Genomic DNA, 57010 nt, shown 5'->3' with positions numbered 1-57010 from the left:
CGGCAAGGAACGCGAACCCACTGTTCTGCCTGCGAAATTCCCGAACATGCTGGTCAACGGCGCGGGCGGGATCGCGGTCGGTATGGCGACGAATATTCCGCCACACAACTTGGGCGAGGTCGTGGACGCGACGCTGGCGCTCATTGAGAACCCGGACGTGTCGACCGAGCGGTTGATGGAAATCATCCCGGGGCCGGACTTCCCGACCGGTGCGACCATTCTTGGACGCTCTGGCATTCGCAAAGCCTATCTGGAAAGCCGCGGCTCCGTGGTGATGCGCGCCAAGACCAAGATCGAGGAAATCCGCAAGGATCGCTACGCCATTATCGTCGAGGAAATTCCCTATCAGGTGAACAAATCCACGATGATCGAGAAGATCGCGGAGCTGGTGCGCGAGAAACGCGTCGAGGGTATCGCGCATATCCAAGACGAATCCGACCGCAACGGTGTGCGTGTCGTGGTCGAGCTGAAACGCGATGCGACCGCTGAGGTGGTGCTGAACCAACTCTTCCGATTCACGCCGCTTCAGACCTCTTTCGGCTGCAACATGCTGGCTTTGAACGGCGGTCGCCCGGAGCAGCTGACGCTGCGCGACTTCCTTGAGCATTTCATCACCTTCCGCGAGGAAGTGGTGGCGCGCCGCACGGCGTTTGAGCTGCGCAAAGCACGTGACCGGGCGCATATCCTCTGTGGTCTGGCCGTGGCTGTGTCGAACGTGGACGAAGTGGTCGCGACCATTCGCTCCTCTGCCGATGCCTCCGAGGCGCGGATCAAATTGATGGAGCGGCGCTGGCCGGCGCAGGAGATCCTGCCCTACATCCTGCTCATCGACGATCCGAACCACAAGGCCAACGAGGACGGCACTTATAACCTGTCCGAAGTTCAGGCCCGCGCGATCCTCGATCTGCGTCTGCAACGCCTCACACAAATCGGTGTCAAAGAAGTCACCGACGAGCTGCAAGAGTTGGCTGCCAAGATCAAGGAATTCCTCGAAATTCTCGCCTCCCGCGAGCGGATCATGGAGATCATCTCGAACGAGCTGATCGACGTGAAAGCGCAATTCGCCGTGCCGCGTCGCACCGAGATTGTCGACTGGTCCGGCGATATGGACGACGAGGATCTGATCGAGAAAGAGGACATGGTGGTGACCGTGACTCAATCCGGTTGGGCCAAACGTACGCCTCTGGCCGACTACCGCGCGCAAAAACGCGGCGGCAAAGGCCTGTCGGGCATGTCGACCAAGGATGAGGATGTGATCACGACCTTGTTTGTGGCGAACACCCACACCCAGCTTCTGGTCTTCACCGACGATGGCATGGCCTACAAGATGAAGACTTGGCGCCTGCCCCAAGGCGGCCGGACGGCGAAGGGCAAGCCGCTCTTGCAAATCCTGCCGATCCCGCAGGGCGTGTCCATCGCGGCGATCCTGCCCGTGGACCGTGACGAGAAGGATTGGGACGATCTCCAGATCGTTTTCGCCACTTCGAAAGGCTCCGTCCGCCGCAACCGCCTGTCGGATTTCACCAATGTGAAGTCGAACGGCAAGATCGCGATGAAATTCGAAGGCGAAGACGAAGGCACCCGCCTGATCAACGCTCGGATTTGCGATGAAAACGATGACGTGATGCTGGTGACGTCCAGCGGTCGCGCGATCCGTTTCCCCGTGCCGGATGTGCGGGTGTTCAACTCGCGCTCTTCCACCGGTGTGCGCGGCATCAAACTTGTGAATGAGGGCGACGAGGTCGTCTCTATGTCCGTGATCCGTCACTTCGACGCGGAAAGCTATGAGCGTCAGGCCTATCTCAAAATGCGTCGCCAACAGGTCGGCGCAGATGAGGCCGAGGTGTCGGATGAGGACGAAGAGGTCGCAGAAGGCTCGATCTCCATGGAGCGGTTCGAAGAGATGAAAGCCGCCGAGGAGCTTTTGGTGACCATCACCAAGGGCGGCATCGGCAAGCTGTCCTCCTCGCATGATTACCCGGTCCGTGGCCGTGGCGGTCAGGGCGTAACCGCGATGGAGAAAACCATGCGCGGCGGTCCGATCGTCGCCTGCTTCCCGGTCGGCATGGAGGATCAGATCATGCTCGCCACCTCGAAAGGCCAGTCGATCCGCTGCCCTGTCGATGGCATCTCTTTCCGCTCGCGTGGCGCGGGTGGTGTGAAGGTGTTCAACACTGGCAAGGGCGAGGAGGTCGTTTCCGTCGCTTGGATCGCGGAAAGTGAAGATGAGGATGAGGCAGAGAGCTGATCGCTCCTCATTTCGTGATCGCCTGAGGTTAAATTTAGGCTTAAAAATCAACCGGATGGCGAAATTTCGTCATCCGGTTTTTCTTTACCTCACAGAGCATCACAAAAAGTTTTGTGACAAAAAAGTAACGCGATAATTTTTCTCAAACCGCACAACTTTAACTCTTTCATGTGCGGATCTAGATCAGCGCTATAGCAACTTATTAAAGGCAACTCCCCATGCTGAAACATACTTCCGCAATCACGTTGGCTCTTTTGGCAGCCGCTGGTGCAGCCTCCGCAAACGGTCTGACCTACAGCACCGTTGAAGGCACCTACTACGACATCGACGGCAACGACGCGCAAGCTCTGACCGGCGCTTTCGACTATGTGACCGGCAACTTCTCCTTCACCGGCGCTGCTGGTTACGTGACCTCTGATTTCGACGATGCGAGCGCACTTGACCTGACCGTCGGCTACGCCATCATCCCCGGCCTGACCGTTTACGGTGCTGTCGACTATTACGACTCCGACAATAACGGTGACGATACCGCTCTGGGTCTCGGCCTCGAATACCAAGCCGCCAACTACGGTGTCGCCGTCGACTATCGTTCCTGGGACGACAGCGACGTAGATGTCGCAACCCTCGCCGGTTTCTACGGCTTCGGTGCCTCCACGGTCTACGCCCGCTATTCCAACATCGACGCCGCTGCCGGCGACGAAGATGAATACCTCCTGGGTTACACCTACGAGGCCTCCAACTGGGACGTCGATCTGGCCAGCGAATGGGGCGACGATTTCGATGATGGTCAAACCTACATCGCCTCCACCTATGACTTCAACGACACCTTCACCTTTGGCGTCTCTCTGATGACCGAGAACGAGGATTTCGGGGATTACGGCATCGCCACCATCGGCGGCACCTACAACTTCACCGACACCGTTTCTCTCGAAGCCAACTACGGTGAGTCCTTTGGCTATGACAACGATCAAGATGGTTTCACCGTCGCTCTGAAATGGGAAAACGGTTCCCGTCGTCTGCGCGTGATCGATCAGGTCGAAGACTATGTGAGCGACGTTTCCCCGCTCTACGGTCTGAATCTGGGCGGCTCGCTCTAATCCAACCTTCTCTCGTTAAATATCAGGCATAAAAAGAAAAGGCCCCGCAATCGCGGGGCCTTTTTTGTCGCTTCACTTAATCTGGCATCATGCATCTCGAGTTTGTACCAAGTTTTATCATGTTAAGCTGACTTTCACTTGTGATATCAGGGACTGCCATAGCCTGAGCAACATACAGAGGGTTTAACGCAGCATTTGATCAAAATTTGTATTTTCAAACGTTCGACAACATACTTGGATCACAGCTTTTGGTCGAACGAAGAGCAACACCTAAACATCGCACACGCCTTTCTTTGATATGATGTCTCAGGTCATAGGCAGAAAGCCTGCTTCAGAGCGCGGATATTGGACACTTGTGCGCTGATTAATACATCCAGGCACGTGGCGGAAATAAATAAGAACTCATCGTGACAAGATTCTCATTTTAGCCCCGAAACCTGTCGACCCTCATCTACCAAAGCAAGAATAAAGACAAAAAGTATACAACCTATAACAGAAATGGTTGCAGAGATGTGACAGTTCTGTCGATCGTAGATCAAAAAATACAATGCATAAGAAGCAGGTGCATCGCACACAAAGCATAACTTCGATATAGTTAATAAAGCGTTAATATGGAGCCCCAAAAATCTATTTGTATGCGCTCCGTAATACTAATAAGTAATCTAAATGTAATCGTTGCAATGGCGACAAAGGGGGAAATATGAAAAATCTCATGCTTACTACTGCACTGGTCTGCGGTGCAGCAACCGGCGTATCGGCTCAGGAAATTACCTACGGTGGTTTGATGGCAAGCTACGGTACTTTTTCGACGCCTGGCGCAGACTTCGACGCCTCCATTCTCGATGCAGAGCTCGGCGTGGCGATTGATGCGTTTGATTTCTGGGTATCCGGAACTCAGATCTCGGCAGATGTGGATGGCCTAGCTGCCAACTTGAATGCCGACTTGCTGACCATCGGCGCGGGCTATTCCTTCGGAAACGGCTTCCGTGTTGACGCTTCTTCGACGGATTTGAGCGCCGGCGCTATTTTTGGAATCAATATCGGCGTCGATGAGTTCGGGATCGCCTACGACAACGGCACATACTACGGACGCCTTGCCTATGCTGCTCTCAATCAGGACACAGGTGGTCAATTCGATGGCCTATATGGCTTGACCGCAGGCTATAACTTCTCTGATGCTGCGGAAATCTCTCTCTCCGTACATGGCGTCGATGGTGATGTCTCAGGCGTAAATCCGATCTTTATTCTGTCCGGCAGCTACGATGCGGGAAATTGGGATGCTGAACTGGAAGCCTTGTCCACTAAGATTTCTGGTACAGATCTGACCATTGCAACTCTTGGTGGTAGCTATGACTTCACAAATGAGTGGTCCGTCTACGGTGCTTACACCTTTGCCGATCTCGGAATTGATGCGAACCTGATGCGCATCGGCGCTTCTTACGCGATGAACGACACATATAAGCTGTTTGCCGATTACACTTATGCAGATGCAGATGGTGTATCGGGCAACATTGACGGGTTCTCCTTTGGTGTTTCAATGGATTTCGGCGACAAACCAGGCTCCTATGAAACTCAGATCGACCGCGTGACTAATGTGCTCAAAACGGCACTGACCTTCGACTACTAAGTCGATGCACTATTCTAGAAAAGAAATGGAAGGCCCGCAAATGCGGGCCTTTTATATTCTTTGAACTGAAAAACGGCATGGTTTCCTGCCAGTCAGATCAATCTTGACCAGCCCGCGCGCAAAAGCGAAAACTTCCCGCCGCCAAGGAAAATAAGTGGAATGGCGAAGAGAACGGCGATCATCACTTGCAGGGTTTCAGGTGTCAGCATCATCGGGTTGCGAGATACTGCGAAATGGAAGGTGACGAGAAGAGCCGCCGAGATCAGTGCCATGACGCGGGTGTGAATGCCAAACATGATCCATACCCCGATCAGCACGAACAACATTGCCACGACAAGATTTCGGATGTCGCTCAATTGCAGGAGGAAGACCGAAGGTCGTGGGGTGAAGGTGCTGGCATTGGCCCGCATCGGTTCATCCAGACGCAAGGCCAGCGTCACCGGATGAAGAAGAAGTGTGCCCGCAAGTGCCAGACGCAACCCTAGACAGCAAACGTCGGACAGGTACCGCGCCACTGAGGGGGATTTGATCATGATGTGCCTCAAGTTTTTCAAGTCTTTTGGCAACCATGACGAAGACTTTGCGTATTACCTATAGTTGTTTTCGACGTTGCGGATTTGCAAAAATATAAACTCGTGCCGAATGAACCATTTTATCGTGTCCAGACGGCGTCTCGCGGCTCGATTTGTGGCCACTGATCAGGCAAAGACGTCAAACCTTCGCACGTGCCTGAGCCCACGGGGATTGGGCGAAGCTCTCGACTATAAATGCCGTCACAGCCGTGAGCGCCGGATCGCTGCGACGACTTTCATGATAGCTCATGAAAATATCCGTGGTGCTATAGCTGTCCTCGACGGCATCAAATCCCTCAAGATTTTGCGCTGCCATCACCGGAATAAATCCCCCTATACGGGCGGAGGTCATCACGTCGTACAGCTGACTCAAGGTATCCACTTCGATCCTTGCAGGCCCTTTGAAGTGCTGCTCACATTTTCTCATAATGGGAAAATCTTTGAAATCGGCGGACAACCCCACCCATTCACGGCAGTCCTTATCATCACTCGGGACATAGGCCTCCAGGGCGAACACGCCAATTTTCCGCGACAGGATCCGCCCGCTTTCGGGTGGCGCCGCCGAGATGATGATATCGTGCCCAGACAATGTTGTGATCAGCGACCGGTTGGAAAAACTCAGACGGATATGTGCCAATTCTGTCGCATAATGTTTCATGTTTGGCGCAAGGATGCGGCGCAACATCATTGGCGAGCAGGCAACACGGATCTCGCTGCTTTTCATCCCCGCACGCATCCGCAACCGGTTCTGCTCCCCGCGAATAATCTCATCAAAGGTCTCAGAAGCCTTGATCAATTCGTGCATCTCTGGGTTGAGTCCCCACCCCATAGACGTCTTGATGACAGGGTTCATCCCGAGTTCATCCGCCATACGCTCCATACGGCGCGACACTGTTGCAGGATTCGTCCCAAGCATACGTGCCGCCGCCGCCATCGTCCCGTATTTGTCGATGGCCAGTAAGAATCTCAGATCATCCCAACGATCCATGTCTGCGCCTTCACCTCCCTAAGGACTCAATCTCCGGTTGAAACCTTAACCATGTATGACAAAACAGTAAGGCCACAACCTGCTACGCATGGGCCGTACTTGTACATTTTCACATAGGGTAAAATTGTTTATCAACGCGAGACTTAACAGTGTCAGGCGTCATGCCCGGCTTTGGTCATCTGCTCAAAATGCGATGAGCATTGAGGCAAAGCGAGCGCGAGTAATATTTCAGTCATAGAGGACTGTGTCCCACTGATGCAATACCACTTTGCAAAAAAGTGACCCTCTATGCAGCGGTGCTCCCACCGCGCTCAAACGGACTCGCATGAAGGTCAATGTTCAGCTTTTTCTCTTTCCTCCCTGCCCCACAAAAGCTACATCCCGGCACATGACACAGAACACACTTCACATCGTCGGCGGCGGCATGGCGGGCTCCGAAGCCGCCTGGCAGGCCGCAAATCTGGGCCTCAACGTCGTGCTGCATGAGATGCGGCCCGAGGTCGAAACATTCGCGCATCAAAGCGGTAAATTCGGCGAGATGGTGTGCTCCAACTCCTTCCGCTCGGACGATGACGAACAGAATGCCGTGGGCTTGCTGCATTGGGAAATGCGCGCCGCGAACGGATTGATCATGGCGACGGCGGACAAGCATAAACTGCCTGCGGGCGGTGCCTTGGCGGTGGATCGCGAGGCCTTCGCCGATCACGTCACCGCCACGCTTGAGGCGCATCCGAACATTTCCGTTGAGTACGGCGAAATCACCGAACTGCCCTCAGACGGCATGTGGATTTTCGCCACCGGCCCGCTGACCTCTCCGGCGCTCGGCGAGGCCATCGCGAAGGAAACTGGCGCTGACCGGCTGGCGTTCTTCGACGCCATCGCGCCGATTGTCTATGCCGAGAGCGTCAATATGGACGTGGCTTGGTTGCAGTCCCGCTACGACAAGGGCGAGACCGAGGAAGAGCAGAAAGCCTATCTCAACTGCCCGATGACGAAGGACCAATACGAAGCCTTCATCGACGCGCTTTTGGCCGCGGATAAGACCGAGTTCCACGAGGGCGAGACGGCGAAATATTTCGACGGTTGCCTGCCGATCGAGGTCATGGCCGAACGCGGCCGCGAAACTCTGCGCCACGGACCGATGAAACCCATCGGCCTGACCAATGCGCATAAGCCCGAGGATAAGGCTTATGCGGTGGTGCAATTGCGCCGCGATAATGCGTTAGGAACGCTTTATAACATCGTCGGATTTCAGACAAAAATGAAATACGGAGCGCAGACTGAGGTGTTCAAAATGATCCCCGGTCTTGAGAACGCCTCCTTTGCCCGTCTGGGCGGCATTCATCGCAACACTTTCCTGAATTCGCCCACACTTTTGGACGATCAGATGCGGTTGAAATCGCGGCCGAACATTCGCTTTGCCGGTCAGGTGACGGGCGTTGAGGGCTATGTCGAAAGCGCCGCCATGGGGTTGCTCGCGGGCCGGATGGCCGCTGCCGAACTGCTGGGCCGCGACCTGCCACCGCCGCCCTTCACCACCGCCATGGGCGCGCTGATCAACCACATCACCGGCGGCGCGGAGGCCAAGACGTTCCAGCCGATGAATGTGAACTTCGGTCTCTTCCCGCCGCTGGACGGTCTGCGCGGTGGTCGCAAGGGCCGAAAAGAGCGCTACAAAGGCTACACGGATCGCGCCAAAGAAGATTTTAATCAATGGCTTGAGGGGCAATCCTAATGCCCTACGTGACCCGGTTTGCGCCCAGCCCCACAGGGCCTCTGCATCTGGGTCACGCTTTTTCCGCGCTCACCGCCTATGCCCGCGCGCAGGCCCAAAACGGCACGTTCCTTCTCCGCATCGAAGACGGTGACATCAGCCGCTGTCGTCCCGAGTGGGAGGCGCTGATCTATGCCGATCTCAGGTGGCTCGGGATCACCTGGCCCGACCCGGTTTTGCACGTCACGGTACGTGAAGATATCTACGCAAGTGCTTTGGAATTACTGGGAGAACTGGGCCTCATGTATCCCTGTTCCTGCACCCGCCGCGACGTGATAAATGCGCTTTCCGCCCCGCAAGAAGGCGCCCCGATGGGCCCCGATGGCGTGATTTATCCCGGCACCTGTCGGCACCGTGAGATGAAGAGCTTTGGGCCCGGCGAGGCCATTCGCCTCAATATGCAAAAAGCCGTTGAGTTTCTGGGCGATGTCAGCCGTTTCTCATGGCAGGAAACCGGCCCCTATGAGACCGGAACGCATCGCCTCGACGCCGATCAACTGGTCCATGGCGTCGGTGACATCGTGATCGCACGCAAGGACATCGGCACCGCCGCCTATCACCTCTCCGTCGTGATTGATGACGCGGCCCAAGGCGTCACAGAGGCCGTGCGCGGCGCGGATCTCATGGAAGCCACACAAATCCACCGGCTGTTGCAGGCGCTTCTGGACCTGCCGGAGATCGCCTATCACCACCACCGCCTGATCCGCGACGACGACGGAAAACGTCTTGCCAAACGCGCGGACGCCAAGGCAATCTCGAAATTTCGCGAAGAAGGCCTGAGCCCTAAAGAGGTCAAAGCCCTCATTGGCTTATGAGTATTTGAGGCAGCAAAGGAAACGAAACGCGTCTCCTTTGCTGGAAAAATACTCAATCCTGTCAGCCCATTGGCGTCATAAGCTCCACCGACCCGCCATCTCGCACCGCACGGTAAAAGCACGACCGACGGTTGGTGTGACACGCGGGGCCGGTTTGATCGACCAGAACGAGAATGCAATCGCTGTCGCAATCATAGCGGAAATCGACCAGCTTTTGCAGATGGCCAGAGGTCTCGCCCTTGACCCAGAATGCCTGACGCGACCGCGACCAATAGGTCACCTTGCCGCTCTCCAGCGTCTTATTCACCGCCTCTTCGTTCATCCAGGCCATCATGAGCACCTCGTGGGTCGCATGGTCCTGCGCGATCACCGGGATCAGCCCCTTGTCATCGTATTTCAGCTGGGCGGCATCGAATGTGCCAAAACTCTCTTCGGAACACATGGTCCGTCCTTTCCAAGCGCGGGTGTTTGCCCTATCTATGAGCTCCGATCTCGAAAGGCAAACCATGTCCACGCAATCGCCGCCGCCCTCCACCACGGACCTCGCACAGCTCTACTCCGGCAAGCTTCTGGCGCTGGCCGCCGATATTCCGCTGACCGGACGGCTGGAGGACCCCATGGTGTCGATCAAGGAGCGCGCGCCGCTCTGTGGCTCCACCGTGACGGTCGAGATGGATGTCGAGGACGGGCGCATCACGCGGTTTGCGCAGGATGTGAAAGCCTGCGCTCTGGGTCAGGCTGCGGCCTCTGTGCTCGGGCGTCATGTCCTCGGTCGGACAGAGGCCGAAATGATCCGCGCGCGCGATGAAATGACCGCGTTTCTGAAAGACAGCGGCCCCGTGCCCTCTGCGCCCTTTGAGGGGTTCGAGGCCCTCCTGCCCGCCCGCGATTTCAAGAACCGGCACGATTCCATCCTCTTGGCGCTCCGGGCCACCTGTCGCGGCTTTGAAGAGCTCGCAAGCCAACGCGCATAGGCGATTTTCGAGGCTTTGCTTAACTCTCCCGTAAGACCCGCTGCGTAAAACTGGCGGCCATATCGGAGGAGCGCATGATTCCAAATCCTGAATTTACCGACGCGCAGTCTACATCTCAGTCCACCGACCCGCGTATGACGAAACTGGCCGAATATGCCGGCCGTCTTGGGTTTGAAGTGGTAGATATTGCGGGCTTTCTCGACAGTGTCGATCAACAGTCACAGCATCAGATTTCCGTCCTCGGGCGCGTCCAAACCTCTGCCTCCGAGGTGATGATCGCCAATGGCGCCGTGCGAGATGCGCTTGGCCGTGTGACGGACATCACGAACCGGACTTTGCAACGTGTCGAGGGATCGGTCGCTTTCGTGCGCGAAACCGGGCAAAAATCGCAAACCGTCGCCTCATGGGTCAAGGAGCTTGCGGCGCGGATGGAGCGTGTCGCGACCTCTCTCGAGGCGGTCGAGGCCAACAATGCCAATATCGCCGACATTGCCCGTCAGGTGAACATCCTCGCGATCAATGCCAAAATCGAGGCCGCGCGTGCGGGCGACAGTGGCCGCGGCTTTGGTGTCGTGGCCGAAGCGATCAATGAGCTGTCGCAAAAGACCGCCCGCGCCGCAGAGGGCATCGAGGAAAACATCGAAACCCTCTCGTCCTGGGTCGGGCGCCTGCGTGAAGAGGCCTCTGGCGTGTCCAATGACGCAAGCCATGTGATCGAATCCTCCGTTGAGGCCGACCGGGCGCTGACGGAAATCGCGCAGGGCGTTCAGGAATCCCATGGCGCAACCCGAGTGGTGGCGGCGGAGGCAGATAAGGTGCAACAGGCTGTCGAGGCCTTTCAACCGGCGTTTGACGAGATCGGAAAATCTGCGCGCGGCACGGCGGAAGGCATCCATGTCGCCAATACCCGTGTGGAGGACCTTATCGACACCTCTGAGACAATCTTTCAAACCACCGTGGCTTTGGGCGGGGCGAGCGAGGATCAGGGGTTCATTACCCGAGTGCAAGAGGCGGCATCGCAAATTTCTGAGCTGTTCAGTTCCGGGATTGCCAGTGGGCGGATCAGTCGTGGCGATCTCTTCGACCGGAGCTATACACCACTTGCGGGCACCGACCCGGCGCAGCATATGGCGCGGTTCACCAGTTTCACGGATGAGGTCTTGCCGGGCGTGCAAGAAGCCATGCTCACCTTCGATCCGAAAGTCGTGTTCTGTGTCGCGATTGACCCGAACGGCTATTTACCGACCCACAACAAGAAATTCTCGCAACCGCAGGGCAAGGATCCTGTCTGGAACGCCGCCAATTCCCGCAACCGTCGGATGTTCGATGATCGCGTGGGGCTAAAGGCCGGGCGCAACAAGGAGCCTTTTCTGTTGCAGGTCTATCGCCGGGACATGGGCGCCGGGACATTCGTGATGATGAAAGATCTCTCGGCGCCGATCTTCGTCGATGGTCAACATTGGGGCGGCTTGCGCCTCGGCTATACGTTTTAAAAAAAACCGCCGCACTTCAAAAGAAGGCGGCGGCAGGCATGATCTGATGTCACAGGGGATAGGCAAGAGGCAATGGCGGTTGAGGGCGCCACATCTGACAGGAACAGGTAAAGCGTCAGAACAAGCTCATAGAAAGCCAAGTGTGTCGGGGTCAGATCGGAGGCAGAAAGAAAAGTCAGAGACTGGGGGGGGCTCAAACCAGAGCGGGCAGTGTTAGCCCACCGACAAGGATCACCAAGAGAGCAAGGGCACCCAACATATCTTCGAACAGCGTCGCTTGGGAGCGGGCAACAATAGATTTCAGGTCTTTGATCATAGCATCCTCACCAGTATGGTTAATGACTTGTTGCTAATTTGTTCTCATATTGCACGCGACCTGTAAAGAACTTTTTAAGAACATTTGTGAACAAAAGTAGGAGCAGAATCTGAGCCTGATCTTAACCCACTGAAATCAAACGGATTGCTTCATCTTTGCCCATGAGCCAAAGAAGAACACGCACATGGTCTCCTCGTTCCGTTTCTAGTTTCGGATCGTCATGTAGCAGTTTTCGCGCATCCGATTGCGCCAGCGCCATGAGGGCCGATTGCCGTTCCAGGTCGGCAACACGGAACCGAGGCAGCCCCGATTGCGCCGTACCCAAGACATCGCCCGCGCCGCGCATCGCCAAATCTTCCTCGGCAATACGAAACCCGTCTTCGGTCTCGCGCAAAATCTCCAACCGCCGCCGACCGGTTTCTGTTAGAGGCGGTTTGTACAACAGCAAACAGGTCGAGGCGATATCGCCGCGCCCCACCCGGCCCCGCAACTGGTGCAGCTGCGCCAAACCAAAATGTTCCGCCCGTTCGATCACCATAATCGAGGCGTTGGGCACATTGACCCCCACCTCGATCACCGTCGTGGCGACCAGAACAGACAGCCGACCGGCGGCGAAATCCGCCATGGTGCGATCCTTGTCCTCGGCCGCCATCTGACCGTGCACCAAGCCGACATGACCCTCGCCAAAGGCTGCGCGCAGCGTTTTGAACCGCTCTTCGGCGGCCATCATATCGACGACTTCGCTCTCTTCGACCAGCGGACAGACCCAATAGGCCTGCCGCCCCTGCGCAATCGCACCTTTGAGATGCGCGACGACCTCATCGATCCGCTCAATAGAACTCAGCGCCGTCTTGACGGGTGTGCGCCCGGGCGGTTTTTCGTCCAACACGGAGACATCCATATCGCCGTAATGCGCCAGCGAAAGCGACCGGGGGATCGGCGTCGCGGTCATCACCAGAACATCCACCGCCTCGCCCTTTTGCGCCAGCGCCAGACGCTGCGTGACGCCGAAACGGTGCTGTTCGTCGATGATCGACAGGCGCAAATCATGGAATTCGACATCGTCCTGAAACACCGCATGGGTGCCGACAAGAATGTGAATGTCCCCGCGTTTCAAAGCCGCCAATTTCTCCGCCCGTGCGCGACCTTTATCGCGCCCGGTCAAGAGCTCCAACACCACACCGGCAGCCTCAGCCAGAGGTTTAAGTCCCTCAAGATGTTGACGCGCAAGGATTTCCGTCGGCGCCATCATAACACCCTGCCCGCCCGTTTCGACGGCCACCAGCAACGCAAAGAGCGCGACCAAGGTCTTTCCCGACCCCACATCGCCCATCAACAGCCGGTTCATCCGCTGCGGGGCGGCCATATCCGTGGCGATTTCATCCATCGCGCGGGCCTGCGCGCCGGTCGGGCGATAGGGCAGCTTTTTCAACACCTTACCGCGCAAATTCCCGTCGCCTTCGTTCACCCGTCCCTTGCCCCGCCGCACCCGCGCCCGCGCCAGAGCCAGCGTCACCTGATGTGCGAAGAGTTCGTCATAGGCCAACCTTTGCCGCGCGGCACTGGTGGGGGTGATTTCATTTTGCGACAGCGGGCGATGCGCCTGCGCCAAAGCTGCGTTGAAATCGGGCCAACCTTCGCGTGCCTTCAACGCCGGATCGATCCATTCCTCGAGATCAGGAACCAATTCCAACGCCGCCGCACTCGCCTTGGCCATGGTTTTCTGGGTCACCCCCGCTGTCAACGGATAGACCGGCTCATAGCCCGGCAAATCGTCAGACTCCTCAAGCGTCAGAACATAATCCGGGTGCGGCATCTGATATTGGCCGTCATATATTTCGACCTTGCCCGACAGCAAACGCCGCTCGCCCACGGGCAATTGCGCCTCGATCCATTTCGGGGACCCGCGAAAGAACACGACCTGAAAGGCGATCTCTCGATCCTCGACGATCACACGATACGGCAGCCCTTTGCGCGCGGGCGGTTGGTGACGCAGCACGGTGACTTCGACCGTGGCGATCATCCCGGGTGAGACCTCGCGCAGGCTGTCGCGTCGCCGCCGATCCACCACGGCATTGGGCAGGGTGAACAAAAGATCGCGCGGGCGTTCCACCGCGAGCGCAGGCATGAGCTTAGCGGTTTTCGGACCGATGCCAGCCAGAGTTTCAAGTCCGGCAAAGAGCGGAAAGAGGATATCCGGGCGGCCCGTGCTCATGCGCTCATGCGTCTCCGATCAGGGCGAGCCAGCCGTCTTCGTCCAAAAGCGCGATGCCCAACTCGCGGGCTTTCTTCTCTTTCGAGCCCGCGCCGGGCCCCGCCACGACGAGATCGGTTTTGGCAGAAACCGAACCCGAAACCTTGGCGCCAAGCGCCTCGGCGCGGGCTTTGGCCTCGGATCGGCTCATTTTTTCCAATGTGCCCGTAAACACCACAGTTTTGCCACTGACCGGACTGTCATTTTTGGGTTTTTCGGCTTCGATCGGGCGCAGTCTCTCGACGAGTTTCGCGATGCTTTCGCGTTCGGCCTCCTGATGAAAGGCAGTGACCAAGGAGGTCGCCATGACCTCGCCCACGCCATCGATAGACAAAAGATCGTCCCAGGCTTCGCCCGCGCCGATGGTCATTGAGGCCATGGCGGTCTCGAAAGCCTCCCACGTGCCGTAATGCGTCGCCAAAAGATTGGCGGAGCTGTCGCCGACGTGGCGGATGCCGAGGCCAAAGATGAGCTTGGCAAGCGGAATGTCGCGCCGAGCATCGATGGCATCGAAAAGATTGAGCGCGGATTTCTCGCCCCAACCTTCGCGGTTTTTGAGCTGTTGCAGTTTACCGGGGCCAAAGTTTTCTTTGAGATCAAAGATGTCAACGGGTTCTTTAATCCATCCATCTTTGTAAAATTGCTCAACCTGTTTCGCACCAAGGCCTTCGATGTCGAAGGCGCCGCGCGAGACGAGATGTTTGAGTTTTTCAACCGCCTGCGCCGGGCAAATCAATCCGCCGGAACAGCGGCGCACCGCATCGCCCTCTTCGCGGATCGCCTCGGAGCCGCATTCGGGACAGGTGGTCGGAAAAACATAGGGGGTGCTGTCAGCCGTGCGTTTGCTCAGATCGACATCGGCCACTTTCGGGATCACATCGCCCGCGCGGTAGACCTGCACCCAGTCGCCGACACGGATGTCTTTGCCGTCCCGGATGTCTTCGCCTTTGCTATCGAGGCCCTTAATGTAATCCTCATTGTGCAGCGTGGCGTTGGAGACGACGACGCCGCCGACGGTCACGGGCGTCAGCCGCGCGACCGGCGACAAGGCCCCGGTGCGGCCGACCTGAATGTCGATGGCTTCCAGGCGGGTCCAGGCCAATTCGGCGGGGAATTTATGGGCGATGGCCCAACGCGGCGTGGTCGAGCGAAAGCCCAGGCGGCGTTGCAATTCGAGATTGTCGACCTTGTAAACCACGCCGTCGATGTCATAGCCCAGTGTCGCACGCTGAGTTTCGATTTCACGATAATGCGCGATGAGAGCGTCGATCTCGGTGAAGCGCTCGGTCAGCGGGTTGGTTTGGAATCCCAGCGCCGCGAGACGTTGAATCGCACCCATTTGCGTGTCCGACAGTGGTTCGGAAATCTCGCCCCAGGCGTAGGCAAAGAATTTGAGCGGACGCGCGCGGGTGATCTCGGCATCGAGTTGGCGCAGGGACCCGGCGGCGGCGTTGCGCGGATTGGCAAAGGTCTTGCCGCCGCGCTCGGCATGGCGGGCATTCAAGGCTTCGAAATCGGCGTGGGACATATAGACCTCTCCGCGCACTTCCAGCACATCCGGCGCGCCAGTCAGTTCTTGCGGAATGTCGTCGATAGTCCGGGCATTGGCGGTGACGTTTTCGCCGATCTGGCCATCGCCGCGCGTGGCGGCAGACACCAGCTGGCCCTGTTCATAGCGCAAAGACAGGGAGAGACCGTCGATTTTCGGCTCGGCCGTATAGGCAATCTCCCCCGGAGCGCCGAGATATTTGCGCACGGATCGGTCGAATTCGCGGACGTCTTCGTCGTCAAAGGCATTCGCGAGTGACATCATCCGCACCGCATGGGTGATTTTTCCAAAGCCCTCGGCGGGTGTCGCGCCGACCTGATCCGTCGGGCTGTCGCTGCGTTTCAGTTCGGGAAACCGCGCCTCGATGGCCATGTTGCGGCGCTTGAGCGCGTCATAGTCGGCATCCGACATCACCGGGGCATCTTCGGTGTGATAGGCGGTGTTGGCCCCGTCCAAAAGCTCCGCCAGTCGGGCAAGCTCCGCACGCGCCTGCGCCTCTGTCAGCGCGTCGACGTCAAATGTGGCGTGGTTTGCGTTGTCCAGAGCGTCAGCCATAAAAATACCTCCCCGCAGTTGCTTCTCCTTGGTTTAGGAGAGGCGCACGGGGAGGTCCAGTCAGATATCCACGGGTCGGAAAAGTGAGAGGAAAAAACACCTCGACGGGGTACAGACCGGCGGCGCAGAGGTCGCCGGCTACAGAAATTTCAAGCCAGCGTCAGGCACCGATCGCAATCTGTTCGTCGCCATGACCGCTGCCCGGCTCCGGATCGCGCAGCACGTAGCCACGGCCCCAGACGGTTTCGATGTAGTTTTCACCGTCAGTCGCATTGGCGAGCTTCTTGCGAAGTTTACAGATAAACACGTCGATGATCTTGAGTTCCGGTTCGTCCATGCCGCCATAGAGGTGGTTGAGGAACATCTCCTTGGTGAGCGTCGTGCCCTTGCGCAGGGAGAGAAGCTCCAGCATCTGGTATTCCTTGCCGGTCAGATGCACAGGCTTGCCGCCGACGGAGACGGTTTTGGCATCGAGATTGACCTCGATCTTGCCGGTGCGGATGATGGATTGGGAATGCCCTTTGGAGCGGCGAATGATGGCGTGAATACGCGCCACAAGCTCTTCGCGGTGGAAGGGTTTCGTCAGATAGTCATCGGCACCAAAGCCGAATCCTTTGATCTTGTTCTCGGTGTCATCGGCGCCCGAGAGGATCAGGATCGGCGTGTCGACACGGGCCAGGCGCAATTGGCGCAGCACGTCGTGTCCGTTCATATCCGGCAGACCGAGGTCCAGAAGGATCAAATCGTAATCATAAAGTTTCGCGAGATCGATCCCCTCTTCGCCAAGATCCGTCGTATAGACGTTCAGGTTGGCGTGAGACAGCATCAACTCGATGCTTTTCGAGGTGGTGGGATCGTCTTCGACCAGCAAAATTCGCATAACCGTGGGTCTCCGTTGCTATCTTCCAAATGTGTTCTTGTTGCGTTCGCTCATTAGGAAGATGGTCAAAAATGGTTAACTACACGTTACCAGTTTTAACCTTTTCGCATTTTCAACTCAAGGTTGTCTATATTTTTGCACCGCAGTGGCCTTAAGAGCCGCTTCACCATGCTCGGAAATGGCATTTTTCCACGAATTGAACTCTTCTTCGGACAATCCGTACATTTTCAGAGCTTCCGTCAGGGGAATCAGTCCGAAGACCACACCCTTGACCACCAGAGCCTTGCGAGAGGCCACCCAGCGGCGGGTTTCCTTTGGCGGAAGGTCGGCACGGGTCATGATTGATCCGTCGGGAAGCGTAACGGCACGCGGGCCATCGACTTTTTTGAGATACATGGGCTCACCCTCGTCTTGAATTGCACAGCCTTTGTGACTCAATCCTCTTAATGGGGGGTGAAGCCGGGCCTTGAGAATAGGTCGAATTTTCTTATATAGCGGGTCTGTTCCCGAAAGGATTTGTTCATGTTTGACGACGGCGCACACCCGCTGAACTCCCTGGGCTTTGCGAAAGCCCCGAAAGACACCCGCGTGGTTGTGGCCATGTCGGGGGGCGTCGACTCGTCTGTCGTCGCGGCCATGCTGGCCGAAGAGGGCTATGACGTGGTCGGCGTGACGCTTCAGCTCTACGACCACGGCGCGGCTCTGGCCAAGAAAGGCGCCTGTTGTGCCGGGCGTGACATTCACGACGCACGCCGCGTGGCCGAGGAAATGGGCTTCCCGCATTATGTTCTGGATTACGAGAACATTTTCCAAGACGCAGTGATTGATGAATTTGCCGACAGCTATCTCGCGGGCGCGACGCCCGTTCCTTGCATCCGCTGCAACGAGCGGGTGAAATTCAAAGACCTGTTGAACACCGCCAAGGATCTCGACGCCGATTGCATGGCGACCGGGCATTATATTCAGCGCGTGATGGGCGACACCGGCCCTGAGCTGCATTCGGCGGCCGATGCAAACCGCGATCAGAGCTATTTCCTGTTCTCCACCACGCCCGAACAGCTGTCTTACCTGCGTTTCCCGCTCGGGCACCTGCCGTCGAAAGACGCCACCCGCGCGCTGGCCGCGAAATACGGTCTCTCGGTGGCGGATAAACCCGACAGCCAGGACATCTGTTTCGTGCCCAACGGCAATTATGCGCAAGTCATCGAGAAACTGCGCCCCGGCGCCGCCGAACCCGGCGAGATCGTCGATCACAATGGCAATGTGCTGGGCAAACACAAAGGCGTCATTCATTACACCATCGGCCAACGCCGCGGGCTTGGTATCGGTGGGCTTGCCGATCCGCTCTATGTGGTGAAACTCGATGTCGACAACCGCCAAGTGGTGGTCGGCCCGAAAGACATGCTTGCCACCCGCAAAATCCCGGTGCGTGAGATCAACTGGCTGGGGGATGAACCGTTCACCTCGCGCGACGAATGGGTGCTGGACGTCAAAGTCCGCTCCACCCGCCCGCCGCGCGAAGCCATCGTGCGCCCGATTTCGGAGACCGAAGCCGAGGTCGAACTCATCGTCGCCGAAGAAGGGGTCTCGCCAGGACAGGCCTGTGTGTTCTACGATCCGGAGAGCCCGCGCATCTATGGCGGCGGGTGGATTTGGAAAGGGAACTGAGATGAACCGCTTTGTCCTCGTCGCGCTTTTGACCCTGTCTCCGGTCTCGGCCGTCGCCGACGCCTCTTCGGAATGCGCACTGGATCTTGGCTCTCAGGTGGAGATCGCGGATTGCGTGGCGGCCACCGAGATCAAAGCCACCCGTGCGATGGAGATGATGCTCGAATTCGCCAAAAGCTCGGCGCAGGAGCTTGATGAGATGACCGGGCGCGTGGTTGCCCTGCCCGCCTTGGAGGCCTCGCAAACCGCTTGGGAGACCTACCGCGATGCGCAATGCGATTATGTCGGCGCAGGCTTTGGCGGCGGCTCCGGCACCGGAATCGCGATCCGCTCGTGCAAGGTCGAGCTGACCCGAGCGCGGACCAAAGAGATCGAATCTCAGTTGCGTTGAAGCGGTGAGAGGCTGACCAGATAGGCCGCAAGATCGGCGTTGTCCTGATCACTGCGGCTCGGGTCAAAACGGATTTTATGGCTGGCCAGAAACGAAGCCAAACGCGGCGCGTCCTCTGGCGACACCACCATATCGATCGACACCCCATGACAGCGCGCGCAGCTTTCCGCATAGAGCACAGCGCCGTTTTCGGCGTCCCCTGTTACATCCCCTGCAAAAAGAGGCGCGCCCATCACGACTAAGAGCGCCGCCGTCTTCATTGCAGTGAAAATACTCACTTGGCCAACCCATCCAACACAGCCCGCGCCGCCCGCAGACCCGGTGGTTCTTCGCCCCGGCCCAGACGCCCCATGGTCAAAGCGAGGGCGGCATGTTGATCCGCGCCCGCGTTCAACACATGCGACAGGCTTGCCGCGATCTTTTGTGGGATACAGTCGGCGCCCAGAAATTCCGGCACCACACGGGTTTCAGAGACCAGATTGACCAGTGTCACCGTGTCGATCAACAGCTTGCGTTTGACGATCTGCTCGGTGAGCCAGGCCATGCGATAGGCCACCACCATCGGTGTGTCGTTGGCCGCAAGCTCAAGAGACACCGTTCCCGAGGCCGCCAGCGCCACATCGGCGGCGCGGAAAGCGGCGGCTTTGCCCGCTTTGTCCGTCGCCTCGATCAGGATCGGCGCGACCTTCCACTCTCGCGTCACCTCACGCACCAGCGGCTCGACATTCTGCGCCATGGGCAGGACGTAACGCGCCTCCGGGTGATGTTTGGCAAAATGCCCAAGCGTCTCGCCAAAGATCGGCGCAAGGCGCGTGACCTCGCCTCGGCGTGACCCCGGAAGGACCAGCATCAAAGGCGCGTCGCCAATGTCATGCGCCGCGCGGAAGGCCGCGACCTCGGACTCTGTGGCGACATCTTCGGTCACCACCGGATGACCGACGAAATCACAGCGCAAGCCCTCTTTCTCGAAATACGGCGGCTCAAAAGGAAAAAGCGCCAGCACCTGATCCACGCGCTTTGCGAGCTTGGCCGCCCGTTCGGGCCGCCAAGCCCAAACCGTCGGCGCGACGTAGTGGCACATGCGGATGTCACTTCGCGCTTTGACAATATCCGCGACGCGCAGGCAAAAATCCGGGCTGTCGATGGTCAGAACCACGTCCGGCTTCCAGTCCAATATCGCCTCGGCCACCTCGCGAATGCGGCGTTTGAGGTGAAAATATTTCGGCAGGATTTCCGCAATCCCCATGAGCGACAGTTCGGACATCGGGAATTGCGAGGTGAGCCCCTGCTCCGCCATGGCCGCGCCACCGACGCCGCGAAATTCGACATCGGTGAGGGCTTTGAGACCCGCCATCGCCGCGCCACCCAACCGGTCGCCGGAGGGTTCACCCGCGATGACAAAGACCTTAAGTCTCGTGGAGAGGCTCATTGCGCTTTCAGGAAGAGACCTGCCTCCTTGATGCGCGCTTCCACGGCGTTACGGTCCAGCACGATCACCTCGCCCGCCGGGATCACTAGCCCGCCGAGACCTGCGGTGATCACCGCCTCGATGGTGGCCATACCAATGGTCGGCACGTCGATACGCATGTCTTGTCCGGGCTTGGGCGCTTTGACGAAAACGCCCTTGGCGCGGCGCAGGCGGTCCGGCGTGGCTTTGACAAAATTCAGCATCGCATCCGTGCCCTGAAGCGTCTCGATTCCCAGCACCTGCCCGCCCGCACAGACCGCGCCCTGGCCCACGTCGAGCGGCCCCAAGACGTCCAGCACGGCTTGCGCGCGGGCGGCATCGTCCAAATCTTCGCGCGTTGGTTTGCGGCCCCAAAGCGTTCCGGGCTCCAGCACCAGATCGGGACGAATTTCGGTCGCGCCGCGAATGAGAAAGCCCTGATCCTCGAAGAGCGCCAGCACCTCGCGCAGCAAGCCGTCATCACCTTTTTTCAACGCCATCGCGAGGCGCAGCGCATGGCGGTCCATCAGCACCGGGTTCACTTTCGGGCGGCTCATCGCGCCTGCAAAAGTGACCGCACCCACGTCATGGAATTTCAGCTCCTTGAACAACCGCCCGAGTTTCTCGATCCGCGCAGGAACATGCGTCAGACCGCCCGGCACCGGCGTGTCGTCAAAGGTGACATAGACGGGATCGTTAAGCGCCTCCGCCAAAAGCCGGGGCAGCGCGCCCGATCCGGCGATAATCGCGGTCCGGGTCATGGCGCTATTTCGGCGTCAGAAAGCCGCGGTCGCTGTCGCCCATGACGAAATCGACCATGCGGGCGACGTAATCGCTGTTAAAATCGTCCTTGAGGCGCTCGGCGCGATCTTTGAAAGCACCTTCGCCCTGTTTGAGCATCTGGAAGGCGGCGCGGAGCTGATTGATGTCGTCGCGGGCGACGCCTTTGCGTTTGAGGCCCACGAGGTTGAGACCATCGAGTTCCGCGCGCGGCCCTTGCACCAAAGCGTGGGGCAGGACATCGGCGGTGACCATGGACAGCGCCCCCACGATGGCGCCCTGCCCGATCCGCACCCATTGGTGAATGCCCGACAGCCCACCGATGATCACGTCGTCTTCGATGTGACAATGGCCGGCCACGGCCACAGAGTTCACCAAAATCACCCGGTCGCCGATCTGGGCGTCATGCGCCACGTGACAAGACGACATGAACAGCCCGTCATCGCCGACGCGCGTCACCCCGCCACCGCCCTCGGTGCCGGTGTTCATGGTGACATACTCACGGATGCGGTTGCGCTTGCCGATGATCAGTTTGGTCTCTTCGCCGCGGAATTTGAGATCCTGCGGGATCTCCCCGATGGAGGCGAATTGGAACACCATGGTGTCTTCGCCGATCTCGGTCACGCCGGTGACGACAACGTGTGATTTGAGCGTCACGCGATCCGCAAGCCGCACCTTCGGGCCGACAAGGCAGAACGGGCCAATCTCGCAGCCCGCACCGATGACGGCGCCCTCTTCGATCACCGAAGACGGGTGGATTTTGGCGCTCGGATCAATTGTGCTCATCGTGTCAATCCTCTCAGGATTTCGGCGTCAGATCCATCATCGCGGTGAATTCCGCCTGACAGGCCAATTCGCCATCGACCTCAGCGCGACCGTCGAATTTCCAGACCTTGCCGCCACCGCGTTTCACCGTGACATGCATCTTGAGCTGGTCGCCGGGGACCACCTTGCGGCGGAACTTCACGCCGTCGATGTTCATGAAATAGACGTTGAATTCCTTATCCGCCAAGTCCATGTGAACGCCGACCATGACCGCCGCTGTCTGGGCCATCGCTTCGACGATGGTCACGCCGGGCATCACAGGCTCGCCGGGGAAGTGCCCCTGAAAATGCGGCTCATTATAGGTCACATTCTTGATGCCGGTGCAGCTTTCGGGGCAGACGATATCCACCACGCGGTCCACCAAAAGGAATGGATAGCGATGCGGCAGGATGCGCTGGATCAGGTCGATGTCGGCGATGCTGGGTTTGGTGGTCTCGGTCATATCTTGTCCCTGGGCCTTTTGGTCTTCTTTATATTGTGGACCGATGGGCCCTTAAAGCCCATGCGATCCAATGCCCCACATGAGGCGCAAAATCTCTGGCCACCTTCCTATCAACCGTCGCCCGAGGTGACAAGGCAATGGCGCGCCAGCTCACTCCTGCGTGGGCGGTGTCTCCGGCGTGCCTTCGCCGTCCAACGGCTGCATCGTCTCGCCGCTCTGCACACCCTCTTGCGCATCGAGCTTCTCGATCGCGATGCGCGAAATGTCGATTGCGCCGTTCATCAGATAAACCTGGTTGCGTTCAAAGACCACGACGGCCCCGAGATCGCGGGCGATCTGGGCAAGGATCGTGTTCATCTGTTGTTCAATCTCGGCCAGACCGTCGTCATAAAGTGTCTGAATCTCGCCCGCCTTCTCGTCCTGACGTTGGCGAACCTGAGTCACTTTTTCGTCAAAGGCCTGCGCGCGGGCGCGAAAGTCCGCCTCGGTCATCGTGGGTTTGGCGTCGGAGATCTCTTGCTCCTCGGCCTCGAGATCGGCGTAGATCTGGTCGTTTTCCGTCAAAAGCGCTGCGCGGGCGTCGTCGATCTCCGCCTCAAGGGCGGCGCCCACCTGACTTTGGTTCAACACGCGGGCGCGGTCGAACACGAGAACCGGAAACACCAGTTTCGGCTCAGACGTCCGTTGGCCCGGTTGCGCAGCGGGCGCGGCCTCTTGCGAGGTCGGCTGGTCTTGTGTTGCATCTTGGGAGAACAGGCCTGTCGCACAAAGGCTGAACAGGCCTGCCATCCAAAGGGGGCGCAAAAGCGACATCTCAGAAGCTCGACGAGATGGTCAGGTCGAAACTCTGTTCCTTGTCGTAGTCTTCTTTGTCGAGCGCCTTGGTGAAGTTAAAGCGCAGCGGACCCAGAGGCGTGGTCCAGAAGACGGACGCCCCAATGACAGAGCGCCAGTTCGGATCGTCGGAGCCGGCGATGATATTCGTGGTGTCGTCGAGCCCCCAGACCGAGCCGTAGTCAAAGAACAGGCCCCCGGAGAGACCGTATTCTTCGGGCAGACCCAGCGGGAAATTCGCCTCAAGACGGGCCACGGCATACATGTTGCCGCCAAGCGCCAGATCGTTGTTGTTCGAACGCGGACCGATACCGCCCGGCTCAAAGCCGCGCATGATCGAGGTGCTGTTGAAATACCGCTCGGAGACGCGGCTGTCGCCATCGGCGTCGATCACGCCGCCTTCGACGGTGGCGCGCAGGGTCACCTCTTCGTTCCAGACCTTCATCTCGCCGGTCACCTCGGCGGAGGTTTTGATATACTCTGAATCGCCGCCAATGAGACCCGCGAAATCCTGACCGAACTTGAACAACATGCCCGCGTTCGGGTTCAACCCGTTGCGACGCGTGTCGTAGCTATAGGAATAGCCCAGAGAATGGGTCGAATAGCGGCCTTCGTCGATGTCGTTCTGAATTTGCACAGGGTAACTGTAGCCAGCATCGGTATAATCGCCATCTTCGACAATCTCGGCGATCTCACCGCGATAATTGATCGTCAAGGCGCCGTTTTCAGAGACCGGGAAAGTCAGGCGCGGCGAAATATAGGCGCGACGCAGCTCATGCTCGGCATAAGACGGTTGCGACGTCCCGAGACCCGCGCTCAGACCAAAGGCGACATCGCGCCCCAGGAAAGCTGGTTCGACGAAATTGAACGACAGGCTGCCGTCTTCGACGTCCGTGGTCAGGCTGAAGGACAGGCGCTGGCCCCGGCCCAGGAAGTTGGCTTCGCTGAAGGAGGCAATCAGGTTGACCCCTTCGGACACGGAGTAGTTGCCGCCGAAGGTGAACGACCCGGTCGGTTTTTCGGTGACGTTCACATCGACGATCATTTGATCGGCTGCGGAGCCCTGACGCGTGCTCACATCGGCGTTCGAGAAGAACCCGAGCGCCCGGATGCGGTCCGCGGCAGCGCGAATCTCGCGCGGGTTGAACGGGTCGCCTTCGACGGTTTTGAATTTCTGACGCACCACACGGTCGAGCGTCGTGGCATTGCCCTCAATGTCGATGCGTTCGACAAAGATGCGCGGCCCGCGCACCAGCACGAAATCAACATCAAGCGTCTGCGTGCGGGGATTGCGCGTCACACGCGGCTCGGCGCGCAGGAAATCGATGCCTTTTTTGGTCGCCAGCGTTTCGATGCGGTCGATCATATTGTCCACCGCCAGCGGCGAATAGGTCTGGCCGGCGCGGATATTGGTCACCTTGGCAAAGTCGGCGGCGTCGACACCTGCCATCTCGGAAGAGATGGAGATTTTGCCAAAGTCGTATTTCTGGCCCTCACGCACGTTGAAGGTCAGGAAATAGGCGTTGCGCTCACGCGAAAACTCGGCGGCGACGTTGAGCACCTGAAAATCGATATAGCCGCGCGAGGTGTAGAAATCCGTCAGCACGCGTTTGTCGAACTGGAGACGATCCTCGGTGTAGGTGTCACGCCCGATGATAAAGCGCAGCGCGCCTGCCTGTTTGGTTTCAAGCACGCGACGCAGACGCGAATCCGAATATTCACGGTTGCCAACAAAGCTGAGACGCTCGATTTCGACGCCTTTGCCCTCGGTCACCTCAAACACCACATCGACGCGGTTGTCGGACCGGCGAATGATCTTCGGCGTCACGGTGGCGACCAACTGGCCTCTGGTCTCGTAAATCTGCGTCAGCGTGGCGGCGTCGGCTTCGGCGACAGAGGGCGAATAGACCTGACGGACCTTGGTGGTGAGCGCGGGCATCAGCGCGTCATCGCTGACCTTGCGGTTGCCTTCGATGGCGATGCGCGACACGACCGGGAATTCAGCGACCTTGATCACAAGCGTGTTGCCACGCGGGGTGAATTCCACCGTCTCGAACAATCCGGTGCCCAAGACGTTCTGATAGGCGTCGTTCAGCTCGCCGCCGGACACCGTCTGACCGCGTGTGATTCCCGCGTAGGACAGGATTGTGCCTGCCGACACCCGCTGCGCGCCTTCGACCACCACATTGGTGAAATTGAAGGATTGCGCCTCGGCTGGCGCCGGAAATGCGGTGTAAGAGACGGTTGTGACTGCGAAAGCCGCAAAAGACAGCGCAAAGGCACGTGCTACAAAACGTGGTTTCACGCGGATCGAACGGTGATTCAATGGCAACATGGCAGCTTTCTCGATATTCCCCACTTGTTCCTAGCTGAGTAACGGCAATACCGCCCCTTGTCAAAAGCGATCGACCATAAAAACGGCTTTGAGACACAGCATAAGGGCCTTCGCCGAAAGCGAAAGCCCTACTTGTAGCGTTTGTCAGGTGTTTAGCGGATTTCCGCCCTCGCCTTTTTTCGGTGTTGAACCGACCGTTTGAAAGGCAGGTCGAAAGACTCGTGGCTCAGACCTCTACGGGTCCAAACACGACGTCGCGTCCCTTAGAGGAAAAGCTGTCCGAAAAAGGACCCGGCCACCAGTGCGACGACGATGGTTGCGGCATAGAGCAGACGATCCCAGTTGAGATCGGCCAGTTGCGACAGGCTTTGGTAGCCAGCACGGATTGCGGTCATCGAGGCCCTCCTCAGTCATCGACAGGCTTACCCTGCCACACATACCCTCTGCGGTCCGCAAAAGCCGACCGCTCTGAGTTCAGGAGATACGCCGTGATTGTGGCGAGATTTGGACTAAGACTGCGTAATTCCGCAAAATACGCGGGGATTTTGCCGGGGTTTTGGCAACAGTCTCCGAGAAAACGGCGGATTATTTACAGAACAAATCCGATCCCAGTCCCAGCACCATAAAGCCCAGGATCACAGCCAAACCGATGGTCATCATGACATTCACCGCCCGATCCGGCAGGGGTTTGCCGCGCACCGCCTCATAGGCGTAGAACACCAGATGCCCGCCATCCAGAACCGGGATCGGGAAGAGGTTCATCAGGCCAATCGCGGTCGACAGAAGCGCCACGGTGGACAGGAAACTCGCCACACCATCGGAGGCAGAGGTCGACACCACCTCGGCGATGCCCACGGGACCCGAGAGGTTGCAGGCAGAGATCGCGCCGGTGATCATATGCGCCATGCCCGAGAGCGACATGGTGATGATTTGCCACACGCCTTGGATACCGGCCAACAGCGCTGCGCCGAGGCCAACCGGTTCGGTGCCGACCGAGAACAGCAGACCGCCAGTGATGCCGATCAACCAACGGGTCTCGAACCCGCCATCATCGGTCGGAAGATCGCGGCGACGCGGCTCAAGCGTGGTCTCAAAGGTCTCGCCGCCCTCCGCAGATGTCTCGCCATTGGGCCGCCAAACGGTCAGCGTCATCGGCGCGCCATCATGGCTGGTGACATAGTCCTGAAGGTCCCAAAACGTGGTGATCGGCGCGCCATCGATCTGGGTGATCACGTCGCCGGTCTTGATCCCCGCATCGCGTGCGGCGGATTTCGGCGACACGCCTGCGACGATCACCGGATAGGGATAGGGCCCCGTGACGGTCAGTTCCTGCCCCTCGCGCGCGACAGTGTAGGACACGGCGCCTTCGCGCGGCAGTTCTTGCAAAAAGCCCAAAAGCGCGCCCGGTTCCGGCACCTCCTGCCCTGCGATGGCTGTGATTTCATCGCCGGGCATCAGGCCAATCTCATAGGGCACAGGCGCGACCTCATCGACCACCAAGGTGTCCGCGGCCTTGCCTGCGATCAACACAAAGATGGTGAAGACGATGAAAGAAAACACGAAATTGAAGATCGGACCGGCGGCCACCGTCGCGGTCCGGGCCCACAAAGGCGCGCCCGGCATGGTGTGGCGGGCCTCTTCCGCGCTCATGCCTTCGACAGCATGGGCATCGGGCGCCGACGCCGCGTTGGCGTCGCCTGCGAATTTCACATAGCCGCCAAAGGGAAGCGCCGCAATCTGCCAGACCGTGCCGCGTTTGTCGGTGCGCTGCCACAGCGGTTTGCCGAAGCCCAAAGAGAAGACATCCGCCCGGATCCCCGACCAGCGCCCGACGATGTAATGGCCATATTCATGCACCGTGACGATGATCGACAGGGCGACAATGAAAAACACCAGCGTAAAGGCCGTACCGCCGAGGCTGCTGAGAAGGCTGGTTACATCCATTCGAGATCGTCCTTATTGCTTCGTTTGCAGCGCCATCACACGCGCCCGCGCTTCTTTATCGGCTGCGAGCACCGTGTCCAAGCTCATGTTGGTCTGGGGCTGGCTCACATCCGTTGACATCTGATTGAGCACCTCTTCGGTGAGGCGCGCCATGTCGAGAAACCCGATCTTTTGGGCGATGAAAAGGTCCAAAGCGGCCTCTTTCGCGGCATTGAAAACAGCTCCGGCCAAACCGCCCATCTCCATCACCTGACGCGCAAGGCGCAGCGGCGGGAAACGGGTCTCATCGGGCGCTTCAAAGCGCAACTGACCTACTTTGGCGAGGTCCAAACGTTCGACCGGCAAATCGCGCCGCTCCGGCCAGTGCAGCGCATAGCCGATGGCATGGCGCATATCCGGCGCGCCGAGATGGGCCATCAAGGCCCCGTCGCGAAAGCCCACAAGGGCGTGGACGTAGGACCCGGGATGCACGAGCACTTCGATCTGATCGGGAGAAAACCCGAAATATTCTTTGGTCTCAATGATTTCCAGCGCCTTATTGAACATTGAGGCGGAATCAATCGTGATCCGTTGGCCCATATCCCAAGATGGGTGTTTGCAGGCCTGCGCCAGTGTCGCGCCTTTCAACTGGTCCAGCGACCAGTCGCGGAACGGCCCGCCGGAAGCGGTGATGATGACGCGCTCGACCTCCGATTGATCCTCGCCCACGAGGCCTTGGAAAACGGCGGAATGTTCGCTGTCGACGGGCAGAACCCGCGCGCCATGGCTTTGTGCCGATTGCATCAAAAGCGGCCCGGCGGTGACAAGGCTTTCTTTATTGGCCAGCGCCAGCGTGGTGCCGTGGCGCAACGCGTGAAGACCCGGCGCGAGGCCTGCGGAGCCGACGATGGCCGACATGATCCAATCCGCCTCGCGATCCGCCGCTTCGATCAGCGCGTGTTCGCCCGCGGCGGCCTGAATGCCAGAACCTGCGAGGGCGGATTTGAGCTCCGCGAGGCGATCCTCATAGGCAGTGACGGCGACTTTCGCACCGAGATCAATCGCGTCTTTCGCCAGCAAATCGATATTGCCGCCCCCGGTGAGCGCCACCACATCGTAAGCCTCGCGATCCCGGCGGATCAGGTCGATGGTCGATTGCCCGATGGAGCCCGTCGCGCCGAAAATGGAAATGCGTCGCATGTCTGCCTCAGCCGAAAATCAGATTGAGCACATAGGCCAGCGCGCCCAAGGCCAAGAGCGCGTCAAACCGGTCGAGCACGCCGCCGTGGCCGGGGATGATGTTGGAGCTGTCCTTGACCCCCATCCGGCGCTTGAGGCCGCTTTCCGCCATATCGCCCAGTTGCGAGGCGAAAGACAGCACCATCGAGGAGGACACAAAGAACCACAGACGCACGAAGCCGTCGGGCATGAAGGGGTGACAGAAATAGGCCAGAACCCCTGCCCCGACCCAGCCGCCAAGGACGCCGGACCATGTCTTGTTCGGGCTGATCCGCGCCCAAAATTTCGGGCCGCCAAGGGTTTTGCCAACCAGATAGCCCATACTGTCCGTCACCACCACGAGGCCGATGACATAGAGCAAAAGCGCGCGGCCGCCCTCGGCAGAAAGTGTGATGAGGCCAAGACAGCCCAGAACCAGAACGGCGAGATAGGCGGCGAGGTTGAGGCTGTCTGCGGTGTTCAGGCCCGATGCGGCCAGTTTCACCTGACGCATGCGCCACAGTTCCCAAAGCCCGACACAGCCGACCACGACGACCAGCGTTGTGAAGGCCAGATGCGAGGACAGCACGGCGCCAAGCCCCACCGCCACCATCACAACAGCCGAGAGCAGACGCGGCATCAGATCGCGCCACTTGCCGTTTTTAGATGTCTTGGAGGTCACTTTTTCACCCCGCCAAACCGACGGTCGCGCCCGGCGTAGCGGGATACGCATTGGGCAAAGACCTCTGCGGTGAAATCCGGCCAGAGCGTGTCGATGAATTCATATTCGGCATAGGCGGATTGCCACAGAAGAAAGTTCGAAATCCGCGCCTCGCCCGAGGTGCGGATCACCAGATCGGGGTCGGGCAAAACTTTGGTGTCGAGATAGCGCGTGAGCGTGGTCTCATCGACCGTCTCCGGGTCCAACTCGCCGCGCGCCACGTCACAGGCCAGATCTTTCACAGCCCGCGACACCTCATCGCGCCCACCGTAGTTGATCGCGATGGTGAGATGCACCTTGGTGTTCTCTTGCGTGACCTCTTCGAGATCGTCCATCAACGCGATCAGTTTTTTGTCGAGCCGCACCCGGTCGCCGATAAAGCGCACCCGCACGCCCTCCGCCACAAGGCCGCGCATCTCGTTCTGGATATAGCGACGAAACAGGCTCATGAGGCCCGACACTTCGGTCTGGGTGCGTTTCCAGTTCTCGGTCGAAAAGGCAAAGATCGTCAGATATTTGACGCCCAGATCGGGACAGGCCCGGACGATTTCCTTGACCCTTTTGGCGCCCGCGTGATGGCCGAACAGCCGCGGTTTGCCCCGCGACTGCGCCCAACGACCGTTGCCATCCATGATCATCGCGACATGGGTCGGTCCGCCGGAATTGACCTCATCGGGTGTGGCTGGACTCATGTCGCTCATAGGGCCTCTCGTAACAGGTTGCTTCATGAAACACGCTCTTGTTTCCGTCTGCAACCCTTTCAAATCACTCGCACAGGGTTGGTAAAGGGCCGTAAAAGGCCCAAGCCCCGCTCAGACCTGCATGATCTCTTCTTGCTTATGCGCCAGAAGGTCGTCGATCAGCTTGATGTGCTTGTCGGTCAGCTCCTGCACCTCGGATTCCCAGAATTTCTGGTCGTCGTCGGACATGCCGTCCTTGTTCTTCTTGATCTGCTGCATGCCGTCCTGACGCACGTTGCGCACGGCGACGCGGGCGTGTTCGGCATATTGGCCGGCCACTTTCGTCAACTCGCGACGACGCTCTTCGTTCAGCTCCGGGATCGGCAGCATAATAATCGTGCCGTTCAGCTGCGGGTTGATGCCGAGGCCGGATTCGCGGATCGCTTTTTCGACCTTATTCACCAGACCTTTGTCCCAGACGTTGATCGTCACCATGCGCGGCTCCGGCACGTTGACGGTGCCAACCTGGTTGATCGGCGTCATCGAGCCGTAGGCGTCCACCATGATCGGCTCCAGCATCGAGCCCGAGGCCCGGCCCGTGCGCAGCGAGGCAAATTCCGTGCGCAGGTTGCTCAGCGAGCCGTCCATGCGTTTGGACAGATCGGCGGTGTCGAGTTCGAAATCTTCGGACATGGGTCTTCCCCTTTGTATCGTCTTTGCCCCGCTATAGCGGGTTTGGTTTCGGGCTGCCAGTGTTTAGGCGCGGCTCCGCTTATGGCGTGATGTGACACAGAGGCGGGCGTGGCAGGCCCTTGTTCTGCGCCGTCATCCCCTCGTGCCATCCGGCAGCCATGGTGAGCATCATCGCGTCCATTAACATCCAGGCATTGTCGGTGCTGTCCTGCACAGCTTCAGAAAAAGCCATATCGCCACTTTGCCCATCACCACAGGTGTTTGCCGCATAGGACATGCGGACATAGGTGTCGAACAGTTGGGCCAGATCGCCGGAAGACGCCTTGATGGCCTCGGCCCGCGCGCCCTGGTCGCATCCTTCCAGCACTATGGTCTGGAAACCGAAGGGCGTTCTGAGCGGGCTATCGCTATAGAACGACATCCGGCCAGCGGTGATTTCGGCGGCGAGAAACTCCACCCCGTCGGCAAAGGCCGCATCGGCGTCGAGTCCGATCGCCTCAAATGCCTTCTGCCAATCCCTCAGATAACACCCCGCCTCATAGGCAGGATCGCTCACCCTATTGATGTAGGGCGCGAGGACATCGTCGGCGATCTCATAGGGGCTGGTGATCTCCGGCAGTTTGATCGTGCAAACAGAGGCGTCAAACACCACCCAATCGCCATTCTGCTCCGCCGCGCCGGACTGCACCGCCGTTCGGGCATGGCTGGCCAAGCCTTCGGGCGTCAACCCGGCGGCACGAACCTCCGCATCGAGCATTGGCCCATAGGTGCAGCCATGGGTCTCCAGAAATCCGGTATAGACAGAGGTGTCAGAGAGCGCGGGTGACGCGGCCCCAATCAGGACCGCACAGGCTCCCAACGACGACACCCTGATCGCCCCTCTCGGCGCAAAGCGCATCATTTCACCAATGTATAGGTGCCTTCACCCGCGAGGATCGACTGGAACCCACCCGCTGCATCGAGCGGGAAAACGATCAGCGGCAAGGAGTTGTCGCGCGCCAGAGCGATGGCGGAGGCGTCCATGACTTTGAGGTTCTTGCGCAGCACCTCGTCATAGCTGACCTCGTCGTAGCGTTTCGCATCCGGATTGGTTTTCGGGTCTTTGTCATAGACCCCGTCCACCCCGTTCTTGCCCATGAAAATCGCTTCGCAATTCATCTCGTTGGCGCGCAGCGTGGCCGCCGTGTCGGTGGTGAAATAGGGGTTGCCCGTGCCCGCCGCAAAGATGCAGATCCGGCCTTTTTCAAGGTGACGCACGGCGCGGCGGCGGATGTAGGGCTCTGCCACTTCGTTCATCGTGATCGCGGAGATCACCCGCGTGTGGATGCCGAGCGCCTCCAAAGCGGCCTGCATACCGAGCGCGTTCATCACGGTGGCGAGCATGCCCATATAGTCGGCGGTGGTGCGTTCCATCCCCTGCGCCGAGCCCTGAAGCCCGCGAAAGATGTTGCCGCCCCCGATCACCATACAAATCTCGACACCGAGGTCATGCACGGATTTCACCTCGCGGGCGATCCGCTCCACCGTCGGCGGGTGCAGGCCAAAGCCCTGGTCGCCCATCAGCGCCTCGCCCGAGATTTTCAACAGCACACGTTTATATTTCGTGGCCGGATGTCCCGTGCCCGTGTCAAGCTCTGCGTCGCTCATCAGATGTCCCCGAACTGAAATGTGATTGTCGGCAAAATGGGCCAAAACCGGGCTGGGATCAATGGACGCAGCAAGATATTTTTCCCCTTTGCCCTCTGGACAAATGCCGCAGTCTTTGCCACCGCAGTTTCATGGTCGTGCCCTTTGATATTGCCCCTCATCAGCCCGTGTTGATCGCGGGCCCCACCGCCTCCGGTAAATCCGCTCTCGCGCTCGAGATTGCGGAGCGTCAGGGCGGTGTGATCATCAATGCGGATGCGCTTCAAGTCTTTGACAATTGGCGGGTTTTGACCGCGCGCCCCTCCTGTGTCGACGAATCCCGTGCGCCGCATGTGCTTTACGGCCATGTGCCCGGAACCGAGGCCTATTCCGTCGGCCATTGGCTGCGCGATGTCGCACCTCATCTCACCGGCCCGGATCGGCCGATCATCGTCGGCGGCACGGGGCTATATTTTGCGGCACTGACCGAAGGGTTGGTCGAAATTCCCGAGACACCGGCGGAGCTTCGCGCAGAGGCCGACCAGAGGCGTTCCGATGAGGGCGGGCACGCCGGTCTGTTGGCCGATCTCGATGCCGAAGACCCCGAGACCGCGCAAAAGATCGACCGGCTGAACCCGATGCGGGTGCAACGCGCCTGGGAGGTGCTGCGGGCCACGGGGCGGGGTCTGGCCGCCTGGCAGGCCGACACGCCGCCGCCGCTTTTGCCGCTCGCGAAGACATTCCCCGTGGTGCTCGATGCCCACAAGGAATGGCTCAACGACCGGATCGCACGGCGATTCGAGATCATGATCAAAAAGGGCGCTTTGGAGGAGGCGGAGGCCAATCTGGCCACTTGGGACCCCGCCGCGCCCGCCTCAAAAGCCATCGGCGCGCCGGAATTGATTGCCTATCTGCAAGGCAAACTGACGCTTGAAGAGGCAAAAGAGGCCGCTACCATCGCCACACGGCAATATGCCAAGCGGCAACGCACTTGGTTTAGAGCGCGCATGAAAGCCTACCACAAGATATCGCTGCCCTGAGCAGCCTTTGCGGAATCGCCAAGGGAAGGGCATATCTCATTGAAAACACAATGTTTTCTTTGACTCACTCCAAACCATGGCTAGTCTCGGTCAGAATTGTACAAACCGAACAGAATGTGCCGCCATGCCCGAGTCCAAACCCCTTAGAATTTTTCAAACCTTACCGCTGGGGGAAATGGGTCAGCCCGCGCAAGGTCTCTCAAAGCCTGCCAATGCCGCTGGCGACACCACGAAAGACAAAACCGCGAAACCCGCCAAGCCGCGCAAACGTCGCGAGGCGAGCATTCCAGATATTCCTCTACAAAACGCCTATCGCGTCACCACTCTGGGCCGCGGTTCCGGCACGCTGTCGACGGAAAACAAATGGCGCACCGAAGCAATGCGCAGCCACCGCACACCGACGCTGTTGTGGTTCACCCGAGGGCAAGGCCGGATCACAGTCGCGGGCGTGACGCGCGGCTTTGGACCGCACAATCTGGTCTACCTGCCGACCCGCACCATGTACGCTTTTGAACCCGTCGGTCAGGTCATGGGCTTTGCCGTTCACCTGCCCGACGATCCGACGCTCGCCCTGCCCGAGGAGCCGCTGCACATGCGGTTTCGCGAGGTGATCCAGCAAAATGAAATCACCGGCCTGATCGAAGGATTGCAACGCGAGATCGAGGGCGATCGCCCGGGGCGTGACCGCGCCATGGCGTTTCAGGCCGGGATGATTGCGGTCTGGTTGGAGCGGCAAATGTCGATCATGCCCGAGTATGACCTGACGCCAGATGCCTCGCGCCGACTAGCCGCCGCCTACACGGCGCTGGTGGAAAATGAGTTGCGCGACGGGCGCACGGTGGCGCATTTCGCCGCCGAGCTGGGCGTCAGCCCGACCCATCTGACGCGGGCCTGCAATGTGGCCTGTGGGCGGTCGGCCTCGGCCATTTTGAGCGACCGGGTGCATTATGAAGCCCGACGGATGCTGCGGGAGACCGATCTGCCGATCAACCAGATCGCCGAGAAACTGGGCTTTCATTCGGCGGCCTATTTCAGCCGGGCCTTTCACAAACACACCGGCATTTCGCCACGCGATTTCCGGCGCGCAACGTAAAGCATCGCTAAAACCAAAAAGAAAAAGGCGGGGAATGTCCCCGCCTTCTTTGTCTTACGAATTGTCTTCGGCCTGATCCGGTTCAAGCCATTGGGTCTGAAGCTCCGTGACCTCGCCCACGACCTGTGTCGCAAAACCCATCACCAGAGCATCATAGAACGCGGCGCGGTCCGGCGGCACCATGGTGGCGTTGATCGCGGTCACACCGTCCAGCTCTTCGGCCTTGAGCATGACATGCATTTTCTTCAGCGCCTCATCAGAGTCCGGCCCGTCGATATAGACCCAACCTTCGAGCGTGTTGAACTCGCCTTCATCGCTGAGATAGGTGGTGCCGAGGTTGGAAATCTCGGTCACATCGACGCGGACGTCATAGGGGCCATCCTCGGACATCTGCTCGTCGAGACCGGCGGAAATCATCAACGTCAGGTCTTCGGCGATGTCGGGCCAGCGGTCGAGCGCGTTGGAATCGACGGCTTCGAGATTGGCGGTCACCTCAACCGAGGAAATGTCGAGCGGTTCGGCCATCAGAGGCGTCGCAGCCAAAGACGCAGAAGCCAGCAGGGACAACAGAGCGGTACGTTTCGCAGTCAGTTTCGCAGAGTTCATCATGGTCTTATCCTTTCCAATCAGCGACGCGGGGCGTCGCGATGCATTGAAAGGACAACCCGGCACCGAGCGAAAAGTTCCGAATAAGACCTATTGGGCCTACGACCCGTAGATGATCCGCACGTAATTCATCGTTTCTTTGTAGGGCGGAATGCCGTCGTATTTCTCGACCGCCAGAGGCCCGGCGTTATAGGCCGCAAGCGCCAGGCGCCAGTTGCCGAACCGGTTGTACATCATCCGCAAATAGCGCGCGCCGCCTTCGAGGTTCTGATGCGGATCGTTGATGTTCACGCCCAGTTGCCGCGCGGTGTCAGGCATGAGCTGGGCGAGACCTGTGGCGCCTTTCGGGCTGCGCGCCGTCGGGTTCCAGCCGCTCTCCTGCTGCACAAGGCGCAGGAAAAGATCGGACGGAATGCCGTGTTTGTTGGCCATTTTCTCGGCGACGGGCAGCCATTGACCTTTGTAAGCGCCAGAGTAGCGGGCGGTGCCGGTGTCGCCACCAAAACGTTCGGGCTGATAGGTCACGGAGTTGGAATATTGATCGGCGGCACGGCCATCGAGGACGGAAAGCTGTGAGTCAAAGATCGCCATACGGTTGCGGGTGGAGAAAATATCCTCGGCCCCGACTTCTGTGGGCGTCAAAACCGCAGATCCCAAAAGCCCCGCGATTACCCCAAATGTCATAAAGCCCAGACGAACACCGCTCTCCCGGCGTTTGACCGCCGAAACCCCAAGCCCTGCACGCATATGAAAATCCAATCACCGCTATTCTTCGCGCGCAATATAGGGGCAAAAGCCAAAGTTTCAAAGCCCATGCGTGTCACAGGCGGTTTTTGGCCTTTCCTCTCGCACGATGGTTTGGTGTAAGGTGCGCTCAAGTTTTAGAATCTCAGGGAGTAAATCGCATGGCCGGGTCCGTGAACAAAGTCATCCTCGTGGGCAATCTGGGCGCCGACCCGGAAGTGCGCACGTTCCAGAACGGCGGCAAGGTCTGCAACCTGCGGATTGCCACCTCCGAGAGCTGGAAAGACCGCAACACCGGCGAACGCCGCGACCGCACGCAGTGGCACACGGTGGCGATTTTCTCCGAACCTCTGGCGCGCACCGCAGAGCAATATCTGCGCAAAGGCTCCAAGGTCTATCTCGAAGGCCAGCTCGAGACCCGCAAATGGCAGGATCAAAACGGTCAGGACCGCTATTCGACCGAAGTCGTTCTGCGCCCCTACACCTCGACCATGGTGATGCTCGACGGCCGCTCGGGCGGCGGTGACGGCGGCGGCTATGGCGGCGGCCAAGGCGGCGGTGGCGGCTACGGCGGTGGCTATGACCAAGGCCCGTCGGGGGGCTACGATGACGGCGGTTACGGCGGCGGCTCGCAGGGCGGTGGCTCTGGCGGCGGCTCGCGTCCGTCCCTGGATGACGACGAAATCCCGTTCTAATCCAAACGATTACAGACCAGACTTGATAAAATGCCCTGCCCTGTGCGGGGCATTTTTGGTTCTGGCGGCACACTCTGAGCTGCAAACGATATTTCACCTGCGACCACTCGTCTCACCACTCTCGAAAATGTGTTTAGAATTCCTACATATACGATGAGGCCCGCAGAGGAGCGGCCTCACGTGACAACGAAAGAGGAGACCATCATGATCAAACGTATTCTCGTGGCCAGCGACCTGTCATCGCGGTCTGACCGTGCCGTGGAGCGCGCGGTGCAATTGGCAGGCCAACATGGGGCGAAAATCGTGGTCATGACTGTGATCGACGACGATTTGCCCTCGACGGTCGTGGCGCAAATGCGCCAGACGGCAGAAGAAACGATGCGCGCCGTGCTCACCTCGGCCCATGCGCCCGAGGATGCGGAGATCACGGTGGAGACTGGCGAGCCGGTGCGCACCATCGCCGAGATGACTGACACGATCGGTGCCGATCTGGTGGTCTTGGGTGTCCACCGTCCGCGGCCGTTTTGGGACATGTTTGCAGGCACCACGATGGAACGTCTGGTGCGCGCCTTGAATTGCCCCGTGCTTTTGGTGCGTGACCCGGTGACGGCCCCCTATGGCTCGGTCCTCTGTGGTATCGATTTGTCTCCGTCCTGTCTTGAGGCGGGGCGGACGGCCATGGCGCTTGCGCCGGAGGCCAAGATCACCACGTTTCACGCGGTCCACGTGCCCTATCGCGGCCTGATTGCGCGCGATGAGAGCGCAAAACACCTCGCGCCTTTTGTCAAAGAGGCTCAGGCCCATCTCGACGGTTGGTGGGAGGTGGCCGAGCTTCCAGAAGGTCTGCCGAAACCCGAGATCAGCGCCGCAAGTGTGAACGATGTGTTCACCACCGCTCTGGCAGACAGCGGAGCCGATCTTTTCGCGCTTGGCGCCCATGGCCGCATGCCTTTGTCGCCCAGCCTGCTTGGTGGATTTACCGAAGCACAGATTCGCGATCCGCGCTGTGATCTTCTGGTCGTTCGCGGCTAAAGCGCGACGGCTCTCCGCGCGCGGGACCGTCATCACTGGCGGACATGGACGACATCACGCGGTCCCGCCCGGCGTGTTTGGCCCGGTAGAGATGATTGTCCGCCCGTGACAGGGCGGCTTCAATCTCTTCGCCGGAACTGAATTTTTCGACCCCGATTGAGACAGTGACCCGGGTCTTCACCGTGCCTTGCGCCTCCCGGTCTGCCTCACCCGCCTCGCCCGGCATGGCCTGTTGGCTGATATGACGCCGCATGCGTTCCGCGATCATCGCGGCCAGTTCGATGGGCGTGTTGGGCATCAAAAGGGCGAATTCCTCGCCGCCGATGCGGTAGATATGGCCCTGCCCCTTCAACACCTCGCGCATCGCCTCGACCACGACGACCAACACCTTGTCCCCGACGATATGGCCATGGCGGTCGTTGATCTTTTTGAAATGATCGATGTCGACGAACAATAAGGCGCCGCTGCTCACCGGCACATCGCCCCGGATCAGCCGCATGAAGGCCCGGCGATTGTAGCAACCGGTCAAGGCGTCACGCTCCAGCGCATGTTCGAGATTGGCCTGCATGGCCCACATCGTGGTCAACATGAACCGCACAAAGAGGATCACTGTGCCAAGTGCCACCCCCAAACGAAAGGCGAACCAAGGGTCTTGCGACGCCAGATAGCTCAGGACGGGGCCAAGCACCATGGCGACCACCCCGATGCTGGTTGCCACCCAGAGCGCGCAGTAAAAGAACCCGGCCACGGTGATCGGAAACAGCCAAAAGGCCGCAGAGGTGCCATGATGTCGGATCAGAATCAGGTCACCGATCTGGACGGCGATCAAGAGAATGGCGGCATTGATCGGCAAGCGCTTGCCACTCAAATACGCGCGCAAATCAAACAGGATGAGCCCACAGAGAAAGAGGTAATAGCCTGCAAGCCAAGAATTCCCGCTCATCGCATATTTCACGATGGCAATCGGCAGGATCAGCAGGCTGACCGTCGCCATGAACTTGGCGATCCTCGGCGCACCCAAATCTGTCGGGACGGAAAAGCCCGTTTTGATACGACGTTGCCCGCGCATAGAATCGCCCAAATCTTTAACCACAAGATCACTATGGTCCAAGGTGCGACGCGGCCAAAGCCTATAGCGCTAACCGTTGGCCGTTTCCCGACCATACCGGCGACAAGGCGCAATAAAATGTCTTTTCCGAATATTAAAGCGCATCTTTCAGCAGCTTGAGAACCGCCTCACGCGGAACATCTGCGGTCACAAAAGCCGACCCGATGCCGCGGGCCAGGATGAAACGCAGCTGGCCATCAACGACTTTCTTGTCCTGCGCCATGAGATCGACAAGCTCTTCGGCGGAGGGCAAATCGCCCTCAATGTCAGAGAGATCGCATTTCATCCCCATGGCTTTGAGGTGTGCGCGCACCCGCGAAGGCGCCTCTTGCGAACAAAGCCCCAAACGCGCCGACAGTTCAAACGCCAGAGCACAGCCGATGGCCACGCCTTCGCCATGCAATAGCCGGTCGGAATAGCCGGTCGCGGATTCCAGCACGTGACAGAACGTGTGCCCGAGGTTCAAAAGCGCGCGGTCGCCCTGTTCGGTCTCGTCACGTTCGACAATGTCGGCCTTCATCTGCACCGACCGACGCACGGCCTCGGCCCGCAGCGCCAGATCACCGGCGGCCAGCGCGGGGCCGTTCTCTTCGAGCCATTCAAAGAACGCCTCGTCGCCCAAAAGCCCGTATTTCTGCACCTCGCCATAGCCCGCAAGGAAATCGCGCGCGGTCAGCGTGCCGAGGATCGAAATATCGGCGAGCACCAGAGAAGGCTGGTGAAAGGCGCCAATCAGGTTCTTGCCCTGCGGCGCGTTGATGCCGGTTTTGCCGCCGACCGAACTGTCGACCTGCGCCAAGAGCGTCGTCGGGACCTGCACAAACCGCACGCCCCGGCGCAGCACGGAGGCCGCAAACCCCGCCAGATCGCCGATCACACCGCCACCAAAGGCCACAACGATGTCGCGACGCTCGCATTTCTCTTCCAAAAGCCATTCGACCGCGCGGGTGAATTGCGGCCAGGCCTTGGAGCTTTCGCCCGCCGGAAGCGCCAGCGCGACCATGTCGATGCCCGCGTTTGCAAGCCCCGCGCGCAGAGCCTCGAGATGCAACCCCGCGACGGTTTCATCGGTCAGCACAAAGACCTTTTTCTTCTTGCCCAAAAGCGGTGCGATATGGGCGCCCGCCTCGGCCACAAGCCCCTCACCGATCCGCACATCGTAGGCGCGATCTCCCAAAGGCACGTGGACGGCCTCGAATTGAGCCTGATAGGTCATTGATCTTCCTCCAGAATACCGCCGCGCGCCCTAAGCGCCTCGACGACCTTATCGGCCATGCCCTCGATCGAAAGCTTCGGCTCTGCCTCCACCACGATCCCGGCCTGCGCGTAAAGCGGCTCGCGCGCCGCGACCAGCTCTTTCAAGGTCTCGTAAGGGTTTTCAGTGCGCAAAAGCGGCCGGGTGCTTTTGTGTTTCACGCGGTTCCACAGCAAATCGAGATCGGCCTTCAGCCAAACCGCCACGCCTTTTTCGGCGATCATCTCGCGGTTGGTCTGAGACAGAAACGCGCCGCCGCCGGTCGAGAGGATCGCGCGGTGGTTTTCCAGCAAACGCCCGATCACCTCGGTCTCGCGGCTGCGGAAAAACGCCTCGCCATGCTCAGTGAAAATCTCCGCGATGGTGCGGTCGGCGGCTTTTTCGATCTCGGCATCCGAATCCAGAAACGGCACGCCAAGACGCGCGGCCAAGGCCTTGCCCACAGCGGTTTTTCCGGCGCCCATCATGCCGACCAGTGCAACGGTTTTCTTCAATGCCCCGGCCCCTCCAGCCACCTGTGCCATCCCTCTTGTCTCACCGCCTTCGCCTACCCTGCCACGGCCCTGCGCGCAACTGCCTTTGCCGTGGGACATGCCCTGCCCCAAGCTATGGCCAAAGGACTGGCCCAAACACGCCGGCACGGCAAAATCCCGCTTATCAAATTTTCGTTCTCTCAATGGCGTGATCTCACGAAAAATGCCATATATAAAGCCAAAGAAACCCGGTTCGGAGGCAAACTCCGGCAAAGATCGGGAATAAAACCGCCCACAATGGGCGCGATTGGAGGCAGTCGACCTTGCGTAAATTTCTCTTTCGCCTTTTGGCCATCCTTATTTTGTTGGGCTTCATCGGCTTTATCGGCTTTGCCTATGTCGGCGATTTGTCGCCCGAACGGTCCGAGCAGGTGGTGCCCACGGAGATCGAACTGAAGTGAGCAAACGCCCAGGTTCTTCCCGGTTTTTCATCAGTTGCGCGCCGTTGTGTTTGGCTTTCGTGCTCACAGCAGAGCCGAGTGTCGCACAAACAAACGGTGACGACCGGCCGCTTTCCGCCATCGATTGGCTGTCCGACACGTTGGACGCTCCCCGCCCTGTGGCCCCGCCGACGGCCGGTGATATCGCGTTGAGCGCCCTGCCCGAAGACGTCAGCGTCCTGCCCCTGGACGCGCCCGACCCCGATCAGGCCGGGCTGTTGCCCAGTTCGGTCACAGGCCTCCCTCGCGGGCTTTGGGGCGCCTCGACCGCCAGCGACATCGCGCGGCGGATCAGGACGATTTCCACACGGCCGGACCTTTTGCCCGCCTCGCGGCGTCTGCTCAATACGCTGGTCCTGGCGGAGCTCGACCCGCCGGTTCTGTCGGATCGAGACGGGCGGCTGTTCCTCGCCCGGATCGATGCGCTCTTGTCGCAGGGCCTGTTGGACGAGGCGGATTCGCTGATGTCGCTGGCCGGGCTCAGCACGCCTGAGATTTTCCGCCGGTCTTTCGACACCAAACTCCTGCTCGGCACTGAGGACGAAGCCTGCGGACGGTTGACCCACACGCCGGGGTTATCGCCCACGTTGCAGGCGCGGATTTTCTGTCTGGCGCGCAGTGGCGATTGGGACGCGGCGGCGCTCACCTTGGAAACCGGCGAGGCGCTTGGGCTCATTCGCGACAATCAGGGCGAGCTTTTGGCACGTTTTTTGGATCCCGAGCTGTTCGAGGGCGAGCCGCATCTGCCGACGCCTGAGCATCCGACACCACTGACATTTCGCCTGATGGAGGCCATCGGTGAGCCGCTGCCGACGACCGCGCTGCCGCTGGCCTTTGCGCAAAGCGATCTGCGCGCCAGCTCCGGCTGGAAGGCCCGCGCCACCGCCGCCGAACGGCTGGCCCGCGTGGGGGCGCTCTCGCCGAACCGCTGGCTTGGCATCTGGTCGGAACACCTTCCGGCGGCCTCTGGCGGCATCTGGGACCGGATCGACGTGTTGCAGGACTTCGAGAAAACCCTTTTGGCCAAGGATGTTGGCGGTCTCAACCGCACGCTACCGCCGGTTTGGGATGCGATGCGCGCCTCCGGTCTGCAAAGCGTCTTCGCCGAACTTTTCGCCACGCCACTTTCGACCCTGCCCCTGACGGGCAAGGCCTCCGAGATCGCTTTTGAAGTCGCGCTTTTGTCGCCGGATTATGAGCGGATCGCGTTGAAATGGAGCCCGGCGCTGACAAAAGATCAATTGCTGCTGCATGGGATTGCCGTGGGCGATCTGCCGACGCAGCGGCAAAACGAGGCGCAGGCCCGCGCGATTGCACAGGGGTTCCGGGGCACCGGCATTCCCGTGCGTCTGTCGTCTCTGGTGAGTGAAAAACGACTGGGCGAAGCCATCCTGCGGGCGATTGAGTTGCTCGAAGGCGGCGCGGCGGGCGATCTCGACGAGCTGTCGGATGCGATCCAATTCTTCCGCGCCATCGGGCTTGAGGCCACGGCGCGCCGCGCGGCGCTGGAGTTGTTGCTTTTGGAGCGGCGCGGATGAGCGATCACGGCTGGATTTCGCGCTTTGCCGAGGCGCAGCTGGCCGAATTGGGCGCCGCCGAGAACACGCGCTTGTCCTACGGGCGCGATTTATTAGGGTTTTCCGAATGGCTTGCGCGGCGCGGCAAGGATTTCGCAGCGGCCGAGCGCGCCGAGATCGAGGCCTATCTCGTGGCCTGCGAGGCCGAAGGGCTGGCGCAATCGACCCGCGCGCGGCGGCTGTCGTCGATCAAACAGCTCTACCGTTTTGCCTTTGAAGAGGGCTGGCGCGAGGACAATCCGGCGATCCAGATCAAAGGACCGGGACGCGCGAAACGCCTGCCGAAAACCCTCTCCGAGGAGGAGGTCTCGCGGCTTTTGGAGGCCGTGCAAGAGGTGGGCCGCACCGAGGCCGACCGGCAGCGCAACATTTGCCTGATGGAGCTTTTGTACGCCACCGGCATGCGGGTCTCGGAGCTTGTGTCCCTGCCCGTCTCGGCCACACGGGGCGACCCGAGGATGCTGTTGATCCTTGGCAAAGGCGGCAAGGAGCGCATGGTGCCGCTCTCCGATCCTGCGCGCGCCGCGCTCAAACGCTGGCTGGAAACCCGTGACGCCGCAGAGGATTTGGCCAAGCGCGAGAAAGGCGAAAAACCTTCGGCGTATCTCTTTCCCTCACGCGGCAAGACCGGGCATTTCACCCGCATTCGATTCTACCAACTCATCAAAGACATCGCGGTGCGCGCCGGTGTCAGCCCGTCTAAAGTGACGCCCCACACGTTGCGCCACGCTTTTGCGACGCATCTTTTGGCGCACGGTGCGGATTTGCGGGCGATCCAAACGCTTTTGGGCCATGCCGACCTGTCGACGACCGAGATTTACACCCATGTTCTGGACGAGCGGCTGAGGGAACTGGTGCTCACGCATCACCCTCTGGCAGAGAATTAGAACTCCTACCTCTTAGATTTACGGCACTTGGGCGGCTGTGCCTCTTGCGCAGCCCCCTGAGCGTGCCCATAACCACGGGTATGACAGAGACCATGACCGATCCCACCCTTCTTGATGCCGCCTTTTGGATCACCGCCGTCGCGATTGTGGCGCTCTTGGTGATGTCCGGCTTTTTCTCGGGCTCCGAGACCGCTTTGACCGCCGCCTCGCGCGGCAAGCTGCGCTCTCAGGCCGATAAGGGCGACAAAGGCGCCGAACGCGCGTTGAGCGTGACCGATGACAGCGAGCGGCTGATCGGCTCGGTGCTTTTGGGCAACAACCTTGTGAACATTCTGGCGACCTCTTTGGCGACTGCGATGTTCACCAAATTGTTCGGCCAGAATGGCGTGGCTTTGGCGACGTTGATCATGACCGTGCTGGTGCTGATTTTTGCCGAGGTGCTGCCGAAGACCTACGCGATCACCAACCCGGAATCCGCCGCCTCTCGTGTCGCCGGACCGATTTCCATTGTCGTGACGGTCTTTGCCCCGGTCGTGGGATTTGTGCGTCTTTTGGTGCGCGGGATTTTGCGGCTGTTTGGTGTTCAGACCGACCCCGAGGCCGATGTTTTGGCGGTGCGCGACGAGATCGCAGGCGCGATTGCTCTGGGCCATGTCGAGGGTGTGGTGGAGAAAGAGGACCGCGACCGGTTGCTGGGCGCGCTCGATCTGGGCGACCGCACGGTCGAGGAGATCATGCTGCACCGCTCGCAGATCGAGATGCTCGATGCCGACCTTCCGGCCTCTGAGATCCTTGAGCTGTCTTTGAAAAGTCCGCACACGCGCCTGCCGATGTTTCGCGATGATCCTGAAAACATCGTCGGCGTCTTGCACTCCAAAGATTTGCTGCGTGGCATGCATGCCAAACGCGTCGAACACGAGAGCGAAGACCCGCATATGATGGTGGATTTCCACGATTTCGACGTGATGACCGTGGCGATGAAACCCTATTTCGTGCCGGAAACCACCACGCTCGACGACCAGATGCGGCAGTTTTTGAAACGCCACACGCATTTCGCGCTGGTGGTCGATGAATATGGCTCACTTCAGGGTCTGATCACGCTCGAAGATATTCTCGAAGAGATCGTGGGCGAGATCACCGACGAATTCGACCGCTCCGAAGATGCACCGAAACAATCTGGCGAGACCGGTGAATGGGAGGTCGACGGCGGCATGACGATCCGCGACTTCAACCGCTGGACCGAGTGCAACCTGTCCGATGAAGAGGCCAACACCATGGCCGGTCTGGTGATCCACGAAGCGCAAACCATCCCCAATCCGGGCCAGGTGTTTTCCTTCCACGGCTATCGGTTCGAAGTCGTTGAGCGCAAAGACAACCGGATCACGAAACTCAAAATCCGCCCGCTGGGAGATCTCTGATGCTGTCCTACCAACACGGTTTCCACGCCGGAAACCTCGCCGATGTGCAAAAACACGCGCTTTTGTCGGTGATGCTCGATTACATGACCCGCAAGGACAAGCCGATCTCTTATATCGAGACCCACGCGGGGCGCGCGCTTTACGATCTGGAAGGCTCCCAGGCGCAAAAGACCGGCGAGGCCACGAAGGGGATCAAGGCGGTCGATGACTGGTTCAAGCCCTCGCACCCCTATGCCCGCGCGCGCAAGGCGATTGCCGAGGCGCATGGCAAAAACATCTACCCCGGCTCTCCGGCGATTGCGCAGGCGCTCTTGCGCGACACCGATCAGCTGCATCTGGCCGAATTGCACCCGACCGAGTTTGAGGAGCTGACCGCGAACACCAAGGCCTCGTCCAGCTTTGCCGGACTGCATCTCAAGCAACAGGATGGCATCCAATTCGCCCAGTCGATCTGTCCGCCGGAGCCGAAACGCGGCCTGATGCTGATCGATCCCTCCTATGAGATCAAATCGGATTTCGAAACGCTGCCGAGCCAGATTTACAAGCTGCACCGCAAATGGAACGTGGGCATCATTGCGCTCTGGTATCCGATCCTGAAAAACGGCACGCATCTGCCGCTGGTCGAGGGCATGCTCTATGCCAATTTCCCCGGGTGTTTGCACCACGAAGTGCGGTTCAAACCGGCGCAGAAAGGCCATGGCATGTTCGGCTCGGGCATGTTCGTGATCAACGCGCCTTTTGGGTTGTCGGATGAGGCGAACCGGCTGAGCGGGTTGTTCAAACGGCTCTGAGTTTCAACCCCTGCGCAACAAAAGCAGATGTTGCGCAACCTATTGATGTATAAGAACATGTATCCGCACAGCCGCGTTGTCACAGACGGGGCTCTCTCAGGTTGACGCTGTTCCACACACAAATATGTTAACGAAAAGTTAACCGCTATTTCGCGGACCATGTGTGGGGTTTTATTATGCTGTCTCTTTTCTCTGTCCTGGCCGGATCGGCCATGGTGTACGCCTTTACCGAGATTTTTGACTCGGACGACGATCACTCTCAATCGCAACCCGATGCACCCGAGCCCGAAGCGCCCGACACGGCCACCGTTTTCGTTGGCGAAGAAGGCGACGACAACACTCATGGCGGCGCTTTGGCGGATCGTCTCTGGGGCAATGCTGGCGATGACACCCTTGCCGGTTTGGGCGGTGACGATGTGATCGGCGGCGGTGCGGGCAATGATCTGATCTACGGCAATGCGGGGGATGACAGGCTCAACGGCAACGGCGGCGACGATCGGATCTATGGCGGTGCCGGCGACGACAGCGTGATCGGCGGCGCCGGAGACGATCTGATCTATGGGCAGGACGGCAACGATACGCTGTTCGGCTGGGGCGGAAACGACACCATCGAAGGCAACGCGGGCAACGATATTCTCTATGGCAATGCCGGTGCCGACACCCTCTTCGGGGACGCGGGCGACGACACATTGTCCGGTGGCGATGACGACGACACGCTCAACGGTGGCGAAGGCGATGACCTGCTCTACGGCGGGGACGGCGCGGATATTTTGCAGGGCGGCTACGGCGATGATTTTCTCGACGGCGGTGACGGGGATGACAAAATCTGGGACAGCGCCGGCAATGACGCAATCTTTGCAGGCGCGGGGGATGACACAATTCGCGACTATGGCGGAGAAAATGTCATTTCGGGTGGCGACGGCGACGACCGCATCTGGGACGGCGATGGCGACAGTCTCCTCTCCGGCGATGCCGGTGCGGATATCATCAGCGGCGGTGGCGGCAACGACACTCTGGACGGCGGTGAAGGCGACGACTACCTCGCTGGCGGCAGCGGCAACGACGAACTTTCTGGCGGCGCAGGCAACGATACGCTCGTCGGAGGCTTTGGCGATGATCTTTTGATCGTCACCGACGGCCAAGACACGCTTGAAGGTGGCGAAGGCGCAGACACCTTCATCTCCGACCTCACCGGCACAGAGGAGAGCGCTGATCCGGTTTTGGCGACGGTGACGGATTTTACGCCCGGCGAAGACCTGCTGCAAATCAACGTGGACGAAGACACCCCTGTCAGCGCCATCGATATGACCTACGACAGCGACGCAGGAAGCTACACGGTCCATCTGAGTTACGAGGACGGGGCGGAAGACACCCCCTTCGTGATCCATCTGGCAGAGGGCGTGACGGCCAGCGCAGAGACCCTCACAGCAAGCGACATTGTGATCCAATATGTCAGCGCGTCGCACATGTGATGCATCAAGGCTGCGACATGGACCGCCGGGGATGTTTCTCCGGCGGTCTTTTTATCAACGCGCTTTGAACAACCCGCCCAAAATGCCCCGCACGATACGTTTTCCGGTGGTGCCCGTCAGTTCTTTCATCACCATTTTGCCGAGCTGTTCGGTGATGGTTTGATCCGCGGTTGAGCGCGTGCGCGTCGATGTTTTGGGCGGCTTGGGCGCGGATGTGCGGCTATAGTGCGTGCCGTCATAGCGTCGCGCCTTGGAAAATTCGCGCTCCAAAGCCTCACGTCCTGCCACCTCTTCCTCTTTCGCCTCAAGCACTTCAGCCGCCTTGGCCGCCGCTTCGGCGCGGGCTTTGAGCATCTCAAAGGCGCTTTCGCGGTCCAGTACCGCCTCGTATTTCCCGGCAATCGGCGAGGCGGCAATGACCCCAGCGCGTTCCTCCGCCGTGATCGGCCCAAGCTGCGACGACGGCGGACGGATCAGCGTGCGTTGGGAAATGCCGGGCACGCCTTTGTCCTCCAGAAACGAGGTCACCGCCTCGCCGGTGCCGACCTCTTTGATCGCGGTTTCCACCTCGAAGGTCGGGTTCGGGCGATAGGTCTCGGCAGCACGCGACAGCGCCTTTTGATCGCGGGCGGTAAAGGCCCGCAGCGCGTGTTGCACCCGGTTGCCAAGCTGGCCCAAGATGTCCTCGGGGATGTCGTCCGGGTTTTGCGTCACGAAATAGACGCCCACGCCTTTCGACCGGATGAGACGCGCGACCTGTTCCACCTTGTCGACCAGCGCTTTCGGGGCGTCATCGAACAAGAGGTGCGCTTCGTCGAAGAAGAACACCAACTTCGGTTTGTCCGGATTGCCGATCTCCGGCAGTTCTTCGAACAATTCGGACAACAGCCACAGAAGGAAGGTCGCGTAGAGCCCCGGCGAGGACATCAACGTGTCAGCGGCAAGGATGTTCACCCGGCCGCGACCGTCAACGTCGGAGCGAATAATATCCGACAGCTCCAGCGCCGGTTCGCCGAACAGCTTGTCCCCGCCCTGATTTTCCAGCACCAAAAGATCGCGCTGAATCGCGCCGATGGAGGATTTCGAGATATTGCCGTAGCGCAGGGTCAGATCGTCGGCATTCTCACCGCACCAGACCAGAAGCGCCTGAAGGTCCTTGAGATCCAAAAGCGGCAGGCCCTGTTCGTCCGCCACGCGAAACGCGACGTTGACCACGCCTTCCTGCGCCTCGGAAAGCCCTAAAAGCCGCGAGATCAGCAGCGGCCCCATCTCCGCCACCGTGGTGCGGATCGGGTGGCCCTGTTCGCCGAACAGATCCCAGAATGTGACCGGGAAAGCCTCGTAGCTATAGCGCTCGCCCAACCCGATGGTCTCGGCGCGCGAGGTGAAGGCCTCGTGCAATTTGCTCTCCGCACTGCCGGATTTCGCCAAGCCAGACAGGTCGCCTTTGACGTCCGACAGAAACACCGGCACACCCGCCGCTGCAAAACCTTCGGCGAGGATTTGCAGTGTGACGGTCTTGCCCGTCCCGGTGGCGCCCGCGATCAACCCGTGGCGGTTGCCGTATTTAAGCAAAAGCTCCTGCGCCTCGCCATAGGCCTCTCCGCCGCCGCCCACGAAAATCCGGTCCATCTCAGCCATCCCTGTCGTTTATGTCAGATTGCGCGCGCATGATTCTCGCTCAAAACCCTGACAATTCAATCCCGTATGCCGCTACAATACTTAATTAACCACTTCGTGCCAGTCTATTGCTATCCGAACCACTTCTTCGGTTCGGATTGACTTCCTCCCTGTCAGACTGGCCGCCCGGGGCATTCCCGGTGCGGTCATTTTTTTGACCTAAGATTCAAAGATCGCGCCACCTGTGCAAGCTTGTCGCAACCAGTCGCACATCCTGTTGCTTTTTGGAGTAGAATACGGGTTTTCGGCGCAAAATTCCCGTTGACGGTCGAAATGACCTGTCATACCGTCGTCGCAATAAGTCGGCCAAGTCCGGCAGGGAGACAATCAGAGAAATCATAAGATTTCGAGCGATCCAAGAGATCCGCGAAAGCCTCGGTTCAGCCGGGGCTTTCGTCATTTTATAGCCAGCATTTTGTCTCCCAGATTGCGCCTGAGATTGCGCCTGAGTGCAAACACCTTTGCGACCTCTCGGCCATCCTTTGCCGCCCGCGTTCATCTCTCACGAAAATATTCTCTCCTCCCCCCTGACAGAGCCAATTGCCCGTGATAGATCGTTGGGGGAATTGAGCACAGACACCAACAATATATGGACAGATGATGTTTTCCATCTCTCGCAAGATCACGACCCTCGCCTCTGCAACCGTTCTGACGCTGGCTGCTGCCCTGCCGCTGGCGGCACAGGATTCCGGCCTCTCCGCAGGCACTCCGATCACGCCGGAGAGCAATGTCGGGCGTGCCTACACGCTTGAGACCCATGGCGATTGGGAAGTGCGCTGCATCAACGCGCCTGAGGGTCAGGTCGATCCGTGCAGCATGTATCAACTGTTGAAGGACGAAGACGGCACCGAAGTCGCCGAAGTGGCGCTGTTCCACGTCGGAAGCGAAGAGGTCGAGGCCGCCGCGACCTTTACCACGCCGCTTGAGACGCTGTTGACCGCACAGCTGGCGCTGTTCGTCGATGGCGAAAACGGCCGTCGCTATCCGTTCCAATTCTGCAACCGCGTGGGCTGTTTCGTGCGTGCCGGTCTGACCACCGCCGATGTCGATCTGTTGAAAAAAGGTTCTGAAGGCATGGTTGGCATCGTGCCGCTGGGCCGCACCGATGAGCCGGTGCGTTTGACGCTGTCGCTCACGGGCTTTACCGCCGCCTACACCAACGTGACCGAGCTGAATGAAGCCGCCAAGAATGGCGAAGGCCCGTCCGCACCTGAAGAAGCCCCGGCTGAGGCACCTGCGGAATAATCCGCTGCAAAACCCACGAACAAAAAAACGCCGCATCAAACCGATGCGGCGTTTTTCTTTTGAGATGTGAAAGTCTTACGGCACCTTGCGCAGCGCCAGAACCGCGTTCAACCCGCCAAAGGCAAAGGCGTTCGACAGCACCACATCGACCTTGGCGTCGCGCGCCTCGTTGGGCACCACGTCAAGGGCGCATTCCGGATCGGGCTCTTCGTAATTGATGGTCGGCGCGATGATGCCGTCCTTCAAGGCCATGATACAGGCCAGCAATTCGACCGCCCCCGTGCCGCCGATCAGGTGACCGTGCATGCTCTTCGTCGACGAAATCATGATGTTGTCGGCGTGCGATCCCAAGGCGTCGGCGACCGCCGCGCATTCGGTTTTGTCATTGGCCGCCGTGCCAGTGCCATGAGCGTTGATATAGCCGATCTCGGAGGCGTTGATCCGTGCGTCTTGAATGGCGCCGGAAATGGCCCGCGCCGCGCCCTGTTTCGAGGGCATGACAATGTCGGAGGCGTCCGAGGTCATGGCGAACCCGATGACTTCGGCGAGGATTTCCGCACCGCGCGCTTTGGCGTGGTCATAATCTTCGAACACAAAGACGGCCGCGCCCTCGCCCTGCACCATGCCGTTGCGGTTTATCGAGAACGGGCGGCAGGCGTCTTTCGACATGACGCGCAGCCCTTCCCAGGCTTTCACACCGCCAAAGCAGAGCATCGATTCAGAGCCGCCGGTGACCATGGCCGTGGCCATGCCCGAACGGATCATGTTGAACGCCTGCCCCATGGCGTGGTTCGACGACGCACAGGCGGTCGCCACGGTGAAACACGGGCCTTTGAGGTTGTATTCCATCGAGACGTGGCTGGTCGCCGCGTTGTTCATCAGCTTCGGCACGACAAAGGGGTGAACGCGGTTTTTGCCCTCCTCATAGACCATGCGGTAATTGTCGTCTTGGGTCGTCAGACCGCCGCCGGAAGTGCCCAAAACCACGCCCGAGCGCAGCGCCAGATCGCCGACGAATTCGAGGCCGGATTGCCCGATCGCCTGCTGCGCCGCCGCCAGCGTGAATTGGGTGAACCGGTCATAAAGCGCCATTTGTTGACGGTTGAACCGGCCTTCGGTGTTCCAGTCGTGGATCTGCCCGCCAATGGTGATCGCCAGACGGTCGACATCACGGAATTCCAGATCGGAAATGCCATTCTTGCCCTCGGCCATGGCCGCAAGCGTCGCAGGCACATCAAGGCCAAGCGCGTTGACCGTGCCCGCGCCGGTGATGACGACGCGCTTCATGATTTCTGGTCTGCGATCAGGGCTTCGACCGCTTTGACGATGGCGGAGACGGAAGAGATGTCGAAATCCGACTGGTCCGGCTCATTGGCGTTGAACGGCACGGAAATATCAAAGGTTTCCTCGATGGCGAAAATGCTTTCGACAAGGCCAAGGCTGTCGATGCCCAGCTCTTCGAGAGATTGATCCATCGCCACATCGCTTGGGTCCAGAACGGCCTGTTCCGCGATGATCTCGATGATTTTCTCTTTCACATCCGACATGTGATCCCCTCCGATACAGGTTTCTGGCCTGACTTAATCTGAATTTCCCGCCTAGGAAACAGGTTTTTGTGACAGTTTGGTATGATGTGACGCTGCGAATTGCACGCGTCAGGGCCGGGTCAGCCCTTTGATTTGAGCTTTGAGAGCATGCGCGGCAGACGGCGGAGCGCCTTGTACATCTCGACATGGGTCTGCATCGCGACCGCCGGATAGCCCATCATCGCTTTGCCTTTCGGCACGTTGGACAAGACGCCCGTGCCCGCCCCGATGATCGCGCCCGCGCCGATGGTCAGGTTGTCGGCGGCGCCCGCCTGCCCGCCCATAACGCAATAATCGCCGATCACGGTCGAGCCCGCGATGCCGACCTGGCCGCACAAAAGACAGTGATTGCCGACCACGACGTTGTGGCCGATGTGGACCTGATTGTCGAGTTTCGTGCCGTGGCCGATGCGCGTCGCCCGGATCGTGCCCTGGTCAATCGTGACATTGGCGCCCAGTTCAACATCGTCGCCGATCACCACAGAGCCGATGGAGGCGATGCGCAGCCACTCTTGCCCCGCCGCCTCGACCGTTTCGCCAAGGCTTTCGCGGGCTTCCTCGACAGCAGATTTTTGCTGCGTCACGAAAGAGAACCCATCCGCCCCGACCACACCACCGGGCTGGGCGATCAGCCGGTCGCCAATGGTGGCTTGCGCGCCGACTTTCACGCCGGGATGAATGAGGGCATCGTCGCCGATGGTGACACCGGCACCGATTGAGACATGCTGGGCGATTTTGGCGTTCTTGCCAATCTTGGCCCCTTTGCCAATCACGACGAGCGGGCCGATGGCCGCACCCTCGCCGATCTCGGCGCTTTCATGGATCACCGCCGTGGGATGAATCCCAGGCTCAAGCCCCAGCCCCGCATCGAAACTTGCGGTGATCCCCGCCATCGCCAGACGTGCGCGTTTGACGAGAATGGCGGCTTTCAGACCCAGCGCCTGCCAATCCGCACCCTCCCAGAGCACAGCCGCCTGAGCCGCGCCCTTAGCGATATTCTTGGCAAAACGCGGGTCCATCGCCAGCGCCAGATCGCCTTTGCCCGCGTCCTGCGGTTCACGTGCGGCCGCGACGACCAGCCCCCCGTCCCCCTCGAAAGGGGCATTCAATGAGGCGGCAAGCTCGGCAATGGTGATAGGCATTTGAAATCTCCGTCAGTCTTGCAGGTGACATAGGTGTTTTGCGCCGCTTTGCAAAGCGAAGGCGTCCGAAGTTTCCCCCGAACGCCTCAATATTTCAGCTCTGTTTCAAACTCTTGAAGAAAGTGGCACTCAACCGCCGACAGAATAGAGTTGCACACCTCTGTCTTGTAGCGCGGCCCAGATTTTCGCGTCCCGACCATAGACATCGCGACGATATTCCATGCCGCCTTTCGGCAGGGTCACGGCGGTGCGATAGATCAGGTGAACCGGCACATGTTGCTCCAACGGCACGAGGGTCTCAACGCCGGTGCGCAGTTTGGCTTGGAAAAAACCTTCCGGATCGGAGGTCTGTTTCGAGAGCAAAGCGTAAGCGAAGTCAAAGGGTTGCTGCAGACGGATACAGCCATGCGAGAAGGCGCGCACCTCACGACCAAAGAGGCTCTTCGAGGGCGTGTCATGCAGGTAGATGTTGTATTTGTTCGGGAACATGAACTTCACGAGACCCAAGGCGTTGCTGTTCGACGGCGGTTGCTTGAGGTTGAACGGGAAGCTGCGGGTCGTGTATTGCGAGAAGTCCACATTGGCGCGGTTCACCGTGCGACCGCGGCTGTCCACAAGACGCAGGTGACCGGCGGCATTCGGGTTCCGCTGCATCATCGGCAGGTATTCTTTGACGGCGATCGAGCGCGGCACGTGCCAGGTCGGGTTGATGACCATATGCTCCATCTCGTCGGAAAACTCCGGGCTGCGGCGATCACCGGAATTTTGACCGATCACCGAACGGGTTTCAAAGGTCACGCGGCCATGATCGACGATCTTGGCGGAGAAATCCGTCAGATTGACCCAGATGTGACGCTCGCCCAAAGGCATGTTGATCCAGCGCTCACGCTCCAGCGCGACCAAAATGGAGGCCATGCGTTTTTCCGGGCTGAGGTTGATCTCGTCAATCGTCGCCTGCCCGGCCACACCGTCAGAGGTCAGACCGTGGTCCATCTGGAACTGCTGGACAGCCTTTTCCATCTTCGCGTCATAGCCGGTCGCCGCCGAGCGCGGCAGATAGCCCATGGCCATCAGACGGTTGCGCAGAAGGATCACGCCATTGCCCGTCGCGCCGGGTTCGTATTTGCCGCCCGGCACCGTCTGGCCCCAGCCGCCATGAGCGATCAGCTCTTCGAGCTTGGCTTTTTCTTTCAACAGGCGGGCATATTCCGGCGAGCTGGGTTCGAGCTTGCGCAGATAGGCCTGAGGGTTGGATTGGGTGAAATTGGTGAGCACCTCAAGGCCGTCGCGGTAGGGCACCTGACGCACGAGGCCTGCGTCGATGCGGGACGGGATCAGCTGGCCGGTCTGCACGTCGCGGGCATAATCGAGAAAGAGCTGCGCCAGAGCGACTTCGGCGCGGCCCAGATCGCGGTCGGATTTGATCGCCCGCAGGTTGGCCTCGAGGAGCGAGGTGTCATAGGGCGCGAGACCTTTGTCCGGCGCGGATTGAACCGCGCGCAGGAGCGCCTGACGCCGCGCTTTCGCACTGGCGCTTTGATCGGCGAAGACCGGTTTGTAGCCATTGGAGCGGTAGAAGTCCGACAGAACCTTGGACGAGGACGCCGCTTCAGCCACCGATTGCATGAAAGCGCTGACCTGCTGGGCCTGAGCGGTCACGGGCATAAGCGCCAGAGGTGCGCTTGTCAGGGCGAGACTCAGGGCAACGAGACCGGCCTTCAACAGGGGCGCTTTCCGGCGCAAAGGCGCGGCTTGCGGGGTGTCAGTATGATGTGCGGCGCGATGTGCAGCAGGGGAAACCGGTGAAAAAAACATATCGGTCCTCGGGAAACTTGGGGTGGAAAGGCCAGAATAGGCCCGGAATGGCTCAGCAGTCGTTCGGAAAAGGTTACAGGAGTTCCGAGCGCAGCGTCAGGGGGGAAGAACGCAGTGAGGCGCCCCTGTGCCATATGCACAACAGTTGACGCAAAAGGGAAGGAAATCGGATTTTTCCCCTTAAAACCGGGGGCTTCCCAAAAGACCCAAAACGCTCAGGCGGCCTTGGCATCAGTTCCACGGACGCAGACTTGAGAGCCACTGACAGGCCGACGCGCGCAACTCGAAGCCTTGGAAATTGTTCCCGCAGGTAAGGTCTTACATCATATTTTGCGCAAAAACCCGCCGATTTCACCCTTTGTTAAGCTCTGCGCCAAAACCGGTGCTTGGCCCAAGAATCACAATATGCCATAACCCCATCAGAGCGACAGGGATGTGGCTCACCCGAGAGGTTTTAACAGGTTTCGACGTCAGCTTGCGTCCAGAAACACCCGAAACTGCCGGATCACATGTTTGTGACGATCGGAGGATTTGGGAGCGTGTTTGGATCAAAATGCTGAAAAAGAAGGCAAAAGACCGCGAAAAGGCAAGTTTGTCTGATCTAAGTCATTGTTCTGTTGAGAATCTTGGTTAAGAATGCCGGAACAAGCGGCACAAGCCGCAAATGGCGGCACATCCATAAACAGCCGCGTGAGGCGGGAACAGGTAAGCGACGGGACGCTTTAAAGAATGACAACGAAAGCAACGGGCGTGCTCACACGCCGTGGACTTCTTCGCGGTTTTGCAGCAACCGCAATCAGCGCAGCTCCAGTATATGCCAATGCAGCAGGCTTCCTGCGCGGCTCCGGCGACATTCGTCGGATCAACATGTATTCGGGCCGCACGGGCGAAAGCATCGACACCATCTATTGGATCGAAGGCGAATACATCCCTGAGGCGCTCAAGGAAGTGACATACTTCTTCCGCGACTGGCGCAACTCGCAGGTCAAGGCCGTGGATGCGCGCACCGTCGACATCATGACCGCCGCGCACCGCCTGATGGAAACCGACGAGCCCTATATGCTCCTCTCCGGCTATCGCTCGCCCGAGACCAACGCCATGCTGCGTTCGCGCTCGCGCGGTGTTGCCAAGAACTCGCTTCACATGAAAGCCCAAGCCGCAGACCTGCGTCTCAAGTCGCGTTCTGTGACGCAAATGGCCTCTGCCGCACAAGCCTGCTCCGCTGGTGGCGTGGGCACTTACCGTGGCTCCAACTTCGTTCACATGGATTGCGGCGTGGTTCGCAGCTGGAACGGTTAAGAGATTTGCTGATCCCGAACAGCGTAAAGGCCGCCCAATGTGGGCGGCTTTTTTGATGGCAGAATATGAAAACGGCGCCCGATTGCGGCGCCGTTTCGTGTTTTCGACTGACGGGGGCTATTGCGCAGGCTCCAGAGGCTTCAACCGATCCGGCGTGTTGGCCTCGAAATAGGCTTCTTGCTCCGGGGTCAGGTCGATCTCTTCATAACCGGTCACCATCGGACGGACATGGTTCCGAAAACCGTGGCCCGTCGTCAAAAGATAGACATGCGCGATGACGAAGGCGAAGATCACATAGGCCGCCAAGAGGTGAATGTTTCGCACCACGGCGAGCACAAGGGTGCTGTCAGACCCGCTATCCCAAAAATTATAGGTCAGGTAGAGAATGCCGGTGACCCAGATCGCCGGGAAGACAAACCACTTCAGCCCGAAATAGGTCGCGGCCTGAAGCGGATTGTGTTTGCGCCAATATTGCTTTTGGTAGGGCGCCTCTTCGCCTTTGAAAATGCCGTAAGCATAGTAGCGCGCGGTGGCGAGCATACCTTCGACCTTCGGCAGGAATTGCCGCCATGTGCCTGTGGTGAAAAGCCAAAACGTGGCGAAAATCCACACGACCAGAAGCGTAAGCGCGGCCAATGTGTGGAGCATGACGGCAGACCCGAAGGGAATGAGCGCATGTACGCCGCTCACGCGAAGGCCGGTGAACATCAGCACCGCAATCAACAGCGCCTGCGTCCAATGCCAGAGCCGTTCAAACCGGGGGCAAACCTTGACGATCCGTTTGGTCATCGGTGTGTCCCTCATTTGCGTGTGACGAGCCGCAAAAT

Annotated in this window: 55 protein-coding genes (2 of these 55 running past the window's edge); 21 read left to right on the top strand and 34 right to left on the bottom strand. The window is 59.4% G+C overall.

Features of this window, described 5'->3' with window-relative positions; translation table 11 throughout:
* The 3 genes from gyrA to LC094_RS14490 all read left to right on the top strand — a co-directional run.
* Positions 1–2248: the 3' portion of a DNA gyrase subunit A gene (gene gyrA, locus LC094_RS14500; protein WP_226553507.1), read on the top strand. It extends 494 nt beyond the left edge of the window; the window shows 2248 of its 2742 coding nt (coding positions 495–2742); its start codon lies beyond the left edge, outside the window; it ends in the stop codon at positions 2246–2248.
* A 218-nt stretch (positions 2249–2466) separates the two neighbouring features.
* On the top strand, positions 2467–3345 hold the full coding sequence (locus LC094_RS14495; protein WP_226553506.1) for a porin: 879 nt from the start codon (positions 2467–2469) through the stop codon (positions 3343–3345).
* A gap of 700 nt (positions 3346–4045) precedes the next feature.
* Positions 4046–4972, top strand: a complete 927-nt coding sequence (locus tag LC094_RS14490) for a hypothetical protein (RefSeq protein ID WP_226553505.1) — start codon at positions 4046–4048, stop codon at positions 4970–4972.
* A 92-nt stretch (positions 4973–5064) separates the two neighbouring features.
* On the opposite strand, the gene LC094_RS14485 is transcribed toward LC094_RS14490, so the two are convergent.
* Both LC094_RS14485 and LC094_RS14480 read right to left on the bottom strand, forming a co-directional pair.
* Positions 5065–5505: a hypothetical protein gene (locus LC094_RS14485; RefSeq protein WP_226553504.1), complete on the bottom strand. Its 441-nt coding sequence runs from the start codon at positions 5503–5505 to the stop codon at positions 5065–5067.
* 178 nt (positions 5506–5683) lie between these two features.
* Positions 5684–6532 carry a LysR family transcriptional regulator gene (locus LC094_RS14480; protein WP_226553503.1) on the bottom strand — a complete coding sequence of 283 codons (849 nt, stop codon included), beginning with the start codon at positions 6530–6532 and terminating at the stop codon, positions 5684–5686.
* 388 nt (positions 6533–6920) lie between these two features.
* Here LC094_RS14480 and trmFO point away from each other — a divergent pair, with 388 nt between their 5' ends.
* Positions 6921–8267, top strand: a complete 1347-nt coding sequence (gene trmFO, locus LC094_RS14475) for a methylenetetrahydrofolate--tRNA-(uracil(54)-C(5))-methyltransferase (FADH(2)-oxidizing) TrmFO (RefSeq protein WP_226553502.1) — start codon at positions 6921–6923, stop codon at positions 8265–8267.
* Positions 8267–9121 (top strand): tRNA glutamyl-Q(34) synthetase GluQRS, encoded by an 855-nt coding sequence (gene gluQRS, locus LC094_RS14470; RefSeq protein ID WP_226553501.1) that lies wholly within the window; start codon positions 8267–8269, stop codon positions 9119–9121. The genes trmFO and gluQRS overlap by 1 nt, the downstream gene beginning before the upstream one ends.
* Before the next feature lie 61 nt (positions 9122–9182).
* Here gluQRS and hisI read toward each other — a convergent pair whose 3' ends face one another.
* On the bottom strand, positions 9183–9563 hold the full coding sequence (hisI, locus tag LC094_RS14465; RefSeq protein ID WP_226553500.1) for a phosphoribosyl-AMP cyclohydrolase: 381 nt from the start codon (positions 9561–9563) through the stop codon (positions 9183–9185).
* Between the two features lie 64 nt (positions 9564–9627).
* On the opposite strand from hisI, the gene LC094_RS14460 reads away from it, so the two are divergent.
* Positions 9628–10095 (top strand): iron-sulfur cluster assembly scaffold protein, encoded by a 468-nt coding sequence (locus tag LC094_RS14460; RefSeq protein WP_226553499.1) that lies wholly within the window; start codon positions 9628–9630, stop codon positions 10093–10095.
* 74 nt (positions 10096–10169) lie between these two features.
* The gene (locus LC094_RS14455; protein WP_226553498.1) at positions 10170–11588 is read left to right on the top strand and encodes a methyl-accepting chemotaxis protein; all 1419 of its coding nucleotides are present in this window, start codon (positions 10170–10172) and stop codon (positions 11586–11588) included.
* Between the two features lie 193 nt (positions 11589–11781).
* On the opposite strand, the gene LC094_RS21595 is transcribed toward LC094_RS14455, so the two are convergent.
* The 5 genes from LC094_RS21595 to sciP all read right to left on the bottom strand — a co-directional run bounded on the left by LC094_RS21595 (position 11782) and on the right by sciP (position 17538).
* A complete protein-coding gene (locus tag LC094_RS21595; protein ID WP_264186505.1) occupies positions 11782–11904 on the bottom strand; it encodes a hypothetical protein in 123 nt (40 codons plus the stop codon).
* A 121-nt stretch (positions 11905–12025) separates the two neighbouring features.
* Entirely contained in the window at positions 12026–14119 is a 2094-nt protein-coding gene (gene recG, locus LC094_RS14450) for an ATP-dependent DNA helicase RecG (protein ID WP_226553497.1), read from the bottom strand.
* A gap of 4 nt (positions 14120–14123) precedes the next feature.
* Positions 14124–16262 (bottom strand): NAD-dependent DNA ligase LigA, encoded by a 2139-nt coding sequence (gene ligA / locus LC094_RS14445; RefSeq protein WP_226553496.1) that lies wholly within the window; start codon positions 16260–16262, stop codon positions 14124–14126.
* A gap of 160 nt (positions 16263–16422) precedes the next feature.
* Positions 16423–17142: a response regulator transcription factor CtrA gene (gene ctrA, locus LC094_RS14440; protein WP_167602998.1), complete on the bottom strand. Its 720-nt coding sequence runs from the start codon at positions 17140–17142 to the stop codon at positions 16423–16425.
* A 117-nt stretch (positions 17143–17259) separates the two neighbouring features.
* The gene (sciP, locus tag LC094_RS14435) at positions 17260–17538 is read right to left on the bottom strand and encodes a CtrA inhibitor SciP (RefSeq protein ID WP_167602997.1); all 279 of its coding nucleotides are present in this window, start codon (positions 17536–17538) and stop codon (positions 17260–17262) included.
* A gap of 126 nt (positions 17539–17664) precedes the next feature.
* On the opposite strand from sciP, the gene mnmA reads away from it, so the two are divergent.
* Together mnmA and LC094_RS14425 are read left to right on the top strand one after the other, a co-directional pair.
* Complete coding sequence (mnmA, locus tag LC094_RS14430) at positions 17665–18810, top strand: tRNA 2-thiouridine(34) synthase MnmA (protein ID WP_226553495.1); 1146 nt, start codon at positions 17665–17667, stop codon at positions 18808–18810.
* A gap of 1 nt (position 18811) precedes the next feature.
* Positions 18812–19201: a lysozyme inhibitor LprI family protein gene (locus LC094_RS14425; RefSeq protein WP_226553494.1), complete on the top strand. Its 390-nt coding sequence runs from the start codon at positions 18812–18814 to the stop codon at positions 19199–19201.
* Here the strand turns inward: LC094_RS14425 and LC094_RS14420 are convergent.
* The 15 genes from LC094_RS14420 to pyrH all read right to left on the bottom strand — a co-directional run bounded on the left by LC094_RS14420 (position 19189) and on the right by pyrH (position 32746).
* Positions 19189–19479: a hypothetical protein gene (locus LC094_RS14420; RefSeq protein WP_226553493.1), complete on the bottom strand. Its 291-nt coding sequence runs from the start codon at positions 19477–19479 to the stop codon at positions 19189–19191. The genes LC094_RS14425 and LC094_RS14420 overlap by 13 nt on opposite strands.
* On the bottom strand, positions 19476–20630 hold the full coding sequence (lpxB, locus tag LC094_RS14415) for a lipid-A-disaccharide synthase (protein ID WP_226553492.1): 1155 nt from the start codon (positions 20628–20630) through the stop codon (positions 19476–19478). The genes LC094_RS14420 and lpxB overlap by 4 nt, the downstream gene beginning before the upstream one ends.
* On the bottom strand, positions 20627–21409 hold the full coding sequence (locus tag LC094_RS14410; protein ID WP_226553491.1) for an LpxI family protein: 783 nt from the start codon (positions 21407–21409) through the stop codon (positions 20627–20629). The genes lpxB and LC094_RS14410 overlap by 4 nt, the downstream gene beginning before the upstream one ends.
* A 4-nt stretch (positions 21410–21413) precedes the next feature.
* Positions 21414–22214: an acyl-ACP--UDP-N-acetylglucosamine O-acyltransferase gene (lpxA, locus tag LC094_RS14405; protein ID WP_226553490.1), complete on the bottom strand. Its 801-nt coding sequence runs from the start codon at positions 22212–22214 to the stop codon at positions 21414–21416.
* 13 nt (positions 22215–22227) lie between these two features.
* On the bottom strand, positions 22228–22695 hold the full coding sequence (fabZ, locus tag LC094_RS14400; protein WP_226553489.1) for a 3-hydroxyacyl-ACP dehydratase FabZ: 468 nt from the start codon (positions 22693–22695) through the stop codon (positions 22228–22230).
* Positions 22696–22845: 150 nt separating this feature from the next.
* Positions 22846–23508, bottom strand: coding sequence for an OmpH family outer membrane protein (locus LC094_RS14395; RefSeq protein ID WP_226553488.1), 663 nt, complete (start codon positions 23506–23508; stop codon positions 22846–22848).
* Position 23509: 1 nt separating this feature from the next.
* Positions 23510–25864, bottom strand: coding sequence for an outer membrane protein assembly factor BamA (gene bamA / locus LC094_RS14390; RefSeq protein ID WP_226553487.1), 2355 nt, complete (start codon positions 25862–25864; stop codon positions 23510–23512).
* A 263-nt stretch (positions 25865–26127) separates the two neighbouring features.
* Positions 26128–26259, bottom strand: coding sequence for a hypothetical protein (locus tag LC094_RS21590; protein ID WP_264186504.1), 132 nt, complete (start codon positions 26257–26259; stop codon positions 26128–26130).
* A 190-nt stretch (positions 26260–26449) separates the two neighbouring features.
* Entirely contained in the window at positions 26450–27808 is a 1359-nt protein-coding gene (gene rseP / locus LC094_RS14385; RefSeq protein ID WP_226553486.1) for an RIP metalloprotease RseP, read from the bottom strand.
* Between the two features lie 12 nt (positions 27809–27820).
* Entirely contained in the window at positions 27821–28987 is a 1167-nt protein-coding gene (gene dxr, locus LC094_RS14380) for a 1-deoxy-D-xylulose-5-phosphate reductoisomerase (protein WP_226553485.1), read from the bottom strand.
* A gap of 7 nt (positions 28988–28994) precedes the next feature.
* Positions 28995–29687 carry a phosphatidate cytidylyltransferase gene (locus LC094_RS14375; RefSeq protein WP_226553484.1) on the bottom strand — a complete coding sequence of 231 codons (693 nt, stop codon included), beginning with the start codon at positions 29685–29687 and terminating at the stop codon, positions 28995–28997.
* Positions 29684–30427 (bottom strand): isoprenyl transferase, encoded by a 744-nt coding sequence (locus LC094_RS14370; protein WP_404815017.1) that lies wholly within the window; start codon positions 30425–30427, stop codon positions 29684–29686. Before LC094_RS14370 ends, LC094_RS14375 begins: the two co-directional genes overlap by 4 nt.
* 111 nt (positions 30428–30538) lie before the next feature.
* Positions 30539–31099, bottom strand: coding sequence for a ribosome recycling factor (frr, locus tag LC094_RS14365; RefSeq protein WP_226553483.1), 561 nt, complete (start codon positions 31097–31099; stop codon positions 30539–30541).
* Positions 31100–31178: 79 nt separating this feature from the next.
* Positions 31179–31967, bottom strand: a complete 789-nt coding sequence (locus tag LC094_RS14360) for a hypothetical protein (protein WP_226553482.1) — start codon at positions 31965–31967, stop codon at positions 31179–31181.
* A 29-nt stretch (positions 31968–31996) separates the two neighbouring features.
* Positions 31997–32746 (bottom strand): UMP kinase, encoded by a 750-nt coding sequence (pyrH, locus tag LC094_RS14355; RefSeq protein WP_226553481.1) that lies wholly within the window; start codon positions 32744–32746, stop codon positions 31997–31999.
* Between the two features lie 131 nt (positions 32747–32877).
* Here pyrH and miaA point away from each other — a divergent pair, with 131 nt between their 5' ends.
* Positions 32878–33765 (top strand): tRNA (adenosine(37)-N6)-dimethylallyltransferase MiaA, encoded by an 888-nt coding sequence (gene miaA, locus LC094_RS14350; protein WP_226553480.1) that lies wholly within the window; start codon positions 32878–32880, stop codon positions 33763–33765.
* Positions 33766–33940: 175 nt separating this feature from the next.
* Entirely contained in the window at positions 33941–34858 is a 918-nt protein-coding gene (locus LC094_RS14345) for a helix-turn-helix domain-containing protein (RefSeq protein ID WP_226553479.1), read from the top strand.
* 54 nt (positions 34859–34912) lie between these two features.
* Here LC094_RS14345 and LC094_RS14340 read toward each other — a convergent pair whose 3' ends face one another.
* Complete coding sequence (locus LC094_RS14340) at positions 34913–35467, bottom strand: hypothetical protein (RefSeq protein WP_226553478.1); 555 nt, start codon at positions 35465–35467, stop codon at positions 34913–34915.
* 96 nt (positions 35468–35563) lie between these two features.
* On the bottom strand, positions 35564–36148 hold the full coding sequence (locus LC094_RS14335) for a lytic transglycosylase domain-containing protein (RefSeq protein ID WP_226553650.1): 585 nt from the start codon (positions 36146–36148) through the stop codon (positions 35564–35566).
* A 221-nt stretch (positions 36149–36369) separates the two neighbouring features.
* On the opposite strand from LC094_RS14335, the gene ssb reads away from it, so the two are divergent.
* On the top strand, positions 36370–36903 hold the full coding sequence (gene ssb / locus LC094_RS14330; RefSeq protein WP_226553477.1) for a single-stranded DNA-binding protein: 534 nt from the start codon (positions 36370–36372) through the stop codon (positions 36901–36903).
* A gap of 204 nt (positions 36904–37107) precedes the next feature.
* Positions 37108–37935, top strand: coding sequence for a universal stress protein (locus LC094_RS14325; protein ID WP_226553476.1), 828 nt, complete (start codon positions 37108–37110; stop codon positions 37933–37935).
* Here the strand turns inward: LC094_RS14325 and LC094_RS14320 are convergent.
* The 3 genes from LC094_RS14320 to LC094_RS14310 form a co-directional block, all read right to left on the bottom strand.
* On the bottom strand, positions 37880–39004 hold the full coding sequence (locus LC094_RS14320) for a GGDEF domain-containing protein (protein WP_226553475.1): 1125 nt from the start codon (positions 39002–39004) through the stop codon (positions 37880–37882). The two genes, LC094_RS14325 and LC094_RS14320, sit on opposite strands and share 56 nt — an antisense overlap.
* 133 nt (positions 39005–39137) lie before the next feature.
* Positions 39138–40259 carry a 3-dehydroquinate synthase gene (aroB, locus tag LC094_RS14315; RefSeq protein WP_226553474.1) on the bottom strand — a complete coding sequence of 374 codons (1122 nt, stop codon included), beginning with the start codon at positions 40257–40259 and terminating at the stop codon, positions 39138–39140.
* Entirely contained in the window at positions 40256–40822 is a 567-nt protein-coding gene (locus tag LC094_RS14310) for a shikimate kinase (protein ID WP_226553473.1), read from the bottom strand. Before LC094_RS14310 ends, aroB begins: the two co-directional genes overlap by 4 nt.
* A 272-nt stretch (positions 40823–41094) precedes the next feature.
* Here LC094_RS14310 and LC094_RS14305 point away from each other — a divergent pair, with 272 nt between their 5' ends.
* The 6 genes from LC094_RS14305 (at position 41095) to LC094_RS21655 (ending at position 47416) form a co-directional block, all read left to right on the top strand.
* On the top strand, positions 41095–41232 hold the full coding sequence (locus LC094_RS14305; protein ID WP_226553472.1) for a hypothetical protein: 138 nt from the start codon (positions 41095–41097) through the stop codon (positions 41230–41232).
* A gap of 59 nt (positions 41233–41291) precedes the next feature.
* A complete protein-coding gene (locus tag LC094_RS14300) occupies positions 41292–42809 on the top strand; it encodes a hypothetical protein (protein ID WP_226553471.1) in 1518 nt (505 codons plus the stop codon).
* Positions 42806–43735, top strand: coding sequence for a site-specific tyrosine recombinase XerD (locus LC094_RS14295; protein WP_226553470.1), 930 nt, complete (start codon positions 42806–42808; stop codon positions 43733–43735). The genes LC094_RS14300 and LC094_RS14295 overlap by 4 nt, the downstream gene beginning before the upstream one ends.
* A gap of 92 nt (positions 43736–43827) precedes the next feature.
* Complete coding sequence (locus LC094_RS14290) at positions 43828–45153, top strand: HlyC/CorC family transporter (protein ID WP_226553469.1); 1326 nt, start codon at positions 43828–43830, stop codon at positions 45151–45153.
* Positions 45153–45944 (top strand): 23S rRNA (adenine(2030)-N(6))-methyltransferase RlmJ, encoded by a 792-nt coding sequence (rlmJ, locus tag LC094_RS14285; RefSeq protein ID WP_226553468.1) that lies wholly within the window; start codon positions 45153–45155, stop codon positions 45942–45944. Before LC094_RS14290 ends, rlmJ begins: the two co-directional genes overlap by 1 nt.
* A gap of 176 nt (positions 45945–46120) precedes the next feature.
* Positions 46121–47416, top strand: a complete 1296-nt coding sequence (locus tag LC094_RS21655; protein ID WP_319003297.1) for a calcium-binding protein — start codon at positions 46121–46123, stop codon at positions 47414–47416.
* A 54-nt stretch (positions 47417–47470) separates the two neighbouring features.
* On the opposite strand, the gene LC094_RS14270 is transcribed toward LC094_RS21655, so the two are convergent.
* Complete coding sequence (locus tag LC094_RS14270; protein ID WP_226553467.1) at positions 47471–49048, bottom strand: helicase HerA-like domain-containing protein; 1578 nt, start codon at positions 49046–49048, stop codon at positions 47471–47473.
* A 648-nt stretch (positions 49049–49696) separates the two neighbouring features.
* On the opposite strand from LC094_RS14270, the gene LC094_RS14265 reads away from it, so the two are divergent.
* Positions 49697–50341: an invasion associated locus B family protein gene (locus tag LC094_RS14265; protein WP_226553466.1), complete on the top strand. Its 645-nt coding sequence runs from the start codon at positions 49697–49699 to the stop codon at positions 50339–50341.
* Positions 50342–50416: 75 nt separating this feature from the next.
* Here LC094_RS14265 and LC094_RS14260 read toward each other — a convergent pair whose 3' ends face one another.
* The 4 genes from LC094_RS14260 to LC094_RS14245 form a co-directional block, all read right to left on the bottom strand.
* Entirely contained in the window at positions 50417–51628 is a 1212-nt protein-coding gene (locus LC094_RS14260) for a beta-ketoacyl-[acyl-carrier-protein] synthase family protein (RefSeq protein WP_226553465.1), read from the bottom strand.
* Positions 51625–51888: an acyl carrier protein gene (locus LC094_RS14255; protein ID WP_167602966.1), complete on the bottom strand. Its 264-nt coding sequence runs from the start codon at positions 51886–51888 to the stop codon at positions 51625–51627. The genes LC094_RS14260 and LC094_RS14255 overlap by 4 nt, the downstream gene beginning before the upstream one ends.
* 119 nt (positions 51889–52007) lie before the next feature.
* Entirely contained in the window at positions 52008–53069 is a 1062-nt protein-coding gene (gene lpxD / locus LC094_RS14250) for a UDP-3-O-(3-hydroxymyristoyl)glucosamine N-acyltransferase (protein ID WP_226553464.1), read from the bottom strand.
* 129 nt (positions 53070–53198) lie between these two features.
* The gene (locus LC094_RS14245; protein WP_226553463.1) at positions 53199–54884 is read right to left on the bottom strand and encodes a L,D-transpeptidase family protein; all 1686 of its coding nucleotides are present in this window, start codon (positions 54882–54884) and stop codon (positions 53199–53201) included.
* A 729-nt stretch (positions 54885–55613) separates the two neighbouring features.
* On the opposite strand from LC094_RS14245, the gene LC094_RS14240 reads away from it, so the two are divergent.
* Positions 55614–56183, top strand: a complete 570-nt coding sequence (locus LC094_RS14240) for a YcbK family protein (protein WP_226553462.1) — start codon at positions 55614–55616, stop codon at positions 56181–56183.
* A gap of 117 nt (positions 56184–56300) precedes the next feature.
* Here the strand turns inward: LC094_RS14240 and LC094_RS14235 are convergent, their stop codons facing one another.
* A protein-coding gene (locus LC094_RS14235) for a cytochrome b/b6 domain-containing protein (RefSeq protein ID WP_226553461.1) crosses the window boundary here: on the bottom strand, positions 56301–57010 show its 3' portion. Its footprint extends 457 nt past the window's final position; only the last 710 of its 1167 coding nucleotides appear in the window; its start codon lies beyond the right edge, outside the window; the stop codon is at positions 56301–56303.

This window comes from Celeribacter naphthalenivorans (assembly GCF_020524585.1).
In the GTDB taxonomy this organism is placed as follows: Bacteria; Pseudomonadota; Alphaproteobacteria; order Rhodobacterales; family Rhodobacteraceae; genus Celeribacter; species Celeribacter naphthalenivorans.
The sequence above is the reverse complement of the archived record's forward strand: the minus strand, read 5'-3'. Positions and strand labels throughout refer to the sequence as shown.

Excerpts from the sequence above, each read along its gene's own strand:
- LC094_RS14340 (WP_226553478.1), bottom strand. The coding sequence starts at position 35,467 with ATGATGAACTCTGCGAAACTGACTGCGAAACGTACCGCTCTGTTGTCC.
- frr (WP_226553483.1), bottom strand. The coding sequence starts at position 31,099 with ATGTCCGAAGATTTCGAACTCGACACCGCCGATCTGTCCAAACGCATG.
- mnmA (WP_226553495.1), top strand. The coding sequence starts at position 17,665 with ATGTTTGACGACGGCGCACACCCGCTGAACTCCCTGGGCTTTGCGAAA.
- LC094_RS14255 (WP_167602966.1), bottom strand. The coding sequence starts at position 51,888 with ATGTCGGATGTGAAAGAGAAAATCATCGAGATCATCGCGGAACAGGCC.
- aroB (WP_226553474.1), bottom strand. The coding sequence starts at position 40,259 with ATGACCTATCAGGCTCAATTCGAGGCCGTCCACGTGCCTTTGGGAGAT.
- lpxB (WP_226553492.1), bottom strand. The coding sequence starts at position 20,630 with ATGAGCCTCTCCACGAGACTTAAGGTCTTTGTCATCGCGGGTGAACCC.
- LC094_RS14335 (WP_226553650.1), bottom strand. The coding sequence starts at position 36,148 with ATGACATTTGGGGTAATCGCGGGGCTTTTGGGATCTGCGGTTTTGACG.
- bamA (WP_226553487.1), bottom strand. The coding sequence starts at position 25,864 with ATGTTGCCATTGAATCACCGTTCGATCCGCGTGAAACCACGTTTTGTA.
- pyrH (WP_226553481.1), bottom strand. The coding sequence starts at position 32,746 with ATGAGCGACGCAGAGCTTGACACGGGCACGGGACATCCGGCCACGAAA.
- LC094_RS14410 (WP_226553491.1), bottom strand. The coding sequence starts at position 21,409 with ATGACCCGGACCGCGATTATCGCCGGATCGGGCGCGCTGCCCCGGCTT.
- LC094_RS14295 (WP_226553470.1), top strand. The coding sequence starts at position 42,806 with ATGAGCGATCACGGCTGGATTTCGCGCTTTGCCGAGGCGCAGCTGGCC.
- hisI (WP_226553500.1), bottom strand. The coding sequence starts at position 9,563 with ATGTGTTCCGAAGAGAGTTTTGGCACATTCGATGCCGCCCAGCTGAAA.
- trmFO (WP_226553502.1), top strand. The coding sequence starts at position 6,921 with ATGACACAGAACACACTTCACATCGTCGGCGGCGGCATGGCGGGCTCC.
- LC094_RS14490 (WP_226553505.1), top strand. The coding sequence starts at position 4,046 with ATGAAAAATCTCATGCTTACTACTGCACTGGTCTGCGGTGCAGCAACC.
- lpxD (WP_226553464.1), bottom strand. The coding sequence starts at position 53,069 with ATGCCTATCACCATTGCCGAGCTTGCCGCCTCATTGAATGCCCCTTTC.
- lpxA (WP_226553490.1), bottom strand. The coding sequence starts at position 22,214 with ATGAGCACAATTGATCCGAGCGCCAAAATCCACCCGTCTTCGGTGATC.
- ligA (WP_226553496.1), bottom strand. The coding sequence starts at position 16,262 with ATGGCTGACGCTCTGGACAACGCAAACCACGCCACATTTGACGTCGAC.
- LC094_RS14290 (WP_226553469.1), top strand. The coding sequence starts at position 43,828 with ATGACCGATCCCACCCTTCTTGATGCCGCCTTTTGGATCACCGCCGTC.
- LC094_RS14480 (WP_226553503.1), bottom strand. The coding sequence starts at position 6,532 with ATGGATCGTTGGGATGATCTGAGATTCTTACTGGCCATCGACAAATAC.
- LC094_RS14455 (WP_226553498.1), top strand. The coding sequence starts at position 10,170 with ATGATTCCAAATCCTGAATTTACCGACGCGCAGTCTACATCTCAGTCC.
- LC094_RS14245 (WP_226553463.1), bottom strand. The coding sequence starts at position 54,884 with ATGTTTTTTTCACCGGTTTCCCCTGCTGCACATCGCGCCGCACATCAT.
- LC094_RS21655 (WP_319003297.1), top strand. The coding sequence starts at position 46,121 with ATGCTGTCTCTTTTCTCTGTCCTGGCCGGATCGGCCATGGTGTACGCC.
- LC094_RS14260 (WP_226553465.1), bottom strand. The coding sequence starts at position 51,628 with ATGAAGCGCGTCGTCATCACCGGCGCGGGCACGGTCAACGCGCTTGGC.
- LC094_RS14425 (WP_226553494.1), top strand. The coding sequence starts at position 18,812 with ATGAACCGCTTTGTCCTCGTCGCGCTTTTGACCCTGTCTCCGGTCTCG.
- LC094_RS14310 (WP_226553473.1), bottom strand. The coding sequence starts at position 40,822 with ATGGCACAGGTGGCTGGAGGGGCCGGGGCATTGAAGAAAACCGTTGCA.
- gluQRS (WP_226553501.1), top strand. The coding sequence starts at position 8,267 with ATGCCCTACGTGACCCGGTTTGCGCCCAGCCCCACAGGGCCTCTGCAT.
- LC094_RS14395 (WP_226553488.1), bottom strand. The coding sequence starts at position 23,508 with ATGTCGCTTTTGCGCCCCCTTTGGATGGCAGGCCTGTTCAGCCTTTGT.
- dxr (WP_226553485.1), bottom strand. The coding sequence starts at position 28,987 with ATGCGACGCATTTCCATTTTCGGCGCGACGGGCTCCATCGGGCAATCG.
- LC094_RS14460 (WP_226553499.1), top strand. The coding sequence starts at position 9,628 with ATGTCCACGCAATCGCCGCCGCCCTCCACCACGGACCTCGCACAGCTC.
- LC094_RS14240 (WP_226553462.1), top strand. The coding sequence starts at position 55,614 with ATGACAACGAAAGCAACGGGCGTGCTCACACGCCGTGGACTTCTTCGC.
- rlmJ (WP_226553468.1), top strand. The coding sequence starts at position 45,153 with ATGCTGTCCTACCAACACGGTTTCCACGCCGGAAACCTCGCCGATGTG.
- fabZ (WP_226553489.1), bottom strand. The coding sequence starts at position 22,695 with ATGACCGAGACCACCAAACCCAGCATCGCCGACATCGACCTGATCCAG.
- LC094_RS21595 (WP_264186505.1), bottom strand. The coding sequence starts at position 11,904 with ATGATCAAAGACCTGAAATCTATTGTTGCCCGCTCCCAAGCGACGCTG.
- ssb (WP_226553477.1), top strand. The coding sequence starts at position 36,370 with ATGGCCGGGTCCGTGAACAAAGTCATCCTCGTGGGCAATCTGGGCGCC.
- LC094_RS14485 (WP_226553504.1), bottom strand. The coding sequence starts at position 5,505 with ATGATCAAATCCCCCTCAGTGGCGCGGTACCTGTCCGACGTTTGCTGT.
- LC094_RS21590 (WP_264186504.1), bottom strand. The coding sequence starts at position 26,259 with ATGACCGCAATCCGTGCTGGCTACCAAAGCCTGTCGCAACTGGCCGAT.
- sciP (WP_167602997.1), bottom strand. The coding sequence starts at position 17,538 with ATGTATCTCAAAAAAGTCGATGGCCCGCGTGCCGTTACGCTTCCCGAC.
- ctrA (WP_167602998.1), bottom strand. The coding sequence starts at position 17,142 with ATGCGAATTTTGCTGGTCGAAGACGATCCCACCACCTCGAAAAGCATC.
- rseP (WP_226553486.1), bottom strand. The coding sequence starts at position 27,808 with ATGGATGTAACCAGCCTTCTCAGCAGCCTCGGCGGTACGGCCTTTACG.
- LC094_RS14495 (WP_226553506.1), top strand. The coding sequence starts at position 2,467 with ATGCTGAAACATACTTCCGCAATCACGTTGGCTCTTTTGGCAGCCGCT.
- LC094_RS14270 (WP_226553467.1), bottom strand. The coding sequence starts at position 49,048 with ATGGACCGGATTTTCGTGGGCGGCGGCGGAGAGGCCTATGGCGAGGCG.
- LC094_RS14320 (WP_226553475.1), bottom strand. The coding sequence starts at position 39,004 with ATGCGCGGGCAACGTCGTATCAAAACGGGCTTTTCCGTCCCGACAGAT.
- recG (WP_226553497.1), bottom strand. The coding sequence starts at position 14,119 with ATGAGCACGGGCCGCCCGGATATCCTCTTTCCGCTCTTTGCCGGACTT.
- LC094_RS14325 (WP_226553476.1), top strand. The coding sequence starts at position 37,108 with ATGATCAAACGTATTCTCGTGGCCAGCGACCTGTCATCGCGGTCTGAC.
- miaA (WP_226553480.1), top strand. The coding sequence starts at position 32,878 with ATGGTCGTGCCCTTTGATATTGCCCCTCATCAGCCCGTGTTGATCGCG.
- LC094_RS14265 (WP_226553466.1), top strand. The coding sequence starts at position 49,697 with ATGTTTTCCATCTCTCGCAAGATCACGACCCTCGCCTCTGCAACCGTT.
- LC094_RS14345 (WP_226553479.1), top strand. The coding sequence starts at position 33,941 with ATGGGTCAGCCCGCGCAAGGTCTCTCAAAGCCTGCCAATGCCGCTGGC.
- LC094_RS14370 (WP_404815017.1), bottom strand. The coding sequence starts at position 30,427 with ATGAGCGACATGAGTCCAGCCACACCCGATGAGGTCAATTCCGGCGGA.